The organism is Xenorhabdus yunnanensis (assembly GCF_028598805.1).
GTDB classification, from domain to species: domain Bacteria; phylum Pseudomonadota; class Gammaproteobacteria; order Enterobacterales; family Enterobacteriaceae; genus Xenorhabdus; species Xenorhabdus yunnanensis.
In genome coordinates, this window is record NZ_JAQRFI010000003.1 from 57,672 (window position 1) to 115,342 (window position 57,671).

Genomic DNA, 57,671 nt, shown 5'->3' on the forward strand with positions numbered 1-57,671 from the left:
CCCAGAAAAAGCTAACCCACGTCTGGCATAAGAGGTAAAGATTAATGTCTATCGAAATTAACGTACCTGATATTGGTGCAGATGAAGTTGAAGTTACCGAGATTCTGGTGAAAGTAGGTGACACAGTTGAAGTAGAACAGTCACTGATCACGGTTGAAGGTGACAAGGCTTCTATGGAAGTCCCATCGCCACAGGCGGGTGTAGTTAAAGAAATCAAAGTTGCGGCTGGCGATAAAGTTGAAACTGGTAAACTGATCATGATTTTTGAATCAGCAAACGGTGCAGCAGATGCTGCACCTGTACAGCAAGCAGCGTCAGCGGCACCACCAGCAGCAGCCGAAAGCAAAGAAGTGAACGTACCAGATATCGGTGACGATGAAGTTGAAGTTACCGAAATCATGGTAAAAGTGGGTGATACCATCACTGAAGAGCAGTCACTGATCACGGTTGAAGGTGACAAGGCTTCTATGGAAGTTCCTGCACCATTCGCGGGTACTGTGAAAGAGATCAAAATTGCCGCTGGCGACAAAGTCAAAACCGGCTCTTTGATCATGGTATTCGAAGTTGCGGGTACAGCACCTGCGGCAGCGCCGATATCGGCTCCAGCAGCACCTGCGGCAAAAGAAGTGAACGTACCGGATATCGGTGGTGACGAAGTTGAAGTTACCGAAATCATGGTAAAAGTGGGTGACACCATCGCTGAAGAGCAGTCACTGATCACGGTTGAAGGTGACAAGGCTTCTATGGAAGTTCCTGCACCATTCGCGGGTACTGTGAAAGAGATCAAAATTGCCGCTGGCGATAAAGTCAAAACCGGCTCTTTGATCATGGTATTCGAAGTTGCAGGTGCGGCAGCGCCAGCAGCTCCAGCTCCTGCGGCTGAACTTGCGAAAGCAGTATCGGCTCCAGCAGCAAGCAAGCCAGCAGAAGGCAAAAGCGAATTTGCAGAAAATGACGCTTATGTTCATGCAACTCCAGTGATCCGTCGTCTGGCGCGTGAATTTGGCGTAAATCTGGCTAAAGTTAAAGGTACTGGCCGTAAAGGTCGCATCCTGCGTGAAGACGTTCAGGCTTACGTGAAAGATGCTATCAAACGTGCAGAAGCAGCTCCTGCTGCTGCGGGCGGTGGTTTGCCCGGCATGTTGCCTTGGCCGAAAGTTGATTTCAGCAAGTTCGGTGAAATCGAAGAAGTTGAAATGAGCCGCATCCAGAAAATCTCCGGTGCTAACCTGAGCCGTAACTGGGTCATGATCCCTCACGTTAACCTGTTCGATGAAGCGGATATCACTGAAGTTGAAGAGTTCCGTAAACAACAGAACAAAGAAGCTGAGAAGAAACAGCTGGGTGTGAAGATCACTCCGCTGGTATTCGTGATGAAAGCAGCAGCGAAAGCACTGGAAGCAATGCCTCGCTTTAACAGCTCCATTTCTGAAGATGGCCAGAAGCTGATCCTGAAAAAGTATGTCAACATCGGTATCGCGGTTGATACACCTAATGGTCTGGTTGTTCCTGTATTCAAGGATGTCAACAAGAAAGGCATCATGGAACTGTCCAGAGAACTGGCTGAAGTTTCCAAGAAAGCTCGTGCTGGTAAATTGACTGCTTCCGACATGCAGGGTGGCTGCTTCACCATCTCCAGCCTAGGTGGTATTGGTACTACCGGTTTTGCACCAATTGTAAATGCGCCAGAAGTGGCAATCATGGGTCTGTCTCGTTCTTCCATGAAACCAGTCTGGAATGGCAAGGAATTCGTTCCTCGTCTGATTCTGCCTATGTCTCTGTCTTTCGATCACCGTGTGATCGATGGGGCAGATGGTGCGCGCTTCATCACTTATATTAATCAATTTATGAGTGATATCCGCCGTTTGGTGATGTAATTCAAAGGCCGGTATATTTACCGGCCTAATGATTACTACTGTGACAGATATTTTCTTCTTGTATCTGGCAGGTTGGGATTTCTGTCACGTTAACGCGCTTTTCAGGTTATTTACAATTCTGTAAACTGCTCGCGGTGTGTACGTCCCGGTGGAATATGGTTTTTTACCCAATGGATTTCGCGTTGCAGCTAGGCGGCAAGTGAACGAATCCCCAGGAGCATAGATAACTATGTGACCGGGGTGAGAGAGCGAAGCCAACAAAGCGGCAATGTGAAATACGAAGGGTATTTTCGTCTGACTCGCCGGACAAACAATTAAGAGGTCATGATGAGTACTGAAATTAAAGCCCAGGTAGTGGTGCTTGGAGCAGGCCCAGCAGGGTATTCTGCTGCTTTTCGTTGTGCAGACTTAGGTTTGGATACTGTTCTGGTTGAGCGTTACTCTACTTTGGGTGGTGTTTGTCTTAATGTTGGTTGTATTCCATCCAAGGCGCTGCTTCATGTTGCAAAAGTAATTGAAGAAGCAAAAGCACTGGCACAACACGGTATCGTGTTTGGTGAGCCACAAACTGATATTGATAAGATCCGCCTGTGGAAAGAAAAAGTTATTTCCCAGCTGACTGGTGGCCTGGGCGGCATGGCTAAAGGCCGTAAAGTTAACGTTGTTAACGGTGTTGGTAAATTTACAGGTGCTAACACTCTGGTAGTTGAAGGCGAAAACGGCGCAACAACGATTAATTTTGATAACGCCATTATCGCAGCGGGTTCACGCCCAATTCAGCTGCCATTCATTCCACATGATGATTCTCGCGTATGGGATTCTACCGATGCACTGGAACTGAAAACTGTTCCGGGACGCCTGTTGGTAATGGGCGGCGGCATTATCGGTCTGGAAATGGGTACTGTTTATCATGCTCTGGGTTCCCAGATTGACGTGGTAGAAATGTTCGATCAGGTTATTCCTGCTGCGGACAAAGACATTGTTAAAGTGTTCACTAAGCGCGTCAGCAAGAAATTCAACCTGATGCTGGAAACTAAAGTGACAGCGGTAGAAGCTAAAGAAGATGGCATCTACGTGACAATGGAAGGCAAGAAAGCCCCTGCTGAACCACAGCGCTATGACGCAGTTCTGGTTGCTATAGGTCGTGTACCAAACGGTAAACTGCTGGATGCAGGTAAAGCTGGTGTAGAAGTTGATGAGCGTGGCTTTATCCATGTGGATAAACAAATGCGTACTAACGTACCTCACATCTTTGCTATCGGTGATATCGTTGGTCAGCCAATGCTGGCGCACAAAGGTGTCCATGAAGGTCACGTTGCTGCTGAAGTTATTTCTGGCAAGAAACATTACTTCGATCCAAAAGTTATCCCATCCATTGCTTACACTGAACCAGAAGTGGCATGGGTTGGTCTGACTGAGAAAGAAGCGAAAGAAAAAGGCATCAGCTACGAAACTGCAACTTTCCCATGGGCAGCATCTGGTCGTGCAATTGCATCTGACTGTTCAGATGGTATGACGAAGCTGATTTTCGATAAAGAGTCTAACCGTATTATCGGTGGTGCTATTGTTGGTACTAACGGTGGTGAACTGCTGGGTGAAATCGGTCTGGCTATCGAAATGGGCTGTGACGCAGAAGATATCGCTCTGACTATCCATGCTCACCCAACTCTGTACGAATCAATCGGTATGGCTGCGGAAATTTACGAAGGCAGCATTACTGATTTGCCAAACCCTAAGGCAAAGAAAAAGAAATAATTCTTTAGTTCTTGTCGTAGGTTAAGCAAAATTTTAAACGGCTTCCAAATTGGAAAGCCGTTTTTATTTGATAACTGACTGCTATCGTGTTTTTCTATAAAAAACCCGATTGAATCTACAGTAAATGACATCGCCAACTTGAATTATGTGGGCGAGGGGTTCTTTTAAGTTGATATTCTCCATTGATTTGATGCCATTTATTGCTATCAGCTGGGGTTAATTTCATCCGTTTCAAATCAAAAAAATCATAATTAATAGCAACAAAGCCTAATTTTTGGTAAAAAAATTTCGGCATCACGTTCTGCCTTAACTTCTAATATGCCTTGATGGTCCTAGGGTGAGGGATATATTGATCACATGTCTTGATGAATGTGGCATGCCTATTGCTAAACATTGCTCCTATTATAGGTTCATAATACCAACTGAATTTATTTTGCTGGATTTCGTTAAGTGTAGATAGCATACCATGCTGACTCACTTCCTTAATTTTGGCTTGATATTCAGGGTAAAATTTTTCCTCCATAATAATGGTTGAATTATCACCTGTTTCTGCTAGTGCACTATGTTTTTCTCTATTGGGCATGATGATATCCTTTTAAATGATGTTAGCCTCAGCATTGAAATGTCCCCTGCTTTATTTAGATACAATATGAAGTGTTGCTGATTTGTTGATATTGAAAGATTTTTGAGCTGTATATCATGATCAGAAACGCTGTTAAGAAAAAACGCAGTATAGGCAGTATAGAAAATCCGCGCATTCCATAAAAATTCTGATAAAAATTAAGAAATTTTTAGGCTGAAATAGCAACAAACAGTATTTAAAACCTTAATACGCTCTTTATGCGCATTTATCTAGCATTTTATCATTGTTCAATGTTGATTTTATGTGAATGAATTAACATGCTATTCAAATTTTGGTATGCTAATCACTCGAAGCTGGGCATAATTCTAATGTTATGCGAGCAAAATCCTCTGACCTGGCACCCTTGATGATTGTTTTAGGTGATTGTTTTTGGATGATCGTTTTCGATGATCGTTACCGGGTGCAGACAGCCGGGTATATAAAATGACAATGAGAGCGAGGAGAAAGTCGTGCTAGAAGAATACCGCAAGCACGTAGCCGAGCGTGCAGCTCAAGGCATCGTCCCTAAACCGTTAGACGCAGCTCAAGTAGCAGCGCTGGTCGAATTACTGAAGAACCCACTTAAAGGTGAAGAAGATTTCCTGGTAGATCTACTGACCAATCGTGTTCCTCCTGGTGTAGATGAAGCCGCTTATGTTAAAGCAGGTTTCCTTACTGCCGTTGCTAAGGGGGAAACGGCTTCTCCTTTGGTTACACAGGAAAAAGCCATTGAATTATTGGGGACTATGCAGGGTGGATATAATATCCATGCTTTAATTGATGCCCTTGATGATGAAAAACTAGCTCCGATTGCGGCGAAAGCACTTTCTCATACTTTGCTGATGTTCGACAGTTTCTATGATGTGGAAGAAAAAGCAAAAGCGGGTAATGCCCATGCCAAACAGATCATTGAATCATGGGCTGATGCAGAATGGTTTCTTGAACGCCCTGAATTGGCAGAAAAAATTATAGTCACAGTCTTTAAGGTCACGGGTGAAACAAACACTGATGATCTTTCTCCTGCTCCTGATGCGTGGTCACGTCCTGATATTCCTCTACATGCTTTGGCAATGCTCAAGAATGCCCGTGAAGGTATTGAGCCTGATCAAGCCGGTGCTGTAGGGCCGATTCAACAAATCGAAGTATTGAACAAAAAAGGCTATCCATTAGCTTATGTTGGTGACGTTGTTGGTACGGGTTCCTCCCGTAAATCGGCAACTAATTCTGTCTTGTGGTTCATGGGAGAAGACATTCCGTTTGTACCCAATAAACGTGGGGCAGGCGTGGTACTGGGCGGAAAAATTGCACCAATTTTCTTCAACACTATGGAAGATGCAGGTGCGTTACCAATCGAGGTAGATGTTTCTAAACTTAATATGGGTGATGTGATTGATATCTACCCGCATAAAGGTGAAATCCGAGATCATGAAACAAATGAGTTGTTATCTACTTTTGAACTGAAAACCGAAGTCCTGATTGATGAAGTACGTGCCGGTGGTCGTATTCCATTGATTATCGGTCGCGGTTTGACTGGTAAAGCACGTGAATCACTGGATTTGCCACATAGTGATGTATTCCGTCAGGCAAAAGCCGTTGCGAAAAGCGATCGTGGCTTCTCATTGGCACAGAAAATGGTTGGCCGTGCTTGTGGTACAGTCGGTATCCGTCCGGGGGAATATTGTGAACCTAAGATGACCTCTGTTGGCTCTCAGGATACCACTGGGCCAATGACACGGGATGAATTGAAAGATTTGGCGTGTCTGGGTTTCTCTGCGGATCTGGTTATGCAGTCATTCTGTCATACAGCCGCTTATCCAAAACCTGTGGATGTGACTACACATCACACTCTGCCTGATTTCATTATGAACCGTGGTGGGGTATCTCTGCGTCCGGGAGATGGTATTATCCATTCATGGTTGAACCGCATGTTGCTGCCAGATACTGTGGGTACAGGCGGAGATTCTCATACTCGTTTCCCAATTGGTATTTCTTTCCCGGCTGGCTCAGGGTTGGTAGCATTTGCGGCCGCAACAGGCGTAATGCCATTGGATATGCCAGAATCTGTACTGGTTCGCTTTAAAGGAAAAATGCAGCCAGGAATCACCTTGCGTGATCTGGTTCATGCCATTCCTTACTATGCAATCCAACAAGGCTTGCTGACTGTTGAGAAGAAAGGCAAGAAAAACATTTTCTCTGGCCGTATTCTTGAGATTGAAGGTCTGCCAGAACTCAAAGTCGAGCAGGCATTTGAGTTAGCTGATGCATCGGCGGAACGCTCTGCGGCAGGATGTACCATTAAACTGGATAAAGAACCAATCATTGAATATCTGCAATCGAACATTGTATTGCTGAAATGGATGATTGCGGAAGGTTATGGCGATCGCCGGACATTGGAACGCCGTATTATAGGCATGGAAAACTGGCTGAAAGATCCTCAATTGTTGGAAGCGGATACAGATGCTGAATACGCTACTGTTATTGAAATTGATCTGGCGGACATTAAAGAACCCATTTTGTGCGCGCCTAACGATCCCGATGATGCGCGTTTGTTATCTGAAGTTGCTAACAGCAAAATTGATGAAGTTTTCATTGGTTCTTGCATGACTAATATTGGTCACTTCCGCGCAGCAGGTAAATTGCTGGATCAGCACAAAGGCCAGCTACCGACTCGTTTGTGGGTTGCTCCTCCGACTAAAATGGATGCAGCGCAATTAACGGAAGAAGGCTATTACAGCGTCTTTGGCAAGAGTGGGGCACGCATTGAGATCCCGGGTTGTTCATTGTGTATGGGAAATCAGGCGCGTGTGGCTGATGGTGTAACCGTAGTATCCACATCTACCCGTAACTTCCCTAATCGCCTTGGCACAGGTGCAAATGTTTACCTTGCGTCTGCGGAATTGGCTGCGGTGGCTTCTTTGTTGGGCCGCTTGCCAACGCCAGAAGAGTATTTGCAATTTATGGATAAGGTCGATGAAACCGCAGCAGATACTTATCGCTACCTCAATTTTGATCAATTGAGCCAATACACTGAAAAAGCGGATGATGTGATCTTCCAAACAGCAGTATAAAAAAGTATATTGCAATGAGTGGGGAGGCAAATGCCTCCCTTTTTTTGTATCTATCATTTTTTTGTATCAGTTTGTGGACTGCCTCAGAGGTGGAAGTAGCGAAACTGTTTAAAATCCAAATAGGTTATTTGAAGTCTGTAATAATGGGAGGTATGTGATGGAATATGAATTTATGCAGGACATTACCGGTCAGGTAACAACATCCTTTTCAATGGATCATGAAGCTATCGGTCATTGGTTGAATGAAGAAGTGAAAGATGATTTGAGTATATTGGATAAAATCACTGTAGCTTTGCAAGAGATTAAAGGCAGTGAACGTCAGTGGCAGTTGTCTGGTCATGAATATACGCTATTGATGAGCGAAGATGAGATCATGATTAGGGCTAATCAACTCCAATTTGATACAGAGGTTATAGAAGAAGGAATGAGTTACTACGATAACGAGAGTCTGGCTTTTTGTGGGACAGACGATTTTATCGATATGTTGGCTGATTACAGAGAATTTATTTTGCAAAAAAATAGAGCATAAGTATTAATGTTCAATCAATGAAGGCTCTCTGCCATAATCTATATTCCATCACATTTTTATGTTGTGACAGTGGCTTTCTATTTTTTGAACAGAAAATTTTTTTAAATAGAAACCTATTTTTGAACAGGAATCTATGTCTATTGCTGGTGTTGGTTGCGAATTACAGCATTGAATGGGAATAGGTTCCAACAATAACGGTGGGCTTTGTATGGAAGAGATCAATCTGTCAAATGAGATTGATAAAGCGGCAAGCTGGTTTGCCAGCAATCAGGATCTACTGATTCAGTATGCGGTAAACATTGTATCTGCCATTTTGATTCTTATCGTTGGCTTATTTGTAGCTAAATTGGTTAGTAAAGCAGTTAAGCGTGTTATGTCATTGCGTGGCATTGATACCACCATTTCTGATTTTCTATCCGCGATTATTCGTTATGCCATTATAGCGTTTACGATTATCGCTGTTCTTGGGAAATTGGGAATTCAAACTGCATCTGTGATTGCAGTAATCGGTGCCGCAGGTTTGGCGGTTGGTCTGGCATTACAAGGTTCACTGTCTAATTTTGCAGCTGGTGTTTTGTTGGTAATTTTTCGTCCACTTCGTACTGGTGAATATGTCATTATTGGAGCGGTGGAAGGAACTGTCGTGCAAGTACAGATTTTCTCGACAACATTGCGTACAGCAGATGACCGCATTGTCGTGATTCCCAACGGTAAGATTATTGCGGACAATATTATCAATACCAGCCGTGAACCTAACCGCCGTACCCAAATTATGGTAGGGGTTGCGTATAACGCGGATATTGATGAAGTGAAAAGAGTGTTGAGTGATGTGATTAAAGAAGATAAACGTATTCAACATGAAAAAGGTGTCACTATTCGCTTGCATGAAATGGCGCCTTCATCATTGAATTTTGTGGTTCGTGTGTGGACCATCAATGGTGATGCCTGGAATGTATATTGGGATTTGATGGAAAACTTTAAGCGTGCTTTAGATAAGCACAATATCAACATTCCATTCCCACAAATGGATGTTTATCTGCATCAGCAAAATATGGCCTTACAGAAGAAGGCAGACGAATAATTAAAATATCGCGGTGTGAGAATTTCTCTTTCTCACACCAAATTAGATTTCTCTCATTTTTTTGATTTTAAGTTTGCATAAAACCACCATTATTTTTCCTAATGATGTATTAGAATGATTCATTTCTCCTAATACTTAATCTTGCCTAATATGCATAGATAACGTAACTAATTGAATATTTATTAGGGATCTTTGCATGTTTTCGACATTTATCCAGGGCTTTTTTCTCAGTGCTGCGATGATTCTCCCGCTTGGACCACAAAATGTATTTGTAATGCAGCAAGGGAGCAGGAAGCAGTTCCATTTAATGAGTGCAGCGTTATGCTCTGCCAGTGATGCTCTCCTCATCGCTGCGGGGATATTTGGTGGAAGTGCTTTGCTGGGGCAATCGATACTTTTATTGCAGGCTGTGACATGGGGAGGTGTTGCATTTTTACTATGGTATGGATGGGGAGCTTTTCGAACAGCGCTATCAGCGGAAGCCGAACTTTCCCGTACTGAAAAAATTATCCAAAGCCGTTGGCGAGTCATAGTAACGTTAGTCGCAGTAACATGGCTGAATCCCCATGTTTATTTGGATACTTTTGTTGTATTGGGAAGCATAGGGGGACAATTATCAGCAGAGCTTAGACCGTGGTTTACTACCGGAGCGGTAATGGCATCGATCAGCTGGTTTTTTGCATTGTCATACTTGTCTGCGTGGTTTTCACCTGTGCTTAATCAGCCTCGGGCACAACGAATTATCAATATTTTTGTTGGCTGTGTGATGTGGTACATTGCTTGGGGATTAATTAAGCAAGGATATAGATTTTTTATTGATTACAATACTTCTCTATAGATAGTGTGCTAATGTTTTTGCAAGCACCTTACTAATGTAACTTTGTTGTATTTAAGGAGGTTTTGTGAAACGTAAATCACTGGTATTGGTCACGATAATGGCTCTGGGAAGCTTATCTTGCATGACTGCTTCCGCTGCTGATTCGCTCTCTGTTCCACATATTTCCATTTCTGGCAACGCGATAGTTAAAGCAGCACCAGATATGGCTACGTTGATAATCTATGTGAGTGAAACTCAAAAAAGTGCGGCAGATGCAAAGAAAAAAGTAGATGCACGCGTCGCGAAATATTTTGGTTTTCTAAAAAATAGTGGCATCGAAAAGAAAGATATTGATGCTGCCAATTTGCGCACTCAGCCAGAATATCGATATGAACAAAAGATGGGAAAATCAAGTATTACGGGTTATAAAGCGTCACGTTCAGTTGAAGTGAAGGTTCACAAACTGGATAAACTGAATGTTTTACTGGATGGAGCCTTGAAAGCAGGTTTGAATGAAATTAGCTCCGTTCAGTTTAGTGTAGATAATCCACAACGTTATCGTGATGAAGCCAGACAAAAAGCCATTCAGAATGCCATTCAACAGGCAACTGTATTGGCAAAAGGGTTCAGCGGTAAGTTGGGCCCTGTATATAGTATTAATTATCGTGCACCTGAAGCTGTGCCTGTACCAATGAGCCGTCTGAAATATCAGACAGCTCTGATGGCAGCATCAGCCTCTGATTCGGCCAGTGAAACTTACGAACCTCAGAGCATTGAGTTTTCTGATCACGTTGATGCGGTTTTTGAGTTACAGCGTTAATGAGCATCATCTTCCTGACGTAACATCTGGCGCCCTAGTTTCAGCAGGGCGTCAGTGACTTTTCTCATCGCTCCGCTTTCTGGGGCAAAACGATGCCAATAAAGCATGCGGCGTTGATACAAGCCTGGCGTTAGATCGACTAGTTCACCGGCTTTTAGCTCTTTGTCGATTTGCAGATGTGGGATCATACAACAAGTCGAACCTTGTTTTGCCAATTGAACGAATGCCTCGGAAGAATTCATGATATGGCAGGGCACACTTCCCGGTGATAAATCAAAATTCTGCTGTAAAAATGCTTGATGCATATCATCTAAATGGTCGAATGCAACAGCAGGTGCTTTCAGTAGTGCCAAACGCGTGACTCCATTCTGGAAAAAACGGTTTGCAAACTCTGGAGAGGCAACAAACAGGTAATCCAGAGCACCTAATTTATCAACCAAACAGCTTGGCAGAGGCTGAGGCTGAATACTAATCGCCCCGACGACTTCGCCACGCCGTAAACGCTCTTGAGTCCGGGTCTCATCTTCTACCTGAATATTTAGCCGAATGGGCAAATCAGACAAAACAGGGTGGAGAGCCGGTAAAAACCATGTTGCCAAGCTATCCGCATTAACAGCAAGAGAAAGTAATAATGGGATCTCATTACTATTTTCATCGCCGAGCCATTGCGCTTCCAGCAGTTCTACCTGATGTAATAGCGCAAGCAGCTTTTGCCCTTGTTCTGTGGGATGGGGGGGCACAGTGCGTACCAATAGCGGTTGACCAAACATATTTTCTAATTGTTTGATTCTCTGGGATACCGCTGATTGGGTAATACAAAGCTTTTGTGCTGCTCGCTCGAAACCACGTTCTCTAATCACTGCATCTAATGCTTGCAATGATCGATAATCAGGACGTTTCATTGAAAATAAGATTCTCCGTGTTTGTTCTTTTTGTGTGATATAGCCCAACATCTTGAAGCGTTAAAACCATTATGTGGCCTAAATAGCACTATGCCATAAATAGCACTATGCCATATTTTTTCATGAGATGAGCCAATATTGTTTATACTAGCCGTCAGATTTTTTCTTGTAACTGATTATAGGCTGTGATCGATATGACTCAGGATGAACTGAAAAAAGCAGTAGGTTGGGCGGCATTGGAATACGTTAAACCAGACACAATTGTTGGTGTTGGTACAGGCTCTACGGCTGCGCATTTTATTGATGCGTTAGGAACTATCAAAGATAAAATTAAAGGTGCGGTGTCTAGCTCAGAAGCATCGACAGAGAAATTAAAAAGTCTTGGCATCCCTGTGTTTGACTGCAATGAGGTTGACACTTTGGATATTTATGTTGATGGTGCTGATGAAATTAATGGTCAAATGCAGATGATCAAAGGCGGCGGTGCAGCATTAACCCGAGAAAAAATCATTGCGGCGGTTGCAAAGAAATTTATCTGCATTATTGATTCTTCTAAGCAAGTCGATGTGTTAGGTAAATTCCCTCTGCCAGTTGAAGTCATCCCAATGGCACGAGCTTATGTGGCCCGTGAGTTGGTGAAGCTGGGTGGAACACCGGTTTATCGTGAAAACGTAGTGACAGACAATGGCAATGATATTCTGGATGTTCACAACCTCTCTATTGTTGATCCTGTTGAGTTAGAAAATAAAATCAATAGAATCGTTGGCGTGGTAACGGTGGGTCTTTTTGCTAATCGAGGAGCTAACGTGGTACTGGTAGGTACTGCGGATGGCGTTAAAGCGCTCACTAAATAATCGTTTTTGAGGGTGGAATATCCTGCCCTCAAAATATTTTTGCATTTATTCAAAAAAAGAAATTTAGTGATATATATCACTCCGTTGTCTAAATAAAACTCGAAATCCTGTCTTTTTTCTGTAACGAATCATTTTACTTTGCATAACAACTTATTTACTGTTGCTTATTCTGTAATATAAGCAATCGATTGTATTGCCGTTGCTGTTTTTTTTGTTATTTTGGTGGAATCGATATGCATTATGGAAGTTAGTGCAATTTTAGTACAACTTTAGTACAACTAGGGCGGACAAATGGTTAAGGTATCTTTAGAAAAGGATAAAATTAAATTTCTGCTACTGGAAGGTGTTCATCAAAGCACAGTAGACAACTTAAAAGCAGCAGGATACAGCAATATTGAGTATCACAAAGGGGCGTTAGAGCCTGAAGCGTTGAAAGAAGCGATTCGTGATGCCCGATTTGTGGGGATTCGTTCCCGTACTCAGCTGACGGAAGAAATTTTTTCCGCAGCGGAAAAGCTGGTTGCAATCGGGTGTTTTTGTATTGGCACTAATCAAGTTGACCTGAAAGCTGCTACAAAACGTGGTATTCCTGTATTTAATGCACCTTTTTCCAATACTCGTTCAGTAGCTGAAATGGTATTGGGTGAGTTGCTGCTGCTATTGCGGCGTATTCCTGAGGCAAATGCAAAAGCGCACAATGGGGTATGGGATAAGCAGGCAAAAGGCTGCTACGAAGCGCGTGGGAAAAAATTAGGTATTATCGGTTACGGGCATATTGGCACACAGCTTGGCATTTTAGCTGAAAATATTGGTTTGAATGTCTATTTCTATGATATTGAAAATAAATTACCACTGGGTAATGCACAGCAAGTTCATCATTTATCTGAATTGTTGAATATGAGTGATGTTGTCAGCCTGCACGTCCCTGAAACAGTTTCAACTAAGAATATGATTGGTGTGGCAGAATTAGAATTAATGAAGCCAGGTTCAATTTTGATCAATGCATCACGTGGTACTGTAGTTGATATTCCGGCACTCAGCGAAGCGCTGGAAACAGGGCATCTCTCTGGTGCAGCTATTGATGTGTTTCCTCAGGAACCTACAACAAACAACGATCCTTTCATTTCACCATTAAGCAAGTTTGATAACGTACTGTTGACACCACATATTGGAGGATCAACACAAGAAGCCCAGCAAAATATTGGTTATGAAGTCTCAGGTAAGCTGGTCAAATACTCTGACAATGGTTCTACACTGTCGGCAGTTAACTTCCCTGAGGTATCGCTCCCTGTTCATGCCAAGGATAGTCACCGATTACTGCATATCCATGAAAACCGCCCTGGTATTTTAACCAGCATTAACCAAGTGTTCACTGAACAAGAAATCAATATTGATGCTCAATATTTACGGACTGACAGCGATATTGGTTATGTGGTGATTGATATCACGACGCAAAATTCAGCCCAAGCTGAATTGGTCCTGCAGAAATTGAAAGCCTTGCCGGGTACTATCCGTTCTCGTTTGCTTTACTGAAATATGATTGGCTGAGATATAATTGCCCGTTAACAAGAGCAATTATTGATTAAGACGAGATTCATTAGAAAAGGGGCTATTGAAAATACAATAGCCCCTGTTGATCATTTAGAGATTTATACCCATCGCCATACTTTTTCTGGTGTAATAATTTCTGGCAGAGGGATATCCCAACTCGCATTGGGTAATTTTTCAACTAACTGAAAATTGTGAGCTAATCCAATAGGATAAAAATTCTGTTGTTGCCATCTTGCGAGAGTCCTATCGTAGAAACCACCCCCCATGCCTAAACGTTGCCCTGTATAATCGAAAGCGACAAGTGGAATAAGCATGACATTCAGTTCAGAGATGGGTAAAACCTGTCGGACATCCAACTGAGGCTCTTCTATGTTAAAGCGGTTCCTAATAAGGGGGGTATCGGCGCAATAACGAAGAAACAGCAGGTGATTCCGGCTGAAGGGATGCAAGATTGGCAAATAGACCTGTTTATTTTGTTGCCAAAGTTGTTGAATCAGCGGTCGTGTATCTAATTCCCCATCAAAGGAGAGATAGAGGGCGATTTTATCTGCTTGCTGGATCTTAGGGTGAGCCATGACCTGTTTAACGGCTTGCTGTGCAAACTGTGATTGTTGTTCAGGAGATAGGCTTTGACGTAGTTGGCGAATTTTTTTTCTAATGGATTTTCGGAGAGAAAAGAAAGAATCTGATTGCATGATACCTGCCTATTAATTAATGCAGAAAAGGATACAAAACAGATAAAAATGTGGGGTTCTCCAAGATGCCGTTGCAGGTGGTAACCCTTGAACCCTTGGTTCAAGGTGAACGCAGAGTCGTTTCTATTAGGCTTCTTGGTCTAGGCCAAGCATGCTCACAAGAAACAGAGCACCACATTCTATGGATATGAAATATCGGCTCAGGGGACTTACCTGCTCACGAACACCTCAGAGAAATTTTTTGTTGCTTAACTACCTAAATAGACTCTAAGCAACGCTATGAAGCCTATTGTATGGAACTAAATGAAGAAAGCAACTGCTTATATTAATCTATAGTGACTACTGCCTGATTTATCAACAAAATTTAGCTGATAGGTCGGAGTATCAGCTAATTTTACCTTGTTCTAACAGTGCTTTTTCAATGGACTGCTGGAGCATTCTTATTTTTTGTTCCATATTGGAGGCATAATCATGGGTTTTCATCTTCTCCTGTGCCAACTCGTGACAGACATTCAGTGCCACAATAAAAACCAGTTGCTCAGTGTTAGTTACTCTGGTGCGTTCTTTGAGGTTATGCAAACGCTGATCAAGTTCCTCAGCAGCAGCTTGCAATGCTTCGATCTGCTCTGGTGGACAATTGACACGTAATGACCGCCCAAAAATCTGAATATCTACTGGCTGTGCAGACATGACACCTTCCTGATTTATTACTGTGCCGACACCTTGATTTTGACATATACCCCTTATCTTTCAAATTGCGGCTTTATTTGGCGGAGCTGCAATTTGAAATCTATTGGGCATAAATACATTTTGGTATAAAAACAAGGCCGACACCAATCATTACCGTACAATACCAAAAGCTTCCCTTTTTCTTCCCTTCATCTTTCAATCTGCTGCTTTTGGGCAATGTTCACTCATCCCAGCCAGTTAGCTATAGATACAAAATAATCTATATTTCTGGGGATGGATGTCCTTCCCTCACGCTGCAACTCGAAATCTATTGAGGATATATCGGTGTGTGCTGTCTGGTATAGCGACTCCCCTTGATGGTAGCATAGCATGAACTTATATCGCCAACGATGATCAATATACATGTCTATACAAAACTCATTACCTAATTATCAGTCATTTGATGAAATTTTGCATCAACAGTCCGTTGCGCTGACAGCAGCAGAAATGCATGGCTTAATCAGTGGATTACTATGTGGTGGAAATCATGATAGTAGTTGGCAGACATTGGTGCATGATCTCACGAATGATGGTTTGGCATTTTCTCAGGTTTTGGCTCAGCCACTCAGGGAATTGTATGAAACGACGTTTGAATCACTGGATAACAGTAATTTCTCGTTTCATCTGTTACTTCCTAGTGACGAGGCCGGGATTTTTGAATGTGCAGATGCGTTGGCGGGATGGGTGAATCACTTTCTGCTGGGGTTAGGAGTAGCGAATCCAAAATTGACAGAAAGGCCGGAAATTAAGGAAATTGTCACCGATTTACGTAATATCGGTATGTTGGGCTATGACGAAAGTGAAGATCAGGAAGAATTATCTCAAGCCCTTGAAGAAATACTGGAATATATTCGTGTTGCAGTTCAACTCTGCTATATCGCGTTAGTGACACCTAAAACAGCAGGCAATGTAAAAAACGAAAAGCCAACGTTGCACTGATTGGCGATATTTATCCAATAGATTTCAAATTGCAGTGTAATGGCTGAAAGGAATCCTCAGAGACGTAGCTGATTGTATGATCAGGGGAGTGAATACGACTAACCAAACAGCGATTTGAAAGATAAAAAGCATAATAATCAAATAATGGAATTGCAGGAGAGGGTATGACTAAGCAAGAGTATTTATCCCGTCGTCAGGCATTATTGTCAAAAATGGCGCCAGCCAGTGCTGCTATTATTTTTTCAGCCTCGCCTGCGACACGTAATTCAGATAGTGAATATCCCTACCGTCAGCACAGTGATTTTCTTTATCTGACAGGTTTCAATGAGCCGGAAGCAGTTCTGATACTGATCAAAAGCAATGAAACCCACAATCATAGTGTGTTGTTTAATCGAGTTCGTGATTTGACTGCGGAAATTTGGTTTGGTCGCCGTCTTGGTCAAGAAGCTGCACCGGAAAAATTGGGGGTGGATCGTGCTCTGCCATTTGATGATATCAATGAACAACTTTATTTGTTGCTGAATGGCTTGGAAGTGATTTATCACGCTCAAGGAGAATTTGAGTACGCTGATAAAATCGTATTTGATGCTTTGGATAAATTGCGCAAAAACGGCCGTCGTAATCTCAGTGCTCCAATGGTTATGGCAGATTGGCGTCCGTGGGTGCATGAAATGCGCCTGTTTAAATCAAAAACAGAATTGGAAATCATGCGTAAAGCTGGGGAAATCAGTGCCCAAGCACATACCAGAGCGATGCAGGTTTGCCGTCCTGACATGTTTGAATACCAGCTTGAAGCCGAAATTCACTATGAATTTACCCGTCAGGGTGCCCGCTACCCTGCTTATAACACCATCATTGGAGCGGGAGAAAACGCTTGTATCCTGCATTACACTGAAAATGAGCGTCGCATGAAAGACGGCGATTTAGTGTTGATCGATGCCGGTTGTGAATATGAAGGATATGCTGGTGATATTACGCGGACATTCCCGGTAAATGGTAAGTTTACGCGCCCTCAACGTGAAATCTATGACATTGTGCTGGAAGCCATCAACCTTTCCCTTGAACTGTACAGACCGGGTACCAGCATAAACAAGGTTACGGAGCAAGTTGTACGCGTCATGGTGGAGGGATTAGTTAAATTGGGAATTATGCATGGTGAAGTCGAACAATTGATCGAAACCAATGCTTATCGCCAATTTTTCATGCATGGTTTGAGTCACTGGCTGGGGTTGGATGTGCATGATGTAGGCGATTACGGTGTTGATCGTAATCGCATCCTGGAACCCGGTATGGTGCTGACTGTAGAGCCTGGGCTTTACATTGCACCAGATGCGGATGTCCCGCAGGAATACCGTGGTATCGGTATCCGTATTGAAGATGACATTGTGATCACGGAAACAGGAAATGAAAACCTGACCGAATTTGTCGTGAAAGATCCGGATGAGATAGAAGCTCTGATGGCACAGGCAAAGCACAATTAAGATAAAAGTAATCAAGAAAGGTTAGAGTAATCAGGAAGCTATAATGAACGTGATTATTGTGGGCGGAGGAATGACGGGAGCTACATTGGCTCTGGCTATTTCTTCGCTGAGTCGGGGGCAATTGCAAGTCTCCTTGATTGAAGCAGCAGAACCCACTCAGGAACATCCCGGTTTTGATGCAAGGGCTATTGCTTTGGCTTATGGGACATGTCAGCGCTTGAATCAGATTGGCATCTGGCCTGCGCTGCAACATTGTGTTACCCCAATAACTCACGTTCATGTCAGCGACCGTGGTAATAGCGGTTTCGTCAATATCAGCGCTGCTGATTATGATATACCGGCATTAGGCAATGTGGTTGAACTACATGATGCTGGAATCCATCTTTTTGATTTATTAAAACAGTCTCCAAATATTAAACTTCACTGTCCGGCCAGAGTGAGTTCCGTTGACCGTTTGGAAAGTTCTGTGGTGGTTACGCTGGATAATGGTGAAAAATTGACAGGAGAACTGTTGGTAGCTGCGGATGGTAGTCACTCTGCGATAGCTCAAGCGTGCAATATACCATTCCAGCGGCAATCTTATGAGCAGACAGCAATTATTGCCAATGTACTGACTTCTGAACATCCTCAGGGAAGGGCATTCGAGCGTTTTACCAAACATGGTCCATTGGCGCTGTTACCTATGTCCGAGGGGCGTAGTTCGCTGGTATGGTGTCACCCACTGGAAAAACAGTCAGAAATCAATAACTGGAACCAAAATGAATTCCTTCAACATCTGCAAAAAGCATTTGGCTGGCGTTTGGGGAAAATACTGGAAACCGGCCAACGACACAGTTATCCATTAGCTTTGTCGACAGCCAGTAGGCAGGTTAGCCACCGTCTGGCCTTGGTAGGCAATGCATCCCAAACCTTGCACCCGATCGCCGGTCAGGGTTTTAACCTAGGGATGCGTGATGTTATGGCTCTGGCACAAGTTATTTCAGCTGCTGCTGCTTCAGGGCAAGATATTGGTTCCTATAAGGTCTTGGCACAATATCAGCAACAGCGTCAAGCAGATCGTGAAACCACCATTGGAATCACAGATGGATTGGTCAGGGTATTCGCTAATGGCTATTTACCGTTAAAAATTGGGCGTAATTTGGGCTTGATGACGATGGAAATATTACCACCAATGCGGGATCTATTTGCCTGTCGGACATTGGGTTGGGTTGCACAGTCACCATTGGCAGATTAAGAGGAAAGAAAAAATGCAATCATTTGATGTGGTGATCGCAGGGGGCGGAATGGTTGGCCTTGCGCTGGCCTGTGGTTTGCAAGGTAGCGGTTTGCGCATCGCGATTGTAGAAGAATATCCACCGACAAAGCCATTTGATGCCAATGGTGAATATGCGTTGCGGGTTTCAGCCATCAATGCAGCCAGCGAACGATTACTAACCCACTTGGGTGTCTGGCAGGATATCCTTGCGATGCGAGCCAGACCTTATCAGGGCATGGAAGTTTGGGATCAGGATAGTTTCGGGCGTATTCAGTTCAATGTGGCGGAAAATGGCCTGACGCACTTGGGCCATATCATAGAAAACCATGTAATCCGACAAGCGCTCTGGCAACGTGCGGAAAGTCTGCCAGACGTGATGATTTTTACTCCATCCTCTCTTAAGAATGTTGCTTGGGGCGAAAACGAAGCCTTCATCACTTTATCTGATGAAAGAATGCTGACTTCACGTTTAATCGTTGGTGCAGACGGAGCTCATTCTTGGTTGCGCCAACATGCAGATATCCCGCTGACTTTCTGGGATTATGAACACCATGCACTGGTGGCGACAATTCGTACTGAGGAACCTCATAACAATGTTGCACGTCAGGTTTTCCATGGTGATGGAATACTGGCTTTCCTGCCACTGTCAGATCCTCACCTATGTTCGATTGTTTGGTCATTACCGGCTGGATTTGCGCAACAGCGTAAATCTATGGAGCCGGAACTGTTTAATCGGCAACTGAGCGTGGCATTTGATATGCGTCTTGGTCAATGTGAACTGATCAGTGATCGACAAACCATTCCATTGATGGGACGTTATGCCCGCAATTTTGCTGCTCATCGATTGGCACTATTGGGTGATGCGGCACACACTATCCACCCATTGGCTGGTCAGGGCGTCAATCTAGGATTTATGGATGTAGCAGAACTGATCGGTGAATTGAGTCGCTTGAACCAGCAAGGAAAAGACATCGGTCAGTATCTCTATCTGGGGCGCTATGAACGTCGCCGTAAACACAGTGCTGCGATTATGCTCGCGGGTATGCAGAGTTTCCGTCAGCTATTTGATGGTAATAATCCGGCTAAAAAATTATTGCGTGGAATTGGATTAACACTGGTTGATCACTTACCAGGAATGAAACCGCAATTGCTTCGCCATGCAATGGGACTCAATGATCTCCCTGATTGGTTGATTTCTCAAACCTCTTCAGTTGAAAAAATCTAATTCAGCTCATTATTTATAATTAGTTTTTCTAATGTTGAACTAAAGTGTGTTAAGTGGATTTGCTTCACACTTTAGTCTTTTTCTAATCTAAAAATATTGTTTCTTGCTGTTTATTAAAAATTTTGAGTGTTATGACACAATAAATTAGATAAAAATTCCGCATGATAGTGAGTGGTTTTCAGGGTTGTCACTACAGCTTAGCTAATTTATTTTATGGTTCATTTCCTGTTTCAGTGATAACTTCTGATCCCAAGGTATCGTTTGCGTTATTAACCGCTTTTTTGCTTCATGATCCAACACCTGTCGGTTAATACGCCGTATGTTTTTTCAGGTCACGAATGTTTTCATGTCAAGAATGGAAAGAGGGAAATAATGTCAAAACACACTCCACTATATGATCAACATCTGGCATGCGGAGCACGCATGGTAGATTTTCATGGCTGGATGATGCCTCTGCACTATGGCTCACAAATCGACGAGCATCATACAGTGCGTACTGATGCCGGTATGTTCGACGTTTCCCACATGACAATTGTGGATCTACACGGTACTGGTTGCCGTGATTTTCTCCGTTACCTTCTGGCCAATGACATTGCCAGGCTGACCGAGCAGGGCAAGGCACTTTATACCGGAATGTTAAATGCTTCTGGCGGTGTCATTGATGATCTGATTGTCTACTTCTTCACTAATAACTTTTATCGCATGGTTGTTAACTCGGCGACCCGTGAGAAAGATTTAGCATGGATTAACCAACATGTTGAGAAATATGACGTTGAGATTACCGTGCGTGATGATTTGGCTCTGATTGCTGTTCAGGGGCCAAACGCGCAAGCCAAAGTTCAATCGTTGCTAAGTGATGAACAGAAGCAAGCAGTAATAGAGATGAAACCTTTCTTTGGCGTTCAGTCGGGAAATCTATTTATTGCAACGACGGGTTATACCGGTGAAGCAGGTTATGAAATTGCATTGCCTAAAGAACAAGCGGCAGATTTCTGGCAACAGTTGTTGGCAGTAGGTGTGAAACCCGCTGGGTTGGGGGCACGTGACACATTGCGCCTCGAAGCAGGTATGAATCTTTATGGTCAGGAAATGGATGAAACCATTTCACCACTGGCAGCCAACATGGGATGGACAATAGCGTGGAAACCGGAAGATCGTCAGTTCATTGGTCGTGAAGCATTGGAGAAGCAACGTGAAACAGGCACTGAACAATTGGTTGGGTTGGTCATGCGTGAAAAAGGAGTATTGCGTGGTGGTTTAACTGTCAGCTTCACTAATGATTCAGGCGAGATGCGTTCCGGGGTTATTAGCAGTGGAACATTCTCCCCGACCTTAGGATTTAGCATCGCTCTTGCACGTGTACCGCAAGGTATTGGTGAACAGGCAGTTGTCCAGATCCGTAATCGTGAAATTCCCGTTCAGGTTGTTAAACCGGGCTTTGTACGGATGGGTAAATCGCTAGTAGAGTAATTTTTAGTTGTAATGTTTTGATTATTTTAACGTTTTAATTGTTGTAACGTTTTGCTCAATGAACGAAAAATAAGGAGATGGCAACTATGAGTCATGTACCAGCAGAATTAAAATATACAGAATCACATGAATGGGTTCGTTCGGAAGGTGATGGTGAATACACCATAGGTATTACCGAACATGCCCAACAATTATTGGGAGATATGGTATTTGTTGATTTGCCTGAAATAGGCATAGAGGTAAATAGTGGTGATGATTGTGCCGTTGTTGAATCAGTCAAAGCGGCATCTGATATTTACGTGCCACTGAGCGGTAAGATTATCGCTGTTAACCCCGGGCTGGAAGGTTCTCCCGAATTAGTGAACAGTGAACCCTATAACGAAGGTTGGCTGTTCCGCATCAAAATAACTGATGAAAGTGAACTCGCTAATTTGCTTGATGCTGAAGGTTATCAGTCACTCTTGGAAGAAAGCGAGTAACTGTATTTGAGCGCCCCATTCACAATGTGATATGGGGCGTTTTTTTTATGTGCCGTTTTTTATAGCCAACAGATTTCAAGTAACAGAACATAACGCTGTAACTTGCAAGTTAAAGGCATAGTTAGTTTCAGGAAATTATCATCAATGACTCAGACATTAATCCAACTTGAAAATCAAGGTGAATTCATTCGTCGCCACATTGGTTCTTCTGCTGAACAACAAACAGAAATGCTGGTGATAGTAGGTGCAAATTCTCTTGATGATCTGACCAACAAAATCGTTCCCCGTGATATCGCATTATCAGAGCCTCCTGCGGTTGGTGAAGGCGCGACTGAACAGCAGGCATTGGCTGAATTGAAAGTGATGGCGAGCCAGAACCAACGCTATCAATCGTATATCGGTATGGGATACACACCCTCAATACTTCCCCCTGTCATTTTGCGTAATTTGTTGGAAAACCCTGGCTGGTATACTGCATATACCCCCTACCAACCAGAAGTTTCTCAAGGTCGATTAGAAGCTTTACTGAATTTCCAGCAAGTTACCATTGACCTGACGGGATTGGATCTTGCCTCAGCTTCATTATTGGATGAAGCAACGGCGGCCGCAGAAGCCATGGCAATGGCAAAACGGATCAGCAAGCTGAAAGGCGCTGAGCGTTTCTTTGTGGCAGATGACATTCATCCACAGACGTTGGATGTTGTGCGGACCCGTGCTGAAACATTTGGATTTGAAGTCATTGTTGATAAAGCAGAAAAAGTACTGGAACTGGAAGGGATCTTTGGTGTCCTGCTGCAACAAGTCGGAACGACGGGCGAAGTTCACGATTACAGTGACCTTATTGCAAAACTGAAAGAACGTAAAATCATCGTCAGTGTTGCCACAGACTTTATGGCACTGGTCATACTGACAGCGCCGGGTAAACAAGGTGCTGACATTGTATTTGGTTCTGCCCAGCGTTTTGGTGTGCCGATGGGATACGGTGGCCCTCATGCAGCTTTCTTTGCCTGCCGTGATGAATTCAAACGTTCCATGCCAGGTCGTATTATCGGTGTTTCCCGTGATGCAGCAGGCAATAAGGCGCTGCGCATGGCGATGCAAACACGTGAGCAGCATATTCGCCGTGAAAAAGCGAACTCCAATATTTGTACTTCTCAAGTTTTGCTGGCGAACATTGCGGGAATGTATGCCGTTTACCACGGTTCAGAAGGTCTGAAGCGCATTGCTGACCGTATCCATCGATTGACAGACATCCTGGCTGCTGGCTTGCAAAAAGCGGGCGTCACACTGCGTTATAAGACATGGTTTGATACGTTGACCATTGAAGTATCAGATAAGGCTCAGGTACTGGCAAGAGCGGAAAAAGCGCACATTAACCTGCGTACCGATATTCTTGGTGCTGTTGGGGTATCATTGAGTGAAAAAACCAGCCGTGATGATTTGATAACCCTGTTTCAAGTGATAACGGGTTCTGACTCAGAACTGGATATCAAGGCTCTTGATCTTGAAATAGCGGCAGCCAGCCAATCTATTCCTGCCTCCATGCTGCGTAATGACGAAATTTTGACACATGACAACTTCCGTCGTTACCATAGTGAAACCGACATGATGCGATATATGCACAGTCTGGAGCGTAAAGATCTGGCGCTGAATCAAGCTATGATTCCACTGGGTTCATGTACCATGAAACTGAATGCAGCAGCGGAAATCACACCGATTACATGGCCTGAATTTACCGATATGCACCCTTTCTGCCCAGCAGAGCAAGCGGAGGGTTATCATCAGCTGATCAGCCAGCTTTCCCATTGGTTAGTACTGCTGACCGGATATGATGCATTTTGCATGCAGCCCAACTCCGGTGCACAAGGGGAATATGCTGGTCTGCTGGCAATTCGTCGCTATTACACTAGCCGTGGTGAGCAACATCGCCATGTTTGCCTGATCCCAAGCTCGGCTCACGGTACAAATCCTGCTTCTGCACATATGGCGGGCATGGTCGTTGTTATTGTGAACTGTGATAAAGAGGGCAACATCGATCTGGTTGATTTGCGCGAAAAAGCGGAAAAACACAGTAACGATCTTGCTTGTATCATGGTGACTTACCCCTCAACTCACGGTGTATATGAAGAAACCATCCGTGAAATCTGCGATGTCATTCATCAAAATGGTGGTCAGGTTTACCTTGATGGCGCGAATATGAACGCTCAAGTGGGGATTACCACACCGGGCTTTATTGGCGCAGATGTTTCACATTTGAACCTGCATAAAACCTTCTGTATCCCACACGGCGGCGGCGGTCCGGGCATGGGGCCGATTGGCGTGAAAAAACACCTTGCCCCATTTGTGCCTGGTCATTCAGTGGTAGAAATGGACGGAGTCACTACATTAGGTGCAGTATCCGCAGCGCCATTTGGCAGTGCATCGATTCTGCCAATTAGCTGGATGTATATTCGCATGATGGGAGCAAAAGGGTTGAAACAAGCCAGCCAAGTTGCGATCTTGAATGCAAATTACATCGCATCCCGCCTGAAAGGAGCCTATGAAATCCTCTATACCGGACGTGATGGATATGTTGCCCACGAATGTATTCTGGACATTCGCCCATTGAAAGAAGAGTTCGGTATCAGTGAGATGGATATTGCCAAACGTTTGATTGACTATGGTTTTCATGCTCCAACCATGTCATTCCCGGTTGCGGGAACCTTGATGGTTGAGCCAACAGAATCAGAAAGCAAAGTTGAAATTGATCGTTTCATTGACGCAATGCTGGCAATTCGGGAAGAAATCAACAAAGTAGCAAGAGGAGAATGGCCTTTGGAAGACAACCCATTGGTCAACGCACCACACATCCAGACTGAACTGATTTCTGATTGGAATCACGCATACAGCCGTGAAATTGCCGTTTTCCCAACAGTGGAAACCAAAGCCAATAAATACTGGTCGACAGTTAAACGTCTCGATGATGTCTACGGGGATCGCAATTTACATTGCTCTTGTGCGCCGATTGACGATTATCGTTAATGGCGATTTATGAATATGCGATTAAACCCTCGTCCAGCAGGACGGGGGTTTATAATTAGTGAAGATATCAAAAGTGTTTTCACAGCACGCCAGCGACTTTTTCTTAAAAGTATTTTTTTCTTTAGTGTATGAGAAAAGCGTAACATAGCGGCTTCGATTTTATAGGCAACCAAGGAAGAATAACCTAATATCCAACCTTGTTTTTTGTTACCTTCACTCTGGTCGTTAGATACAATATCGGACATTCTTACTATGATGATACTTCAAGTTTCACATACATTTCTTTCTCAAACAACCTCCACCAGCGTGCCGGTCTGGATGGAATTTTATTACTTCTATAGTTAGCTAAAGTTAACCTTCCCTTTAATCGTAAACATAATTGCCTGTGTTTTTATTAATAACACACAATTATTGTTTAGTGATTTCATGATTTACATTATTTCTTAAATAATCTCATAACAATTTTAAAGATATGGTAAAGGCGATATTGGCTGTAGCTAATTTGTGGCGTGCCTTTTCCATACTTAAATTATGACCGTAGGAGTTATAGGTAATGTCATTTTATAAGAATATCAATTCAAATAAACAAGCTGGGGTGCGTAATTGGTTTGGATTGTTGGTGTTAATGCTGCCTGTTTTATTAGTTACTGTGGACAATACTATTTTGGGATTCACCGTTGTTTCAGTTTTAACCGCATTATCTGCATCGCCAGAACAATTAATTATTGGTCGCGCAGCTCTTGGTTTTTTTGGAGCTATGCTGATGCCATCAACGCTGGCTTTGATTAGCTGTCTTTTTTAAGATCGTGAACAGCGTTGTATTGCTGTTGCTATTTGGGCAACAACTCTAACCGTTGGCTCGGCTCTAGAGCCTGTTATTGGCGGTATTTTATTACAATATTTTGACTGGAATTCCATTTTCTTACTGGCTGTGCCTGTATTGGTGCCTTTATTGATTTTTGGCTCCATTTTATTGCCTGCATCTGAGCAAAAACAGACCAAGTTTATTGACGGTTATAGTGTCTTATTATCAATTCAGGCCAGATTAGCGCTGGAAACACTGGCTGGCGCTTATGCAGTAGCTGATTCATTGTTGGGTATAGAAAGGCAACTACTGGTGGATGCAGCGAAGTACTCTTTTACCAATGCCATTTATATGACAAGTTGGTTGACTGCAATATTGACCGGAATTGTAGCTTTGGTTGCTTGGCATTTAATTAGAAAATCTGAAAAAACAAATATAGTTTAACCTTAACGATCTGATAGGGATATTTGGTGAAATATAGGCACGTTTTTAGGTGCCTATTCTATCCTGTTTTTCATTGACAGTCAGTTGGTGCGAAAATAATAGAAAGAGACGTTTATGATAGCATTACGACATCAAGGCCCTCGCTTGATAGCAGCGGTTATTAACTGAATATGTTTAATTACTTGAGTACGTTTAAAAATTTAAATTGAAGCTGTCAGAGTCCATACAGACTTTGACAGCTTAATTTAAAAGATCAAGACGGGAGTTATTTCAGCCAACCTTTTTCTTTTGCTGCTTCCAATTGTGGCAGCAGATATTCCCATAGCTCAGGGTAACTTTCGGAAACAAAATGAAGCAGGTTGTAAACTTGCTCAAAGCGAATATTGTTCTCAACCCAGCTCTGCCCTTGGTTATGCAGGTTCATAAATACCGGCATAATTCTATCGAGTGTTTTGGCAAATAGCGCTTCAGGAGTGATGGAATCTTCGTATTCGTACCAAAGTTCCAGAAAATAATCGCGCTGAGTTTCCGGCAATAACCCAAAAATACGGTTGGCCGCTTTAACTTCCTGTTCGTGAATAGCTTCACGGGCAGCCAGATCGAACGCGATAACATCACCTGCATCGATCTCAACAATGTCATGAATCAAAGCCATTTGCACGACGCGACCAATATTGACCTCCCCGGCATAAGGAGCAAAGCCAAGCACAGCAAGAGCAAAATGCCAGCTATGTTCAGCAGAGTTTTCATGGCGCATGTTGTTCAATAATTTCGTTTTGCGATGGACATATTTTAACTTATCCAGCTCCATGATAAACGCAATGACATCGGTGAAAGGGCCGAAACTAACAGGAGGTACAGCTAATGACATACAAAAACCTCAATAATTATTTTTCTTCGTCTAATGAATAGGGCAATACTTGAATGGTAATCGTACCGCCTTCATCTTCACGGATACGAAATACGCTTTCTATTTCCATATCATTATTCATGACCACTTGTACCCAGATTGAATCATCAACTAGTTTGACCGCCGCTAGCACCGAGCCTGTCCGACGCCATTTATCACCTAATTGCCATTCCAAATCGTCACTAGCAACAGGCAGAGACGAGGCATTACCTGCCAGCCAATACATAGCACGTTTGTTTGCCCCACGATACTTGGCCCGGGCCACCATTTCCTGACCGGTATAACAGCCTTTCTTAAAGCTGATACTGTTTTCGATTGCCTGAAGGTTTGTCGCTTGTGGAATAAATTGTGCGCTGCTGGCGGCATCAATCACCGGGAATCCTGCTTCAATCTCCAGTGCCAGCCATTGCTGACTATCATTTAACTGCGACTGGAACTCTTCGACTAATGTTTCCGTTAATTTAACGGCAGTTGTTCTGTCTGTAACTAAAAGGAAACGTTCAGCGGGAAGCGTGAAGTGGAGAAGCGTTGTAGTTTCGTACTGAATAACGGGGGATTTGGTATCGGGCAGGGTTGGGAAGAGTGTTGCCAGCGCTTCCCGGCTTCCTGTTCCGGCTACACCAAGCAAGATACTTTCTTCATCTTTGGCAAACGTCACTTTGGAAAACACGGCGTATTTTTTTAATTCAGTTAATTGCGCTTCCAATAATGAGCGACGGGCAATATAGGCAAAACCTTCACCGCGCTGAAACAGCCGTAAGTTACTCCACATCTTGCCTTTGGCATCACAATGTGCGGTTAACACATGCTGGTTATCATTCAGAGAGGTAAGATCTGCTGTAATTTGTCCTTGCAGATACTTTTCCGCATCAGCTCCAGTAGTTGCCACTATTCCCCAGTCATCAAGGGAAATTAACGTCAGTGGGAGTGTTGCAGAAGGGGATGGATATTGTTCAGAAAACGGAATTTGGTAAGCCATAGCAGCTCCTGCCAGTAAACTATCTGAGAAATAACACTAATGGTAAAAGAGAAGTAGCTTAATGCAAAGGGGTTATTCTTGTTATTTATGGATGATGAATTTATTACCAATCTGTTGCGATATACTTCGCAACTTGTCGATATATCTAGTGATTCCACCCCGGTTAGTGATGAAAAATAGGTCAGAATCGTTGATAATCTTGCCCGACTATGAAATTTTGCAACCGTGATCATATTTAAAACACCGGGTAACTTGTTAATCTTTCGTGCTCTAATTGTCACGATCTTATTCTTCCCTGATCTTAATATTGCTGTCTCAATGGCACGAATGAAAATGAAAAAGAGGCTTTTTAAACATGGATATTGATAATAAAGCACGTATTCACTGGGCATGTCGTCGTGGAATGCGTGAACTGGATATTTCTATCATGCCATTTTTTGAGTATGAATATGATTCATTGAATGATGATGACAAACGGATTTTTGTTCGTTTGCTGGAATGTCCAGACCCTGATCTTTTCAATTGGCTCATGAATCATGGACGGCCTGAAGATGACAAGCTTTACCATATGGTGAAATTAATCCAAAGCAGAAACCAAGCCCGTGGTCCTGTGGAACAATAAACTAAGGGAATCTCGCCATACTCGCCTGTTTTCCACGGGCGTACATGGCGCAGTTGCAATTGCGGCTTTATTGGCTCCCTGGTCAATTAACGGTGTTTACTTCTGGCTTCCATTGTTTGCCATCATCATTAGCAGTTGGATGTGGAGTCAGAAAAATATTCGGCAATGTCAGGGCAGGCTGATACTGTTCAAAGGCAAAAAAGTGCATTGGCAAAAAGCCGCTTGGAGCATTACTCAGCCACCGTGGTTCCATCGTTATGGAATGGTCGTTATGCTCCATGCCTTTAATCAAACAGAAAACATGCGCTATCAACCGCCAATCCGATTATGGGTGGCATCAGATAGTATGTCACCTGAGGCGTGGCGTCATTTGAATCAACTAATGCGCCAATACTCTGATAGCTAAAATGGACAACTAAAACAGCGCTTCCATTTCAGCCAATATTTGCATGCACCATTCGCTTATACGTTCATCTGTTTGTTCGAATTGGTTTACATCATCCAGAGCTAGCCCGACAAATTGTTTGCCATCTTCGGACAACGGTTTCGGGCTGGTAAATTCATAACCTTCTGTCGGCCAGAACCCAATAAACTGTACACCTGTCGGTAGCAAGTGGTGATACAGCATTCCCAATGCATCCAGAAACCACTCACTATAATCGATTTGATCTCCCATTCCATACATAGCAACGATTTTCCCTGCCAGATCCAACGAGGGAAGTTGATCCCATATAGCCTGCCAATCTTCCTGTAGCTCCCCGAAATCCCAAGTTGGGATACCGAGGATCAGGACAGAATATTCTTCCATCAATTGGGGATCACAATCCTTGACATTATGTATGTCGATCAGATCTTCACCGAGTATATCGCGTATTTTTTCTGCTACCATTTCTGTATAGCATGTACTGGAACCGTAAAAGAGACCAATTTTCATCATTATTTATCAGGGAGTTTCGAATATCAGGGGCGGTATTGTAACAGAATAATTGCTTTTTCAGGCATAATAGCCGACAGGAAGGCACAGATAGGCAGACAGAAAGGAGGGCTTGTGCCAAAAGAACACAACCTGTCAGACAAGCATTCATCGGAAAATAATTCACTTAAACAGAATTCAACGGAGCCATACCCATCGGACAATCCTCTGGTAGAGCAATTTCTCGATACTATATGGCTGGAAAAAGCGCTGGCCGAAAATACGTTGGCTTCTTATCGGCTTGATTTACAAGCCTTAAACAATTGGTTAGTGCATTATGGTCATGATTTACTTTCAGTACAGTCGATAGAACTACAATCATTTTTGGCTGAACGAGTGGATGGTGGTTATAAAGCGAGTAGTTCAGCCAGATTACTGAGTGCAATGAGAAGGTTGTTTCAATATCTTTATCGTGAAAGAATGCGGGAAGATGATCCAACAGCGTTACTATCTGCGCCTAAATTACCTAAGCGTTTGCCCAAGGATTTAAGCGAAAAACAAGTTGAAGATTTGCTTGGTGCTCCTTTAACTGACCAACCAATTGAACTGCGGGATAAAGCTATGTTAGAAGTGCTTTATGCTTGTGGGTTACGAGTTTCAGAATTGGTTGGCCTGACCCTGTCTGATGTGAGCTTACGTCAGGGAGTGGTCAGAATTGTGGGTAAGGGAAATAAAGAAAGATTGGTTCCTCTGGGAGAAGAGGCTGTTTATTGGCTGGAAAAATATCTGGAATATGGGCGTCCGTGGCTATTGAATGGCTCTGTTTCTGATGTATTTTTTCCCAGTAAGCGGGGGACGCAGATGACACGCCAGACATTCTGGCATCGGATCAAACACTATGCCGTATTGGCAGGGATTGACGCTAAACGCTTGTCACCCCATGTGTTACGGCATGCTTTTGCAACACATCTACTCAATCATGGCGCTGACTTACGTGTTGTGCAAATGTTATTAGGTCATAGTGACCTCTCGACAACTCAAATATACACTCATGTAGCAACCGAACGTCTCAAAGCTCTTCATCAACAACATCATCCCCGTGGATAGCTTTAAAGTTAGATGAACATAAAGGAACAAATTATGAAGAAGATTACATTTTGCCTTTTATTACTGTTAACTGCTGTTGCCAGCAATGCCTTTGCTGGCGAGAGTGCTATCAATAAGTCATTGTCCAAATTGAAAATAACTGCAGAAAGCATTACTCCATCACAATTTCCAGGTGTTAGTGCAATTTTAACCGATCATGGTGTTGTTTACATGTCTAATGATGGTAAGTACATGTTAACGGGGCACCTTTATGATGTGAGTGGCAAAGCACCGAAAGATATTGGCAATCCGATTTTGGTTAAAAAATTGGAATCTTTTAAAAATCAAATGATTATTTACAAGGCGCCAAAAGAAAAATATGTTGTCACTGTTTTTACTGATATCACTTGTGGTTATTGCCAGAAATTGCATGGGGGCATGCAAAAATATAATGATCTGGGGATTACTGTCCGTTACTTGGCGTTCCCTCGTCATGGGCAGCACCATCAATCGGTTAAAGATATGCAGTCCATTTGGTGCAGTGCGACACCGAAAAAATCCTTGGATGCTGTTTTTAAAGGTGAAAAAATCTCTCCAGTTAAAGAATGCAAAATTGATATCATGAAACAATATCAGCTGGGCCGCCAATTTGGCGTTCAGGGTACGCCAGCCATTATCCTGAAAGATGGCTATGTGCAGCCTGGTTACTCGGAACCGAAAGATTTGCTGGATACATTGAAGAAACATAGCAATTAATTGAAATAGATAATGCATCCCATTCAGTGAATACTAGCTAGTGAATAGAAACCTGTGAATAGAGAAACACAACTCCGCCGCCGACCAGCGGCGGATTCCAGCCATCTTCCTAACAATATCCATCCGTTATTGCGCCGTTTATACGCTATGCGTGGCATACGCCAAGCTGATGAGCTGGAACGTGGCGCAAGTGGTCTCCTCAATTACCAATCCCTTAATGGCATTGAGCAGGCCGTTTCCTTGCTGGTTACAGCATTACATGAACATTGGCGCATCATGATTGTTGGGGATTTCGATGCAGATGGAGCAACCAGCACCGCATTGGGTATTCGCGCTTTGCGTGCAATGGGATATCGTCACCTTGATTATCTTGTTCCAAACCGTTTTGAAGATGGTTATGGGTTAAGCGTTCAGGTGGTTGATGAAGTTGTCAAAAAAAGCGCGGATTTGATTATCACCGTGGATAATGGGATCTCATCCCATGATGGTGTCGCAGCGGCACATCAACACGGCATCAAGGTGATTATTACTGATCACCATTTACCGGGTGAAACATTGCCAGCTGCAGATGCCATTATCAATCCCAATTTAATAGACTGTGCCTTTCCTTCGAAAGCCTTGGCAGGCGTTGGCGTCACATTTTATCTGATGTCGGCACTCAGGGCAGAATTGCGTAAATTGGCATGGTTTGAGCAACAAGGCATTCCACTGCCCAATTTGGCTGAGTTGTTGGATTTAGTGGCATTGGGTACAGTGGCCGATGTGGTTCCCCTCGATACCAATAACCGAATTCTGGTATATCAAGGATTAAACCGCATTCGGGCAGGACGTTGCTGTGCGGGGATAAGGGCATTGCTCGAAGTTTCCAAACGGGAATCAACAAAATTAGCAGCCAGTGATTTGGGCTTTTCATTGGGTCCAAGATTAAATGCCGCCGGACGTCTGGATGATATGTCTGTTGGAGTGGCGTTATTGTTGACCGATGACATGGCCCAGGCCCGACAGATTGCTTGTGAATTGGATGGCCTGAACCAAACTCGTCGGGAAATCGAGCAGGGCATGCAGCAAGAAGCCTTGCAGATTTGCGATAAAATCGAGCGGACCCATACTCAATTACCTTACGGGTTAGCAATTTACCATCCTGAATGGCATCAGGGCGTAGTGGGCATTTTGGCATCACGAATTAAAGAGCGTTTTCACCGTCCGGTTATTGCTTTTGCTCCGGCAGGTGATGGCACTTTGAAAGGTTCGGGACGTTCCGTAAATGGTTTGCATATGCGTGATGCACTTGAACGCCTTGATACCCTGTATCCGGGGTTGATGTTGAAGTTTGGTGGCCATGCGATGGCAGCAGGTTTGTCAATCGAACAAGACAAATTCGACCTGTTTCAGCGTCATTTTTCCGGGCTGGTGGCAGACTGGCTGGATATTACACAGTTGGAAGGTGTGATCTGGAGCGATGGTGAATTGGTGTTAGGAGAACTATCACTGGAAGTTGCTGAAATCCTGCGTGACGGAGGTCCGTGGGGGCAGGCATTTGCAGAACCGGTTTTTGACGGCAAATTCAAACTACTGCAACAGCGCATCGTTGGTGAAAATCACCTGAAAGTCATGCTTGAGCCATTAAATGGCGGGCCTATGTTAGATGGCATTGCATTTAACATTGATGTCAGCCGTTGGCCGGATAATAGTGTCAAAACGGTAGAATTAGCCTATAAACTGGATATTAACGAATTTCGTGGTAATCGTGATGTTCAGCTTTTGATCCAGCATATTTGGCCCTACTGAATTATCAAATCTCCGGCAATGTTATCCAATTAGCGTTTACCCTTCATCTTTTAAATAGCAGCCAACAAAGCTGCTATTTAAAAGATGAAGGGTATAAACCCTTTGATAGATCCGTTACAATACGCGGTTCGAAAATATCCATGCGACCATCATTTATTCATAATACACAACGTATAAGACACAAAATATGTTTGAAATTAATCCGGTAAAAAATCACATTCAGGACCTGTCTGAGCGGACAGCAGTTCTGAGGGGGTATCTTTGACTATGATGCCAAGAAAGAGCGCTTAGAAGAAGTCAATGCTGAACTCGAACAGCCTGATGTCTGGAATGAACCGGAGCGGGCACAGGCGTTGGGTAAAGAGCGTTCGTCACTTGAAATCATTGTGGAAACAATTGATCAGCTCGTTCAGGGTTTAGAAGATGTGAACGGCCTGCTGGAATTGGCAGTTGAAGCAGATGATGAAGAAACCTTCAATGAAGCAGTTGCTGAATTGGAACAGTTAGAAGAGAAACTGGGTCAACTTGAATTCCGTCGCATGTTTTCTGGCGAATATGACAGCGCAAACTGCTATTTGGATCTTCAGGCGGGATCAGGTGGAACAGAAGCTCAGGATTGGGCCAGCATGTTGATGCGCATGTACCTGCGTTGGGCTGAATCCAAGGGCTTCAAGACTGAAATTATTGAAGAGTCTGATGGTGATGTTGCTGGTTTGAAATCTGCAACCATCAAGATCATTGGTGAATATGCTTACGGTTGGCTGCGCACAGAAACGGGCGTTCATCGCTTGGTACGTAAAAGCCCCTTTGATTCAGGTGGTCGTCGCCATACATCATTCAGCTCTGCTTTTATCTACCCAGAAGTGGATGATGATATTGATATCGAAATCAATCCGGCTGATTTACGCATTGATGTATACCGAGCTTCTGGTGCTGGTGGTCAGCACGTTAACAAAACTGAATCTGCTGTACGTATCACCCACGTACCGACTGGTGTTGTAACTCAATGCCAGACAGACCGTTCTCAGCATAAAAACAAAGACCAGGCGATGAAACAGTTGAAAGCGAAACTGTACGAACTGGAAATGCAGAAGAAGAATGCAGATAAACAAGCAATGGAAGAGAACAAATCGGATATCGGTTGGGGCAGTCAGATCCGCTCTTACGTTTTGGATGATTCCCGTATTAAAGATTTGCGTACCGGTGTAGAGACCCGTAATACACAATCTGTGCTGGATGGGGATTTGGACAAATTCATTGAAGCAAGCTTAAAAGCTGGCTTATGAGGAACTAAAATGTCACAACAACAGCAGGGAGCTGAACAGGCTCCTGATTTAAATAATGAACTGAAAATCCGCCGTGAAAAATTGGCTGCTCTGCGCAGCAACGGCATTACTTTCCCGAGTGATTTTCGTCGCGAAAACATTTCCGAAGATCTGCATGCAAAATACGATGACAAGACTAAGGAAGAATTGGAAGAGCTGGACATCGAAGTGACCATTGCTGGTCGCATGATGACACGTCGCATCATGGGCAAGGCATCTTTTGCAACTCTGCAAGATATGGGTGGTCGCATTCAGATCTACGTTTCCCGTGATGATCTGCCGGAAGGCATTTACAATACTCAGTTCAAAAAATGGGATTTGGGTGACATTTTAGGCGCACGCGGTAAGCTGTTCAAAACTCAAACGGGTGAGCTTTCCATTCACTGTACTGAGCTGCGTCTGTTGACTAAAGCACTGCGTCCACTGCCGGATAAATTCCACGGTTTGGCAGATCAGGAAACCCGTTACCGTCAGCGTTATTTGGATCTGATTGCGAACGATGAATCACGCAAGACATTCCAGATCCGCTCCCGCGTGATGTCTGCATTGCGTAGTTTCATGACCAAAAAAGACTTCATGGAAGTTGAAACACCAATGATGCAGGCGATCCCTGGTGGTGCAAGTGCGCGTCCATTCATTACGCACCATAACGCGCTGGATATCGACATGTACCTGCGCATTGCCCCGGAATTGTACCTGAAACGTTTAGTGGTAGGTGGTTTTGAGCGCGTTTTCGAAATCAACCGCAATTTCCGTAACGAAGGTGTTTCTCCGCGCCATAACCCAGAGTTCACCATGATGGAACTCTACATGGCTTATGCGGATTACCAAGATCTGATCGTACTGACCGAAGATCTGTTCCGTACTTTGACTCAAGACGTACTGGGTACAACATTGGTGCAATACGGCGAACAAGAATTCGATTTCGGTAAGCCTTTTGTCAAGATGACCATGAAAGAAGCCATTTGCAAATATCGTCCAGAAACCAACATGGCAGATCTGGATGATATGGATAAAGCGGTTGCTATCGCGAAATCTTTGGGTATCGACATTGAAAAGGGCTGGGGCTTGGGTCGCGTTCAGTGTGAAATTTTTGAAGAAACCGCTGAAAGCCATCTGATTCAGCCGACATTCATTACGGAATATCCGGCAGAAGTTTCTCCGCTGGCACGCCGCAACGATGACAATCCATTCATTACTGATCGTTTTGAATTCTTCATTGGTGGCCGTGAAATTGGTAATGGCTTCTCGGAGCTGAACGACGCGGAAGATCAGGCAGAACGTTTCGCAGAGCAAGTTCGTCAGAAAGATGAAGGCGATGACGAAGCGATGTTCTACGATGAAGATTACGTGACTGCGCTGGAGCACGGCCTGCCACCAACAGCAGGTTTGGGAATTGGTATCGACCGTATGGTGATGTTGTTCACTAACAGCCACACCATCCGTGACGTTATCCTGTTCCCGGCAATGCGTCCGAATAAATAATCATTTTTGATTAAAACCAGTTAACGCCCAGTTCGGTTAATCAAACTGGGCGTTTTTTACATCCATTAAAAAACCTTAAATAATTGGTTGAAATATAGACATTAATTAACGATATACTACTTACTACTTACTACTTGCTGAGACTCAGTTAAGAAGTATATATTTGGCGGCATAACTTCGTTGATGCGAGTGTAGTTCAATGGCAGAACGAGAGCCTCCCAATCTTTATACTAGAGTTCGATTCCCTTCACTCGATTTTTAGGGAATATCTCAATATTTTCTGACGATAGCGTCAGTGCTGAACATTGCTGTGCAAAGCGAATGCTTTCTTTTAGATTCATGCCTTCTAACCAGCAGTGTACAAGGCCCGCCATCATGGCATCACCTGCTCCATTGGCATTAATAATATTAGTGTTGATTGCATCTGAACGTCCTGATGTATTATCCCTTTCACTGTAATAAACACCTTCTGCATCCATACTTAAAATTAAACGCTGGATGCCATGTTGATGAAACCAATTAGCCGCATCAGCGGCATCTTTTTGAGTTTCGATTTTTATTCCACTGAGGATTTCTGCTTCAGTACGATTGGGTTTTAAAGTATGGATATGCGATAGTAAATGGCGGATTTTGGATGCCTTAGATCTTGAAACAGTATCAACAAAAATTGGAACATTACTGGCATTATTAAATAACCATTTCAGAGCTTCTTCAGTTAAGTTACAGTCAACAATGAGTACGCTGGCATGCTGGATTAAAGATTTAGATTGAGATAATAACGTAGGAGTCAATTTTTCCAGAATACTCATGTCATTAACTGAAACTACACATTTTCCATTTTCGTCTATAAGTGAATTGCAGATCGAAGTTTTTTCATCATCTAATTTGTATAAATGATTCACATTAACACCTGTTGATTTTGTATAATCAAATAATGTCTTGCCATTTGAATCGTTACCAACAACAGAAATTAAATAACTTTCATTTTTTAATAAGGCAATATTTTGAGCAATGTTTCTTCCGACACCACTTGGTGTTGAAATAATTTTCCCTGGGTTGGAATCTTCATAAATTAATTTGGCTGAGGTATAACTTGTCAAATCTATATTGGCTGCGCCAATTGTTACAGCATAAATATCGTTAGATAAAATATACCCTTTGCCTTTGATATAACCTTTTTTACTTAGGTTCATAATATGTCCTGCAACACATGAGCGACTGATCCCAAGAATATCAGCAATTTCTTGTTGCTGAATAAAAGGATCACGCTTCAGAAGTTGCAATATCTGATTTTCCCTTTTTGACATATCATCCCCTTAGCTGTTTTTTACACTAATGTTTTATTTCATGTCAGGCAAACAGTAAAGGCCATTTTTATACTTCTTTCTCATTATGAGAATACGATCGTAAGTTTGATAAAGTCATCAAATTGCAAAAAAATGTGATTTATATCTCGAATATTATGCTGAAAAATTAATAAAAATCAGATGACTAAATACATCAAGTAAGCAAACTATATTTACTATTGTAATAATCTCTTTTAAAACAGTATATTGGGTTGCTTTATGGAAATTACAAACATATGTTTGGTTTTTATGATTTATTGATTTTCATAGTGAGGTGGAACTGGAGTATATGATGGGAAAAAATTACCCCTGGTTACATAGTTAGCTATGTAACCAGGGGAGCTATTAATCAGGTATTATTTTTTATCATCCAACATATGATATGAAACGGCAATACCTGCAGCTTGACCAGCAAGTGAAGGTTCATCGCTGGCTAAATACAGCCCTGCAATATAGTGTCCATCAACAGCATATTTTCTATATTTTTTGGCATAGCGCTCACCGATCCTGAGTTGACGCTTATCACTTAACGTAAATAATGCTTCATCAACAGCACCATTACCCCATACTTCCAACATTTCGATAACACTATCATTTAGCTCAATTGAATTCGTTTCTGATGTTACTGTGCCAAGTGTGTAGGATGAATCGTTGGCAAATGTGATTTTAATACCACCAACTCTAGGTGCATTCCCAATTCTTTGTACATATCCAACCAATGATTTTATTTTATTGTATTTTCCGTCGATTAAAGATGGCTTGAAAGGTTCCTGCATTTGATCGTCTTCTGTAAGCGCTTGAATTCTCGTTTTGTTAGTAGGACGATCAAACACAGTTGAATAACTGATAGTTTTAGGATAGAAACCACTTTCGAGGCTATTATTTTGTAGATGTTCAATTGATTCAATACACTCTAAACCGTGTAATAAACAATATCCTCTAACAGATAATAAATTATTAGTGACACTCTCTGCTGTTGATGTATTTATGGCATTATTATATTCATTAGTATACATCGTATGAATGTAGTCTTTTGCCTTGCCAACCAATTTGTCGATAAGTTGTTTTAACTCATTGACTTCAATATCTGTCAGCCCAATATCATTTTTCTTCTCTACCCCCATTTTCCAATAAGGGATCTGTAACATAATGGTGTTAGTGTACATCGGCAGGATCTGGTAGTTTGTTTTATTATCAAAAGACTTAAATTTTTCATCTATACTAACCAGATATCTAGCCAGGAACATATATGCGTCATGACTTTCTTGACTGCCAGGCGAGGTTTCCAGCATGTATTGTACATGTTCCATTTTTCCTTTGATTTCTTGTATATCTCCATTAAGTATTCCTTTAATAGTTTGTAGAGCGGCATTCTCTATCATCTGCTCTACTTTTTGGAGAATTTGCTCCCAAGTATTATCTTTCTGTTGAGGCCAAAATAGTCCTAACAGGAAGGACATTGCCGGACCTGCTCCTGGAATAAACCCTATGCCACCAATAATCGCATCCTTTACGATTGATGACATATCCCATTCATAATCAGGGGTAGACGTTGTATAAGGCACTATAAGCATGACGTCAGTGAGTACAGGTAATGTTTCATTTTCAGATACATTAATCGGTGTAGTATTCATAATTTTACTTTAATTCCTTAGTTAAATAGTGCTTTAATTAGATAGTTATTAAATTAAAATCTGTTAGTTATAGATGGTTTTTCATTTTGTTACTTATTATATCCAGTAACAAAGGCTCGTTTATCTGTATCATTATAAATGACGACCTTGCTGTAATACACTGAGTTGCTCGGTGATTGTAATATTCCGTCTTCCCCTGCTTTCACTGTGATAGAGGAATGTTCAAACCATTGTGATGTGAAAGAATGAGACCAATAAAAAACAGCCTTAACTGATGATGCGGGGCCGGAATTGGCTACGTAGTAATTGGGGCGTGTTTCGGGAATAATCGGCGTGTCAGTTCTTATTGCCTCAATAGAAGAGTGTGGCTCTATTGTCATATCCTTATAAGGACTGACTGTAAGAGGTTCTGATGCTGGTGTGTTTGTATTATAAGTTAAGGGTTCTGGATTGGAATCGTTATTACTTATGACTGTAATGTTACTATCACTTATATTTATATTGATTGTACTCATAAGATGTTATCCTATTTTAAAAATTGATTAAAATATAATTTTGTGTTGTTTTTAATGTTTTGGATATTTATTTTGTAGCGCTTTTACTATGGTTATATACCCAATGGATTTCAAGATGCATCGCGGCGGTCAGGGAGCAAATCCCCGGGAGCATAGATAACTATGTGACCGGGGTGAGTGAGCGCAGCCAACAAAGAGGCAACTTGAAAGACGAAGGGTATAGTATGTGATTATTTATAATTATAGTAGATTTCTCCTTACAATTGAGATTTGTTTTATTATTGAGAATGAATTTATATATTATGACCACGGCTATTCTAAACATATTGGTATGGCAGGATAAAATATAAAAAATGTAAGTTTGGTTTAAAAATTATACTGCTTATTAAAATGATATTATTAGTATATAGATATGGTTAACATTTATTAATAGGCATGGATAAGTAATGGTATATCTATTTTAAATAAGGTTGATAACTTTATTAGTGTAAGATGTAAATAGTGCTCTCATTAATATCTTAGAGTCTAATTCCCCACCGCTTGCGGCGAGGTTATTCATTAATATACATTTACTTCTATAAATAAGCATTAATGTAATTAAATATAGCCCAATATAATTGGGCTAATAGTAATATTTATAAGGATTCTCTAAGCAACTGCATTCTGATATAAATCCCAGCGGTTACCATAAATATCTTCAAAAACCACAACCATGCCATATTCTTCCTGACGGGGTTCTTCACAGAAATGGACGCTATTTTCTTTCATTTTGTGATAATCGCGCCAAAAGTCGTCAGTTTGCAGGAACAAGAATACACGCCCACCACATTGATTACCGATAAATGCTTCTTGCCTTTCGTTAGATGCTTTTGCCAGCAGTAAATTACAGTCACTTTCAGGGTTCGGGGTGACAACAACCCATCTTTTTCCCGGCTGTGGTGTATCTTCTACCAGCGTAAATCCCAGTTTATTGGTGTAATAATCGATAGCTCTATCATAATCATCCACAACGATAGCAACGTAACCCATACACCTTTTTTGTGTTCTCATGGTATTCCTACTATTTTCTGATTTAAAAATTACAGCATTCGGGTGCCTAAGTTCACACCTCTTTCTGGCTGGATCAGGACTGTTCCTTGATCGTCACAGACGGCAGCCAAAACTAAAACTTCGGATTTAAATCCCGCCACGCGTCTTGGGGGAAAGTTCACTAATGTCGAGTGGCATAAAGGCATCAATTGTAGCGGGTGTAGGTGTGGTATTTTCCATAGAATTTAATTCGTTGTTCAAATTATATTATTTAGCATAAGAAAAATGTGAAGATATGGAGAGGATAACGTAATTTTTGCTTGTTATCTTTCGGATTAGCTATGTAATGAGAGATAGATTCACTTCTCAATTTTATTTCAGCGATTTCAGCGATTTCAGCGAACACCACCCGTAATCAGTTTGACCTGATGGATTTTCGGATAATGCTCAGAAATCTTCTTTTGGAGCAGCTGCCAGTACAGGTAATTTACGTCATGGTGGTGTGAATTGAATAACAGGCCAACAACACTGCCACTATGGGCAACGTTCAGGCCATAAATGTCTGTCTGCTCAACCAAATCCCTCAGTTGATCAAAACAGGGTTTTGGTAATATCGATTGGTTGGCGATGGCGCTTAATGTACAGGCTTCTCCAAGACGGTAATTATCATACCGCTGATTTGCTGTATTAAATTGCAACCAGGCTTGTTGTAATAAAGAAGCGTTATCTTGCAATTGTGATTGGCGATCCTGCTGATGATATTCTTCCGTCAAAATGGTTTGTGGGCTTTCCAGTAGCAAAATATCGATATCCGGTTGCCAATCGAAAGGAATTTGGGTTTGGGCGGTGAGATGATCAAACAAGGTTAATGATTCGAATACTGTGCTGTCAGTGGGTTCCAGTTTGACACAAAGTCGTGCCAGCTCTGCGCTGCTCAATGATTTCCCTAATAATCTGGCGGTGGCTTGCGCGGTAGCAGCAATATCCGCTGTACTGCTGGCCATGCCTTTGGCGAGGGGAATTGTAGATTGATACTCAATGCGCAAGCCAGAAGTCGATTCGGGAGGTTCTTGCCAGTAACCCAGCAGTAAATTTACCATCTGGCGCATACGTGGGCGTTCATGTGGTATGGGAACGCCTTCACTGACAGAAACACAACTGAACCAATTAATTGGGCAGGAGATTAATTTTTCTCCACCAAACAGCCATCCTTGCAAAAGTTCTCCGCAAGAAGCGGGGCAAGAGGCTTCAGCCATAGGCAATAACCTGCTGCATGGCTGCGATCAGGCACTGATTTTCCCATTCACTGCGTACGGCTACGCGATAGTAACGTTCGCCCAATCCTGCATAGTTCTTACAATGGCGAATTAACAACTGATGTTTAAGCAGGGAATGCCATAAATCAACATCGGGTTTATGGCAGCGGAAGAACAGAAAATTAGCCGATGGCGGCCAGACAGTCAGTTCAGGGAAAGCTGAAAGCTGAGTCCATAGGTAATGCTGCTGTGATTTCAGCCATTGATGTGTAGCAGCAATATAATCATGCTCATCAAATAAAATCTCACCAACCTGAGCAGCAAAGGCGTTGATTGACCACGGTTCACGCCGATTTTTCATCTCGGCAACCCCCGCTGTATTTCCGCTGACTAAATAGCCCAAACGTAATCCCGGGATGGCGAAAAATTTTGTCATTGAACGCAGTATATAAAGATGGTTAGTGATAGCAACTTGGGGAATCAACCCTTGGTTATCAGGTAGAAAATCAATAAAAGATTCATCGACAATCAGCCAGATCCCTTGTTTCTCACAATATTCCACCAGTGATTGCATAAATTGGCTGTCTGGCATTAATCCGGTGGGATTATTGGGAGTGGCTATAAAAACGCAATCGGGTTGGATTGTAGATAGCGCATCTAACAAGCGTAAATCCGGCTGAAATCCGGTTTCTTCTGTTAATGGATAATCGATGATTTCAGTGCCAACTTGCTGCAAGGCTCGCCGATATTCGGCAAAACCTGGGGTAAACAGTAAGGCTCGTTTGGGATGGAGATAACGAGTGACGGCATAGATCAGTTCTGTTGCGCCGTTGCCCGCCATCACTGCCGCATAATCGCATTGATGAGCTTTTGCGATCGCCTGATGTAAATGACGATATTCCACATCTGGATACTTTTCGATATCGGCAAGACTATTTTTGATCAACGCCTTAACCCGTTCTGGTGCGCCCAGCGGATTGATATTGGCGCTGAAATCAATAAGCGTATTAGCGGGAAGACCATATTGCTCAGCAACGCCAAGGATATTGCCACCATGCTCACTCATTAAATTGCTCCATCAGTGGAAAGAAAGGAGAGGGTTGTTCCCAGATTAACCACCTCACCAATCACAATCAACGCTGGTGCATGCAGATTCTGTTCTTCCGCTTTTGCAGCCAGAGTTTCCAGTGTGCCTATGACGCTCTTTTGTTTGGGCTGACTGGCGTACATGATCACCGCCGCAGATGTTGCGGGGGATTTGCCATATAGCATCAGTTGTTGGCAGATCTCCATCAGGCGGGTCATTCCCATCAGAATAATCAATGTTCCTTCCAACTGGGCGAGTATTTCCCAGTTCTGTTGCTCATTGCCCTGAGACGTATGCCCTGTTACAACATGGAAACTTGATGCGTAACTGCGGTGAGTGACAGGAATGCCGGCATAGGCCAAGCCACCAATTGAGGAACTGATCCCCGGAACGACTTCAAATTTGATGCTATGTTCTGCTAGTACTTCCGCTTCCTCTCCTCCGCGACCAAAGACATAGGGATCACCGCCTTTCAGGCGAACAACCTGTTTTCCCGCCAGTGCATGTTTTACCAGAATCTGATTAATCTCTTCTTGTGGGATGGGATGATAATCATGTTCTTTCCCAACATTAATGATTTCACAATGATCAGGTACTTGAGCAATGAGTTCAGGGTTGACGAGACGGTCATGAACAATAACATCTGCAAATTGAATACAATGCAGTCCTTTGACCGTGATTAAACCAGCATCACCGGGGCCGGCTCCCACTAACCACACATTGCCTTTATTCATTGGATTACCTCTATGGGTTTAAAATATAAATAATTAAAGAAATGGAAAAACATTTTCATCCTGATAACTAAGACGGGATTTTATTTATTATAAAGGCTTGCCTATTCTGTCTTATGTTTTAGTTAATTGTTTTTTTTGATGTTCTTTTTCTTGCATTTATGAGCGATGTAATTTCAAGCTGAAGTTTTAGATAATTATTACTTCAATATGGTGTTGGATAATTTGATTTATATCAATGTTCGTATTTTTAAATTTTAATTATTTTAACAATGGATTTTATTTTCTATTGAAAATATTCACTAACAGGAATATTTTTTCATTTTATTAATGGAAGACTCTTTATTTTGTTGTTTTTATTTAAATTCAACAAGTTAAATTAGCATGGTTAATTGATCAATTTGTGGTTGTGTGTTAATTTTTATTTTCTTTATTATAAAAATATGTTTTATAACTTAAGAATCATGAACAAGATCACAAAAGTAATCATGGATGTTTTTATAAACATGAAAAATGTGTATTTTTAAATAAATCCATTTTCTATTTTTTAAATGTAATTAATTTCGTGATAATGATTTTTTATCATAAGGTTTAATTTATTGAAAAATAAAGAAACCATTGATATCTATATTGTTCGTGAAATATTAATTGATTTATCAAAAAAGAATTAAAAGCCTTTTGTTTGATAAATATCAATGAATGAGAACATTAGTTTTAGTTTTTAATATCAATACTGGTTTAACGCTAATGTCAATTGAACACCAATGCAGGGTTTAAATATTTTGAGGCAAGCACATGCAACAGAAATATGCTTTTGTCATTGCAGGTACAGGCAGCGGATGTGGGAAGACAACAGTTGCGTTGGGTATCATGCGAGCCTTGATGAACCGTTCACTGCGGGTACAGCCGTTTAAAATCGGGCCTGATTATCTGGATGGCGGCTGGCATCGTGCTGTGACGGGTGTTGCTTCACATAATCTTGATGCTTTTATGCTCCCCGAATCCATTCTGAATGGTTTGTTTAACCAAGCCATGACCAATCAAGATATTGCGGTTATTGAAGGCGTTATGGGGTTATATGATGGCTATGGTACGAACCCCAACTATTGCAGTAGCGCGGCGATGGCAAAGCAGCTTGGTTGTCCGGTGGTTTTATTGGTAGATGGTAAGGCGGTTTCTACCTCGATTGCAGCTACGGTGATGGGGTTTCAGCAATTTGATCCGGCGGTCAATATTGTGGGAGTACTGATAAATCGTGTCAATCGGGATAGTCATTTTCAGTTATTGAAACAGGCGATTGAACATTATTGCGGTATTCCTGTTTTGGGGCGAATCCCTGTAATGCCTGATATTGCGCTTCCTTCCCGCCATCTTGGGCTGATCCCGGCGCAAGAACAAAGCCGTCAGCATGATAAAGGCAGCCAACACAATGAAAATGCTCGCCACGATGAATGCTGGTCTTATCTTGCTCAGCAGATTGAAGCCTCGGTGGATTTGGATAAATTGCTGGCATTGACTCAGCTATCTTCTTTGCCAAAAGGAAATATCGATTCCCTTGTCGATCCCGCGCTGGGGCAAGGTTTGACGTTGGCTTTGGCAGAAGATGAAGCATTCCATTTCTATTATCCCGATAACTTGCTGTTATTGGAAAAAGCAGGTGTGACGATCAAGCGTTTCAGTCCCCTGCATGATCACCAGTTACCCGCATGCCAGATGATCTATCTGGGTGGAGGATATCCTGAAATCTATGCTCAGACTTTATCTTCCAATTACGCCATGCATGAAGCATTACGTCGGGCACATCAAAAAGGCATTCCCATTTATGCGGAATGCGGTGGTCTGATGTACCTAGGCGATGCCCTGACTGATGCAGATGGCGTGCGGCATAACATGGTGGGATTGATTGCCGGTGAAAGTCAGATGGGGGATCACTTGCAACGCTTTGGTTACTGCGAAGCCACGGCAATGTGCGATACCTCTTTAGTGGCGAAAGGGGAAACGCTGCGTGGGCATGAATTTCACTACTCGGATTTTATTACGACTCAGCCGCCCGTTTTTCAATGTGTCAAATGGTGTGATGTCCTAACACCAAAAGGAACACGAAAAAAAGCGCAGAAAAACTGGCTGGGCGGCTACCAGAATGGCAATACGCTGGCGGGCTATCTACATATTCATCTTGCCCAACGCCCCGGTTTGCTTCATCGCTGGCTGATGATGGCACGGAGGCTGTTATGACAGTCTTACTGTGGTTTGCGGCTTTTATTCTGGATATGAAATTGGGTGATCCTCCTCACTGGCCGCACCCCGTGCGCTGGATGGGACGGCTTATCAATCAAACTGAACAGTTTATCCGTCGGATTTGCCAAACCGAAACCGACTTGAAATGGGGCGGTGTACTGTTATGGCTGGTAGTAGTGGGAAGCGTCTGGCTGGCGAGCTATTGGGTTTTGCAATTGGCCTATAGTCTGGCGTTCTGGTCAGGATGTTTGGTTGAGATTTGGCTGATTTATACCGTACTGGCAGGACGTAGTTTGAGTGAGGCGGCAAATGCGGTTTATCAAGCCTTGCGGCAGGGGGATTTGTTAGCCAGTCGTGAACAACTTTCCAAAATTGTCGGGCGGGAAACCTCTCAATTGCAAGTACCACAGATCAGCCGAGCCACTATTGAAACCGTGGCAGAAAACAGTGTGGATGGTGTGATTGCACCGTTGTTCTTCTTAATGCTTGGTGGTGCTCCACTTGCTATGGCCTATAAAGCAGTCAATACCCTCGATTCAATGGTTGGCTATAAAACCCCCCGTTATCGGGCGCTGGGGATGTTTTCGGCACGTATGGATGATATGGCGAATTGGCTGCCTGCACGTTTGGGCTGGCTTCTGCTGGCAATGGCTGCGAAATGGCAGGGGTTGGATTTTCGACAGGCGCTACGTATTGGCTGGCGTGATCGTTATCAACACAGTAGTCCCAACAGCGGCTGGTCGGAAGCTACTATAGCGGGGGCATTGGGCATTCGTCTTGGCGGGCCGAATGTTTATTTTAACCAGCGCGTTGAAAAGCCGTGGATTGGTGATGCGAGACGCGAGGTCACACCTGACGATATTCCACAATCTACTCAAATGATGATGGTGGCATCAGTGATGGCGCTGCTGCTGTTTGCGCTGCTGCACAGCTTGAGCGTGATAGATAGCTTGGTCAGTTTGATGAATAGCCTGGTCAGTGTGACGGTATAAGGAGAAAATAGCATGAGCAATTACATCCAACAGCCCCAACAGATTGAAAGAAATAGTTTCGACATCATCAGCCGACTTATTTTCGAATCGCGTCCTGATTATCGTTTTGTAGATGCGGATCAAGAAGCGGTGATCAAACGGGTGATCCATACCACTGCCGATTTTGATTGGTTGGATATTCTCTATTTTTCCCCTGATGTTTTTCGCCTCATTCGTGACGGTATTTTGCGTGGCTGCACGTTATATACCGATACGACAATGGCGTTGTCTGGTATCAATAAAACCCGCCTGGCTCAGTACGGCAGCGAATGTCGTTGTTATATCAGCGATCCACGCACCATTCAAATGGCAAAAACACAGCAAATCACGCGTTCAATGGCAGCCGTTGATCTGGCCCTGCAAGAATCAGGGGAGAAGATCTTTGTCTTTGGCAATGCCCCGACCGCGCTGTTTCGCTTGATGGAACATCAATCTGCATCGATTGCCGTAGTCGGTGTCCCCGTCGGTTTTGTTGGCGCGGAGGAATCAAAGCATGCCCTTATCAATAGCGGATTAAGTTGCATTGCAGCAAAGGGACGCAAGGGCGGCAGCAATATTGCAGCCGCCATTATCAACGCCATTCTTTACCGGATGCCATCGGATGCCGGAGGTGAAGCGTGAGTGAAATCCGTGATCAGCAAGTTATTGATGATAAACAAGTCATCAATAAACAAGTCAGCGATAAACAAGCCGATGGCCTCGGAACGGTTTGGCACAGGGGTAAGCAATATCGCAAGGGTTATACAACCGGATCTTGTGCTACCGCTGCCGCTCGGGTCGCTGCGTTGATGATCTTGCGCCAGCAGATTATTCATCAGGTTTCGATTGTCACACCCTCTGGTGTCACATTGGCCTTGAATGTCGAGCAACCCTTGATTGAAGGACAGCAGGCGGTTGCGGCTATCCGTAAAGATGGTGGCGATGATGTGGATGCAACCCATGGAATGCTGATTTTTTCCCGTGTTTCCCTCAATGACAGCGGGGTGATCACACTGGATGGCGGCGAAGGTATTGGCAGGGTAACGCGAGTGGGGGTCGGTTTGTCTATTGGTTGGGCTGCTATCAATAAAACCCCACGGCATACCATTGAGGAAACGGTGCGGGAGGTGATTGGCCCGCATCGTGGGGCTGATATTGTCATTTTTGCACCAGAAGGCGAGGAACGAGCGAAGAAAACCTATAACGACAGATTGGGGATTAAAGGCGGGATTTCGATTATCGGCACGACAGGCATTGTAACGCCAATGTCGGAAGAGAGCTGGAAACGTTCTCTGGCGCTTGAATTAGAGGCCAAACGTGCCAGCGGGTTGGATCGCGTTATTTTTGTGCCGGGCAATCATGGTGAACGTTTTGTCAGTCAACAGTTGGGCATTGATGCGAACTGTGTTGTCACGATGAGCAATTTCGTCGGTTATATGTTGCAAGAAGCGGTGCGTTTGGAATTCCGTCATGTAGTGCTGGTAGGGCATGTCGGCAAGTTGGTGAAAATCGCCGCCGGTATTTTTCATACCCACAGTCATATTGCCGATGGTCGCATGGAAACGTTGATCGCCAATCTGGCCTTGATGGGAGCACCTTTTGAACTGATTCAGGCGGTGGATCAATGTGATACCACCGAAGCCGCCATTGAATTGATAGCTGAACAGGGTTGGCAGGGGGTATACCAACAAATTGCCCAGAAAATCTGTTGGCGTATCGACCAGATGTTGCGCTTTGCCAGTGGTAAACCACAATGTGACGCCATTCTGTTCTCCTTTGATAACCAAGTATTGGGCTGCAATCGGCCTGTGGACGAGATTGTGAAGGATTTTGGGGAGGATTGCCGATGATCACCGTTGTTGGTATTGGCCCCGGAGCCGCTGCAAACCAAACGTTGGCTGCGCTGGATGCTATCAGACAGGCAGAAATGTTAGTGGGTGGAAAACGTCATCTTGCCGGGTTTCCCCATTTCAGTGGTGAAACCCGCTGTTTGAATGCGGATATGGATGGATTGATGCAGTGGCTCGAACAGAATCAGCATCGGCAGATTGTTGTGCTGGCTTCGGGTGATCCTCTCTTTTATGGCATTGGCAAGCGAATTACCGAGCACTTCTCTGGGCAGAGTGCTGGCAGACAAAACTCCTACAGACAAAACATTCGCATTATCTCTGGCATCAGTTCGATCCAATATCTGTGTGCCCGTATTTTGCTGGATATGAACGACATTTACCTCACCAGCAGCCACGGGCGCAAACCGGATTTTGACTGGCTGTTGCAACACGAAAAAATCGCCATGGTAACGGATGACGTCATTGGCCCTTACCAGATTGCGCAAGAAATTCTGGCGCGAGGGCAGCAGCGCCGCATGGTGATTGGTGAAAATTTATCTCAGGAACATGAGCAAATTATTTGTCTGAATGCAGAACAGGTCATTCAACGCGGTGACATTGATTATGGCCTGAATGTAGTCGTTATCTTGAATGCTTGAACGGTGGTAATCGAATGAAAGATGAACTGTTTTTGCGTGGTCATCGCATCCCAATGACCAAAGAAGTGGTTAGAGTGCTGGCATTGGAACGGTTGGAGCTGGAAAAAGCCAGCCGCTTTATTGATGTTGGGGCGGGTACTGGCAGCGTCAGTATTGAAGCGGCATTACGCTATCCCACATTGGATATCCTCGCCATTGAACGCAAAGAGGAAGCGTTGCTACTGCTTACGGAGAATGTTCGGCATTTTGGCTGCTATAGCATTCGCATCCAGTCTGGAGTTGCTCCCGTGCTATTGGACAACACCGCAGATGCCATTTTCATTGGCGGAACTGGTGGGAATCTGACGGAAATTATTGATTGGGCGCTGGTACACCTGAATTCAGGCGGGCGTTTGGTGATGACTTTTATCTTGCTGGAAAACTTCACACAAGCATTGTCGCATCTGAAATCCTGTCAGGTAGCTGCGCTGGATGGGCAGGAAATTCAGGTGGGAAAACTGACGGCATTAGGCCAAGGGCATTATTTCAAACCCAACAATCCCACTTATTTGCTGTCCTGCCAGAAAGATTCTGAACAAGAAGAACTTTGGCAAGAGAGGCATTGGCAAGAGGAGCAGGATAATGTCTGAACACGTTAATTCTAAACAGATTGATTTTGAACAGGTTGATTCTGAACAAATTGATAAAGCCAGTTTTGATACTGCAAAAGTCTGGTTTGTTGGTGCAGGTCCGGGGGATAAGAGCCTGATTACCTTGAAAGGTTATCAATTGTTGCAGCAGGCTCAAGTGGTGATTTATGCCGGTTCGCTGATTAATCGGGAGTTGCTGACGTATTGCCGCGCAGATACCGAATGCCATGACAGTGCAAGGCTGACGTTATCGGAAATCACGGCATTGATGGTGAATGGTGTAAAAGCGGGCAAGTTGGTGGTTCGCCTGCAAACGGGGGATTTATCGCTGTTTGGCTCCATTCGTGAACAGGCTGAAGAGCTGGCAAATCATGACATTGGTTTTGTCTCTGTGCCGGGAGTGAGTTCGTTTCTTGGCGCTGCTGCGCAGTTGGGGGTGGAGTACACCGTGCCCGAAGTTGCACAAAGTTTGATTATCACCCGCATGGAAGGCCGGACGCCAATGCCGCCACGGGAAACGTTGGAAGCCTTTGCCGCCCACCAGACTTCAATGGCGATTTTCCTTTCGGTACAGAACATTTCGCAGGTTGTTGCGCGGTTGATTCAGGGAGGATATGAGCCGCAAACACCTGTTGCCGTGGTTTACAAGGCAACATGGCCGGATTGCCAGATTGTGCGGGGGACATTGGAGACGATTGCTGAACAGGTACGCAGTGCTGGAATTCGTAAAACTGCCTTGATTCTGGTGGGGGCGTTTCTTGGGGAAGAGTATCACTACTCGAAATTGTACGATGCGAGGTTCAGCCATGAATACCGTAGCGCCTAGCACATTTACTTTTGCCAGAACTGCTGTTGGCAGAACTAGAACTACAGCTAAAAAAGCCATTTTAAATAAATCGGCCTTGAATAAATCAGCTCTGAATATACCGGCCCTGAATATACCAATAGTGAATAAAGAATATGCTTTATTTTGTCTGACAGAAGGAGGCATAGCGCTGGCTCGTCGCTTGCAATCCCACTTGGCGATGGATTGCTTCACTTCTCCTGAATTGCTGGAGAGTGAATTTTTGGATGCGGACAGCGGATTCATGGCTTTTGAAGATGGCTTTGCCAGTACGGTACGCAAGGCATTCATTCAATACGGCGCGTTGATCATGATTGGTGCGACGGGGATTGCCATTCGGGTTATTGCTCCTCTGCTCAAGGACAAAATGACCGATCCGGCGGTTGTGGTGCTGGATGAAAAAGGACAGTTTGCCATCAGCCTACTGTCAGGGCATATGGGAGGCGCGAATAAGCTGGCACAACAGATCGCCGATATTCTTGATGGTCAGGCGGTGATCACTACTGCGACAGATGTTAACCAAGTTGCAGCACTGGATCTGTTATCACAACAAATTGACGGAGAAATGGAGAATTTCCGTGCCAGTGTCAAAACCGTCAATCAAATGCTGGTCAATGGTAAGCGAGTGGGAATTTGGTGGCATCCCTCCTTGCGTTGCGAAAAAGATCGCTACGACACGCGCGGGTTCATTCCCGTTGATGCTCTGGATGATCGGCCTGAGCTGGATGCTCTGGTATACGTCAGTTATGAACGGATCAATCTGGCATTGGCAATTCCCACTTTTAAATTAATTCCTCGCCGTATTGTTGCAGGAATTGGTTGCCGGCGCGGAGTGGAAGCCGAGCGGCTCGCTGAATTATTGGATCGCCATCTGATGGAATACGGTCTTGAGCCTTTGGCGCTAAAAGCCGTTGGCAGTATCGAATTGAAAAAAGCCGAACCAGCGTTAATCCAATTGGCAGAAAAACGCCGAATTCCATTTCAAATCTTCTCTGTTAATCAGCTTGCCCAGTGTGAACAAGCATTTCCGGCCTCTGAATTTGTCCGAAAAACAGTGGGCATAGGCTGTGTCTCCCAACCTGTGGCTTGGCTGATGAGTCAAGGGCACTTGGTTGGACATACCCTGCGTGAGCAGGGCATCACCATCACATTAGGAGTATTGCATCCATGTTAACTGTCATTGGAATTGGCCCCGGCAGCGAAGCCATGATGACGCAGGAAGCGATTGCAGCATTGAAAGCGGCTGACATCGTAGTGGGTTACAAAACTTATACCCATTTGGTGAAACCGCTGGTAGGCGATAAAGAAATTATCAAAACCGGCATGTGCAAAGAAATTGAACGCTGTCAGATAGCCATCGAGCTGGCAGAGCAGGGCAAAAATGTGGCGGTGGTTTGTAGCGGCGATGCGGGCATTTATGGCATGGCTGGCTTGATTTTGGAATTGGTCAGCCAGCAAAAGCGCAATGTGGAAGTTCGGCTGGTGGCAGGTGTCACGGCAAGTACGGCTTGCGCTACCTTGCTTGGTGCGCCTTTGATGCATGATTTTTGTCATATCAGCCTGAGTGATTTACTCACCCCGTGGGAGGTGATTGAAAAACGGGTACAGGCTGCGGCGGAAGCTGATTTTGTGGTCTGTTTCTACAATCCTCGTAGCCGTGGGCGGGAAGAACATTTGGCACGGGCATTTTCTCTGATGGCTCCGTGGAAATCGGCGGAAACCCCCGTGGGGGTGGTGAAAGCGGCGGGGCGCAAACATGAGGATAAATGGCTGACGACTTTTGCGGCAATGGATTTTTCCCGTGTTGATATGCGCAGTCTGGTGATTGTGGGCAATCAGTCAACCTACATACGTGATGGGCTGATGATCACGCCGAGAGGGTACAAGCTATGAAACGGCCACTGATCCAAATTTTTGGTGGCACAAGCGATGCCCGCCAAATTTGCGTAATGATGGATATTGCCGGCATAGATTATTGCTTGTCAGTGGCTACCCCAACGGGAGCACAGCAGGCAATGGGTATTCGCGGTGAAATTGTCATTGGCAGGATGGAGGCCGAAGGCATGATCGAATACCTGCAAAATCAGGGGGTGAGAATGGTAATTGATGCGTCTCATCCTTATGCCGAACGCTTGAGTCAAAACATTGTCAGCGCTTGCCAAACATTGGGAGTGCCTCTCATTCGTTATCTCCGTCCCAGTGATATTGATGCCGTTGAACATCCCCTCATCCATAAAGTAGCAACCATTGAACAGGCGTGTGAAGTAGCAGCCAATTTGGGGACACGCATTTTGCTGACGACTGGCAGTAAGCAATTGGCTGATTATGTCACCTACCTGAAAGGAAAAACCGTGCTGGCTCGTGTATTGCCGACAACGGAAGTGTTGGCGATGTGTGAATCCTGTGGTTTGTCAGTCGATCAGATTTTTGCCCTGAAAGGCCCATTCAGTGCCGATTTCAATCGGGCATTTTACCAATTTTGTCAGGCGGAGGTCGTGATTACCAAAGAATCAGGTGAACAGGGCGGTTTCAAGGAAAAAATCGAGCCATGCCTTTCTCTCAGTTTGCCCTGCATCGTACTTTGTCGTCCAAGGGAGCAATTTGAAGGTGAGGGGATCACGCAAGTCGATGGGTTGGAAGCAGTGGCACAGTTATTGGCGAATGTTTGAAGGCCAGCAGGCCAATAAATAGACCAATAAGGAAGAGCGAAATGAAAAAAGCATTATTGGTGATAAGTTTCGGCACCAGCTATCCCGAAACACGCAAGAACAATATTGAAGCTTGTGAGCAGCAATTGGCATCAGTTTTTCCGGACAGGGAACTATTTCGGGCATTTACCTCTGGCATGATCATTCGAAAATTGCGTCAGCGTGATGATATTCACATTGATACTCCCCATGATGCGCTGACCAGATTGCAGCACGCGGGTTATAACGATGTCGCTGTTCAATGCCTGCATATCATTAATGGCGATGAGTATGAAAAGGTGCTGCGTGAAGTTGAGAAATTCCGCCCCCGCTTTAAACGATTGGTGTTGGGCGCCCCGTTACTCAGCGACTTTAATGACTACCTGCAATTGATGCGGGCGCTGCGCCACCAGCTTCCCCGGCTGGCGGAGAGTGAATGTGTCGTCTTTATGGGACACGGTACAACACACCCTGCTTTTTCTGCCTATGCCTGTCTGGATCACCTGATGAGTCACTACCATTTTCCGGCGCGGGTAGGAGCGGTTGAAAGCTATCCTGAACTTCCCCTGATCATCAAGGGATTAAAAGAGCAGAAGATCCGCAAAGTTTATCTGATGCCATTGATGTTAGTAGCTGGCGATCATGCCACCAATGATATGGCCTCAAATGAAGAAGATTCTTGGAAATCACAGTTGGAGAAGGCGGGAATTGTCGCAATCCCCTGGTTACAGGGATTGGGGGAAAACCCGATGATTCGGCAGATGTTTGTCGACCACCTTGCTTACGCGCTGAATGATGAGGAGAAAGCCGAATGAACGGAAAAGCAAAAACAGGAAAACTGTATGTCATGGGTGTTGGCCCCGGAGCCAGTGACCTGATTACTGTACGGGCTGCGCGTATTCTTTCTGGGCTTGATGTGGTCTATACCCCAACGGGGAAAAAAGGTGCCCAAAGCCTCGCCCACTCCATTATTGAAGAATATCTTTCACCGAAAACCGAAGTCTGTACTTACCATTTTTTAATGAAAGCCGGTATGGCAGCAAAAAAAGCGGTATGGGATGAAGTGGCACAAACCCTGAAAGAGGACGTTATCAGCGGCAGAAAAGTTGGTTTTATCACGTTGGGCGATCCCATGCTGTTCAGCACGTGGGTATTTCTTTTGGAACGGATGGTATCGAAACAAATGAACCCTCCTTCATGGTTGGAAATTGTGCCGGGAATCACCTCATTTTCTGCTATTTCCGCCGTCAGCATGATGCCACTGGCAATGGAAAACCAAACCTTGGCGGTTATTTCCTGTACCGCTTCTGAAGCCGTCTTAGAGCAAGCATTGCTCAATCACGACTGTATTGTCCTGATGAAAGTTTATTCGCGTTTTCCCCTGATACGTGACCTGTTGCATCGACACAATCTATTGGAACATGCACTAATGATGGCAGATGCCACTTTACCGACAGAGCAATGTTGGCGCGATCTTACTATTCCATTGCTTAAAAAAGATATTCCATTGCTTAAAAAAGATATTCCACTGCTTAAAAAAGAGATGCCACTCCTTGGAGAAGATATGCAATCCCTCAACGAAAAAGGCCGGGAGCAGGAATTATCGTATTTTTCCACGATTTTGATTAATAAAAACTGGCAATTATTGAGGTGAGTTATGCAGCAGAAACTGACGAAATAAAAAGGATCATTATTTCCAGTCACGACATAAATTTGATCTATCAAAAACAAGCAACCACGAAATAAGGGAGAATACACAATGACATTATCGCTGATGGTTCAGGGGACGGCGTCTGATGTAGGCAAAAGTGTGCTGGTAGCGGGGTTTTGTCGAATATTTTCGCAGGACGGTTATCGTTGTACTCCCTTTAAATCCCAGAATATGGCGCTTAATTCAGGGATTACCGCAGATGGTAAAGAGATGGGGCGAGCACAGATATTTCAGGCGGAAGCGGCGGGAATTGCGCCGGATGTGCGCATGAATCCTGTATTGTTGAAACCCACCAGCGATCGCAAGGCACAAGTGATTTTTATGGGGAAAGTGATGTGCAGCATGAATGCGGTGGAATATCACGAATATAAGCCCCAATTGCTGCAACAGATTTTGATGGCATATAACGGGTTGGCAGCAGAAACGGATATCATGGTATTAGAAGGAGCGGGCAGTCCGGCTGAGATCAATCTGCGTGATCGCGATATCGTCAATATGGGTATGGCCGAATTGGTGGATACGCCCGTAATTCTGGTGGCAGATATTGATCGTGGTGGTGTGTTCGCAGCCATCTACGGTACATTGGCTTTGCTTAAACCTGAGGAAAAAGCCCGGATCAAGGGCGTTATCATCAATAAATTTCGCGGTGATATATCTTTATTGCAATCCGGTATCGATCAGATCGAAGCTCTGACACAAGTACCGATATTGGGAGTTTTGCCGTGGCTGGATCTTGATCTGGAAGATGAAGATAGCGTCGCCTTGCAGGTGGGCAAATATGATCGGCGGAAACAAAAAACAGAAGATTGCCTGAATATTGCTGTCATCCAATACCCTCATATCGCCAATTTCACCGACTTCAATGTACTGGCGGCTCAACCGGATGTGCATCTGCGTTATGTCTCTGAACCTTCTGAACTTCAAGGCGTTGATCTGATTATTCTTCCCGGCAGCAAGAATACTTTGGGAGATTTGGCATGGTTGAAAGCTCAAGGTATTGATCAGGCCATTATCAAAGCCTGTCAGGAAAGCGTACCGATTATCGGGATCTGTGGTGGCTATCAAATGTTGGGCAAGCAGATTGTGGATGAAGTGGAATCCGGCTTAACTCAAATGACAGGCTTGGGGTTATTGGATACTGAAACAGAATTTGCCAGTGAAAAGCAGACTGCACAAGTTAGAGGTATCGTGATGCCTGCGTTATCAGGCATGTTGAAATTATGCAGTGAACAACCGATCGCAGGTTATGAGATTCACATGGGAACCACGCAGCTTGGTAAGCAAGCAGCGCCTTTTGCCAAAATGCATTTGCATAATGGCGAGGAAAAAATCTGGTTTGATGGTGCTGTTGCGCAGGATGGCTTGGTGATGGGAAGCTACTTGCATGGTTTGTTTGATCAAAACGCGTTCACTCGCCCACTATTAAATCAATTGCATATAAGAAAAGGCTGCGTTCCACTGGAAAATGTTGCCTTTAATTACGTCCAGCACAAAGAAAAACAGTTCAATATATTGGCTGCTAGTATGCGCGAGCATCTGGATATCCCACGGATTTATCAATTAATGAATGAACATAAATAATGATTTATCGCAAATTTACAAGAGGAAATTCAGATAAAATAGGGCATTATGTAGAGTCATTCTATGAAATGAAATTTTGCATGATGGAGTCATGCCATGATTTTAGTGACAGGCGGTGCCCGCAGTGGCAAGAGCAGCTACGCTGAACGCCTGCTTGCTGAACAGTGCGAGCAGGTATTGTATATCGCTACAGCGCAGGTCACGGATGAAGAAATGGCGGCTCGTATTGAGCAGCATAAACAGGCGCGTCCGGCACATTGGCGAACTTGGGAAGGCCATCAAGATTTAGGCTTGGTTATCCGCCAGCATCGCCAACCTCAAGAGGGCGTTATACTAGAATGTGTTACCACATTGATTGCCAATTTACTGTTTGACTTATCGGGTGGTATACCACCTGAGGAACTTGATTTTGCATTATTGGAAGTGCTTATCCATCATCAGCTTGATGATTTTATTGATGCCAGCTTGATGTGCCCGATGCCCGTGTATTTGGTGACTAATGAGTTGGGAATGGGCATCACACCTGAAAATCGTCTGGCACGCCATTTTGTTGATATTGCCGGGCGCGCGAATCAAAAATTGGCACGGGCTGCTAAGGAAGT

At 43.8% G+C, this 57,671-nt stretch carries 53 protein-coding genes, 1 other RNA gene and 1 pseudogene (2 of these 55 cut by a window edge); 40 read left to right on the plus strand and 15 right to left on the minus strand.

All coding sequences use genetic code 11. The features are described from left to right. The 3 genes from aceE to lpdA form a co-directional block, all read left to right on the plus strand. On the plus strand, positions 1-31 hold the 3' portion of the coding sequence (aceE, locus tag PSI23_RS02000) for a pyruvate dehydrogenase (acetyl-transferring), homodimeric type (protein WP_273553493.1). 2,633 nt of this gene lie to the left of the window's left edge; the window shows 31 of its 2,664 coding nt (coding positions 2,634-2,664); the start codon falls outside the window, past its left edge; the stop codon is at positions 29-31. A 13-nt stretch (positions 32-44) separates the two neighbouring features. After that, on the plus strand, positions 45-1,877 hold the full coding sequence (gene aceF / locus PSI23_RS02005) for a pyruvate dehydrogenase complex dihydrolipoyllysine-residue acetyltransferase (protein ID WP_273553494.1): 1,833 nt from the start codon (positions 45-47) through the stop codon (positions 1,875-1,877). A 327-nt stretch (positions 1,878-2,204) separates the two neighbouring features. Continuing rightward, the gene (gene lpdA, locus PSI23_RS02010; protein WP_273553495.1) at positions 2,205-3,632 is read left to right on the plus strand and encodes a dihydrolipoyl dehydrogenase; all 1,428 of its coding nucleotides are present in this window, start codon (positions 2,205-2,207) and stop codon (positions 3,630-3,632) included. Positions 3,633-3,945: 313 nt separating this feature from the next. Here lpdA and PSI23_RS02015 read toward each other — a convergent pair whose 3' ends face one another. Beyond that, positions 3,946-4,215: a hypothetical protein gene (locus tag PSI23_RS02015; RefSeq protein WP_273553496.1), complete on the minus strand. Its 270-nt coding sequence runs from the start codon at positions 4,213-4,215 to the stop codon at positions 3,946-3,948. A gap of 509 nt (positions 4,216-4,724) precedes the next feature. Between PSI23_RS02015 and acnB the strand changes: the two genes are divergently transcribed. The 5 genes from acnB to PSI23_RS02040 all read left to right on the plus strand — a co-directional run bounded on the left by acnB (position 4,725) and on the right by PSI23_RS02040 (position 10,569). Then, positions 4,725-7,322 (plus strand): bifunctional aconitate hydratase 2/2-methylisocitrate dehydratase, encoded by a 2,598-nt coding sequence (gene acnB, locus PSI23_RS02020; RefSeq protein ID WP_273553497.1) that lies wholly within the window; start codon positions 4,725-4,727, stop codon positions 7,320-7,322. A gap of 157 nt (positions 7,323-7,479) precedes the next feature. Further along, positions 7,480-7,851, plus strand: a complete 372-nt coding sequence (locus PSI23_RS02025; protein WP_273553601.1) for a YacL family protein — start codon at positions 7,480-7,482, stop codon at positions 7,849-7,851. Positions 7,852-8,059: 208 nt separating this feature from the next. Next, positions 8,060-8,932: a small-conductance mechanosensitive channel MscS gene (gene mscS / locus PSI23_RS02030; protein ID WP_273553498.1), complete on the plus strand. Its 873-nt coding sequence runs from the start codon at positions 8,060-8,062 to the stop codon at positions 8,930-8,932. Between the two features lie 196 nt (positions 8,933-9,128). Then, positions 9,129-9,770 carry an arginine exporter ArgO gene (gene argO, locus PSI23_RS02035; RefSeq protein WP_273553499.1) on the plus strand — a complete coding sequence of 214 codons (642 nt, stop codon included), beginning with the start codon at positions 9,129-9,131 and terminating at the stop codon, positions 9,768-9,770. Between the two features lie 64 nt (positions 9,771-9,834). Then, on the plus strand, positions 9,835-10,569 hold the full coding sequence (locus PSI23_RS02040) for an oxidative stress defense protein (protein ID WP_273553500.1): 735 nt from the start codon (positions 9,835-9,837) through the stop codon (positions 10,567-10,569). Here PSI23_RS02040 and PSI23_RS02045 read toward each other — a convergent pair. Beyond that, positions 10,566-11,471, minus strand: a complete 906-nt coding sequence (locus tag PSI23_RS02045; RefSeq protein WP_273553501.1) for a LysR family transcriptional regulator ArgP — start codon at positions 11,469-11,471, stop codon at positions 10,566-10,568. The two genes, PSI23_RS02040 and PSI23_RS02045, sit on opposite strands and share 4 nt — an antisense overlap. A 194-nt stretch (positions 11,472-11,665) precedes the next feature. Between PSI23_RS02045 and rpiA the strand changes: the two genes are divergently transcribed. Both rpiA and serA read left to right on the plus strand, forming a co-directional pair. Next, positions 11,666-12,325, plus strand: a complete 660-nt coding sequence (rpiA, locus tag PSI23_RS02050; RefSeq protein ID WP_273553502.1) for a ribose-5-phosphate isomerase RpiA — start codon at positions 11,666-11,668, stop codon at positions 12,323-12,325. Positions 12,326-12,616: 291 nt separating this feature from the next. Next, on the plus strand, positions 12,617-13,858 hold the full coding sequence (serA, locus tag PSI23_RS02055; protein WP_273553503.1) for a phosphoglycerate dehydrogenase: 1,242 nt from the start codon (positions 12,617-12,619) through the stop codon (positions 13,856-13,858). Between the two features lie 116 nt (positions 13,859-13,974). On the opposite strand, the gene PSI23_RS02060 is transcribed toward serA, so the two are convergent. From PSI23_RS02060 to zapA, 3 genes are all read right to left on the minus strand, one after another. Next, complete coding sequence (locus PSI23_RS02060; protein ID WP_273553504.1) at positions 13,975-14,571, minus strand: 5-formyltetrahydrofolate cyclo-ligase; 597 nt, start codon at positions 14,569-14,571, stop codon at positions 13,975-13,977. Between the two features lie 53 nt (positions 14,572-14,624). Next, positions 14,625-14,809, minus strand: a non-coding RNA gene (gene ssrS, locus PSI23_RS02065) — 6S RNA. Between the two features lie 146 nt (positions 14,810-14,955). Further along, positions 14,956-15,261, minus strand: a complete 306-nt coding sequence (zapA, locus tag PSI23_RS02070; protein ID WP_273553505.1) for a cell division protein ZapA — start codon at positions 15,259-15,261, stop codon at positions 14,956-14,958. A gap of 402 nt (positions 15,262-15,663) precedes the next feature. On the opposite strand from zapA, the gene PSI23_RS02075 reads away from it, so the two are divergent. The 9 genes and pseudogenes from PSI23_RS02075 to PSI23_RS02115 form a co-directional block, all read left to right on the plus strand. After that, on the plus strand, positions 15,664-16,239 hold the full coding sequence (locus PSI23_RS02075; RefSeq protein WP_273553506.1) for a YecA/YgfB family protein: 576 nt from the start codon (positions 15,664-15,666) through the stop codon (positions 16,237-16,239). Positions 16,240-16,403: 164 nt separating this feature from the next. Then, entirely contained in the window at positions 16,404-17,720 is a 1,317-nt protein-coding gene (pepP, locus tag PSI23_RS02080; protein WP_273553507.1) for a Xaa-Pro aminopeptidase, read from the plus strand. 43 nt (positions 17,721-17,763) lie between these two features. After that, positions 17,764-18,954 carry a 2-octaprenyl-6-methoxyphenyl hydroxylase gene (gene ubiH / locus PSI23_RS02085; RefSeq protein WP_273553508.1) on the plus strand — a complete coding sequence of 397 codons (1,191 nt, stop codon included), beginning with the start codon at positions 17,764-17,766 and terminating at the stop codon, positions 18,952-18,954. Between the two features lie 13 nt (positions 18,955-18,967). Then, positions 18,968-20,200, plus strand: coding sequence for an FAD-dependent 2-octaprenylphenol hydroxylase (gene ubiI / locus PSI23_RS02090; protein ID WP_273553509.1), 1,233 nt, complete (start codon positions 18,968-18,970; stop codon positions 20,198-20,200). A 372-nt stretch (positions 20,201-20,572) separates the two neighbouring features. Next, on the plus strand, positions 20,573-21,670 hold the full coding sequence (gcvT, locus tag PSI23_RS02095; protein ID WP_273553510.1) for a glycine cleavage system aminomethyltransferase GcvT: 1,098 nt from the start codon (positions 20,573-20,575) through the stop codon (positions 21,668-21,670). Between the two features lie 86 nt (positions 21,671-21,756). Further along, entirely contained in the window at positions 21,757-22,149 is a 393-nt protein-coding gene (gene gcvH / locus PSI23_RS02100) for a glycine cleavage system protein GcvH (protein WP_273553511.1), read from the plus strand. Between the two features lie 144 nt (positions 22,150-22,293). Beyond that, complete coding sequence (gene gcvP, locus PSI23_RS02105; protein ID WP_273553512.1) at positions 22,294-25,170, plus strand: aminomethyl-transferring glycine dehydrogenase; 2,877 nt, start codon at positions 22,294-22,296, stop codon at positions 25,168-25,170. 553 nt (positions 25,171-25,723) lie between these two features. Continuing rightward, positions 25,724-25,972, plus strand: a complete 249-nt coding sequence (locus PSI23_RS02110; RefSeq protein ID WP_273553513.1) for a hypothetical protein — start codon at positions 25,724-25,726, stop codon at positions 25,970-25,972. 15 nt (positions 25,973-25,987) lie between these two features. Then, positions 25,988-26,419, plus strand: a pseudogene (locus tag PSI23_RS02115) (hypothetical protein); the annotation flags it as partial. 265 nt (positions 26,420-26,684) lie between these two features. On the opposite strand, the gene PSI23_RS02120 reads toward PSI23_RS02115, so the two are convergent. Together PSI23_RS02120 and ygfZ are read right to left on the minus strand one after the other, a co-directional pair. Next, a complete protein-coding gene (locus PSI23_RS02120) occupies positions 26,685-27,290 on the minus strand; it encodes an HD domain-containing protein (protein WP_273553515.1) in 606 nt (201 codons plus the stop codon). Positions 27,291-27,306: 16 nt separating this feature from the next. Next, a complete protein-coding gene (ygfZ, locus tag PSI23_RS02125; protein ID WP_273553516.1) occupies positions 27,307-28,308 on the minus strand; it encodes a tRNA-modifying protein YgfZ in 1,002 nt (333 codons plus the stop codon). Between the two features lie 355 nt (positions 28,309-28,663). Here ygfZ and sdhE point away from each other — a divergent pair, with 355 nt between their 5' ends. Beyond that, positions 28,664-28,930: an FAD assembly factor SdhE gene (sdhE, locus tag PSI23_RS02130; RefSeq protein WP_273553517.1), complete on the plus strand. Its 267-nt coding sequence runs from the start codon at positions 28,664-28,666 to the stop codon at positions 28,928-28,930. Beyond that, entirely contained in the window at positions 28,911-29,336 is a 426-nt protein-coding gene (locus tag PSI23_RS02135) for a protein YgfX (RefSeq protein ID WP_273553518.1), read from the plus strand. Before sdhE ends, PSI23_RS02135 begins: the two co-directional genes overlap by 20 nt. 9 nt (positions 29,337-29,345) lie before the next feature. Here the strand turns inward: PSI23_RS02135 and fldB are convergent, their stop codons facing one another. Continuing rightward, positions 29,346-29,864 carry a flavodoxin FldB gene (fldB, locus tag PSI23_RS02140; protein ID WP_273553602.1) on the minus strand — a complete coding sequence of 173 codons (519 nt, stop codon included), beginning with the start codon at positions 29,862-29,864 and terminating at the stop codon, positions 29,346-29,348. Between the two features lie 207 nt (positions 29,865-30,071). Here fldB and xerD point away from each other — a divergent pair, with 207 nt between their 5' ends. From xerD to lysS, 5 genes are all read left to right on the plus strand, one after another. Beyond that, complete coding sequence (gene xerD, locus PSI23_RS02145; RefSeq protein WP_273553603.1) at positions 30,072-30,950, plus strand: site-specific tyrosine recombinase XerD; 879 nt, start codon at positions 30,072-30,074, stop codon at positions 30,948-30,950. Positions 30,951-30,983: 33 nt separating this feature from the next. Then, entirely contained in the window at positions 30,984-31,685 is a 702-nt protein-coding gene (gene dsbC / locus PSI23_RS02150) for a bifunctional protein-disulfide isomerase/oxidoreductase DsbC (protein ID WP_273553519.1), read from the plus strand. A 54-nt stretch (positions 31,686-31,739) separates the two neighbouring features. After that, positions 31,740-33,473, plus strand: coding sequence for a single-stranded-DNA-specific exonuclease RecJ (gene recJ, locus PSI23_RS02155; RefSeq protein ID WP_273553520.1), 1,734 nt, complete (start codon positions 31,740-31,742; stop codon positions 33,471-33,473). A 187-nt stretch (positions 33,474-33,660) separates the two neighbouring features. Next, positions 33,661-34,759 (plus strand): peptide chain release factor 2 gene (gene prfB, locus PSI23_RS02160; RefSeq protein ID WP_273553521.1). Its coding sequence is split into 2 segments (ribosomal slippage): positions 33,661-33,735 and positions 33,737-34,759, totalling 1,098 coding nucleotides; the frame shifts between segments, so codons are not numbered across the junction. A gap of 9 nt (positions 34,760-34,768) precedes the next feature. Continuing rightward, positions 34,769-36,283: a lysine--tRNA ligase gene (gene lysS / locus PSI23_RS02165; RefSeq protein ID WP_273553522.1), complete on the plus strand. Its 1,515-nt coding sequence runs from the start codon at positions 34,769-34,771 to the stop codon at positions 36,281-36,283. Positions 36,284-36,513: 230 nt separating this feature from the next. Here the strand turns inward: lysS and PSI23_RS02170 are convergent, their stop codons facing one another. The 7 genes from PSI23_RS02170 to cobA form a co-directional block, all read right to left on the minus strand. Continuing rightward, positions 36,514-37,590 (minus strand): PfkB family carbohydrate kinase, encoded by a 1,077-nt coding sequence (locus PSI23_RS02170; RefSeq protein WP_273553523.1) that lies wholly within the window; start codon positions 37,588-37,590, stop codon positions 36,514-36,516. Positions 37,591-37,985: 395 nt separating this feature from the next. Beyond that, positions 37,986-39,263 (minus strand): insecticidal delta-endotoxin domain-containing protein, encoded by a 1,278-nt coding sequence (locus PSI23_RS02175; RefSeq protein ID WP_273553524.1) that lies wholly within the window; start codon positions 39,261-39,263, stop codon positions 37,986-37,988. 89 nt (positions 39,264-39,352) lie between these two features. Beyond that, on the minus strand, positions 39,353-39,778 hold the full coding sequence (locus PSI23_RS02180; RefSeq protein ID WP_273553525.1) for a JHE-like toxin PirA: 426 nt from the start codon (positions 39,776-39,778) through the stop codon (positions 39,353-39,355). 648 nt (positions 39,779-40,426) lie between these two features. Then, positions 40,427-40,828 (minus strand): VOC family protein, encoded by a 402-nt coding sequence (locus PSI23_RS02185; protein WP_273553526.1) that lies wholly within the window; start codon positions 40,826-40,828, stop codon positions 40,427-40,429. 374 nt (positions 40,829-41,202) lie between these two features. Continuing rightward, positions 41,203-42,063, minus strand: coding sequence for a GHMP family kinase ATP-binding protein (locus tag PSI23_RS02195; RefSeq protein ID WP_273553528.1), 861 nt, complete (start codon positions 42,061-42,063; stop codon positions 41,203-41,205). After that, complete coding sequence (cobD, locus tag PSI23_RS02200; RefSeq protein WP_273553529.1) at positions 42,056-43,129, minus strand: threonine-phosphate decarboxylase CobD; 1,074 nt, start codon at positions 43,127-43,129, stop codon at positions 42,056-42,058. Before cobD ends, PSI23_RS02195 begins: the two co-directional genes overlap by 8 nt. Next, a complete protein-coding gene (cobA, locus tag PSI23_RS02205) occupies positions 43,129-43,884 on the minus strand; it encodes a uroporphyrinogen-III C-methyltransferase (RefSeq protein ID WP_273553530.1) in 756 nt (251 codons plus the stop codon). Before cobA ends, cobD begins: the two co-directional genes overlap by 1 nt. A gap of 792 nt (positions 43,885-44,676) precedes the next feature. Here cobA and PSI23_RS02210 point away from each other — a divergent pair. The 14 genes from PSI23_RS02210 to cobU form a co-directional block, all read left to right on the plus strand. Then, positions 44,677-46,116, plus strand: a complete 1,440-nt coding sequence (locus PSI23_RS02210) for a cobyrinic acid a,c-diamide synthase CobB (protein ID WP_273553531.1) — start codon at positions 44,677-44,679, stop codon at positions 46,114-46,116. After that, positions 46,113-47,111, plus strand: a complete 999-nt coding sequence (gene cbiB / locus PSI23_RS02215; protein WP_273553532.1) for an adenosylcobinamide-phosphate synthase CbiB — start codon at positions 46,113-46,115, stop codon at positions 47,109-47,111. The genes PSI23_RS02210 and cbiB overlap by 4 nt, the downstream gene beginning before the upstream one ends. 12 nt (positions 47,112-47,123) lie before the next feature. Further along, the gene (locus PSI23_RS02220; protein WP_273553533.1) at positions 47,124-47,771 is read left to right on the plus strand and encodes a cobalt-precorrin-8 methylmutase; all 648 of its coding nucleotides are present in this window, start codon (positions 47,124-47,126) and stop codon (positions 47,769-47,771) included. Positions 47,772-47,812: 41 nt separating this feature from the next. Next, complete coding sequence (gene cbiD, locus PSI23_RS02225; RefSeq protein ID WP_273553604.1) at positions 47,813-48,979, plus strand: cobalt-precorrin-5B (C(1))-methyltransferase CbiD; 1,167 nt, start codon at positions 47,813-47,815, stop codon at positions 48,977-48,979. Then, entirely contained in the window at positions 48,976-49,617 is a 642-nt protein-coding gene (locus PSI23_RS02230; protein ID WP_273553534.1) for a cobalt-precorrin-7 (C(5))-methyltransferase, read from the plus strand. The genes cbiD and PSI23_RS02230 overlap by 4 nt, the downstream gene beginning before the upstream one ends. A gap of 14 nt (positions 49,618-49,631) precedes the next feature. Then, complete coding sequence (locus PSI23_RS02235) at positions 49,632-50,246, plus strand: decarboxylating cobalt-precorrin-6B (C(15))-methyltransferase (RefSeq protein WP_273553535.1); 615 nt, start codon at positions 49,632-49,634, stop codon at positions 50,244-50,246. Next, positions 50,239-51,072: a cobalt-precorrin-4 methyltransferase gene (locus PSI23_RS02240; protein WP_273553536.1), complete on the plus strand. Its 834-nt coding sequence runs from the start codon at positions 50,239-50,241 to the stop codon at positions 51,070-51,072. The genes PSI23_RS02235 and PSI23_RS02240 overlap by 8 nt, the downstream gene beginning before the upstream one ends. Positions 51,073-51,178: 106 nt before the next feature. Continuing rightward, positions 51,179-52,264: a cobalt-precorrin 5A hydrolase gene (gene cbiG, locus PSI23_RS02245; RefSeq protein WP_273553605.1), complete on the plus strand. Its 1,086-nt coding sequence runs from the start codon at positions 51,179-51,181 to the stop codon at positions 52,262-52,264. Continuing rightward, positions 52,258-52,983 (plus strand): precorrin-3B C(17)-methyltransferase, encoded by a 726-nt coding sequence (locus tag PSI23_RS02250; protein WP_273553537.1) that lies wholly within the window; start codon positions 52,258-52,260, stop codon positions 52,981-52,983. Before cbiG ends, PSI23_RS02250 begins: the two co-directional genes overlap by 7 nt. Further along, positions 52,980-53,759: a cobalt-precorrin-6A reductase gene (locus tag PSI23_RS02255; RefSeq protein WP_273553538.1), complete on the plus strand. Its 780-nt coding sequence runs from the start codon at positions 52,980-52,982 to the stop codon at positions 53,757-53,759. The genes PSI23_RS02250 and PSI23_RS02255 overlap by 4 nt, the downstream gene beginning before the upstream one ends. Positions 53,760-53,800: 41 nt before the next feature. Continuing rightward, a complete protein-coding gene (gene cbiK / locus PSI23_RS02260) occupies positions 53,801-54,592 on the plus strand; it encodes a sirohydrochlorin cobaltochelatase (protein WP_273553539.1) in 792 nt (263 codons plus the stop codon). Continuing rightward, the gene (locus PSI23_RS02265; protein WP_273553540.1) at positions 54,589-55,431 is read left to right on the plus strand and encodes a cobalt-factor II C(20)-methyltransferase; all 843 of its coding nucleotides are present in this window, start codon (positions 54,589-54,591) and stop codon (positions 55,429-55,431) included. The genes cbiK and PSI23_RS02265 overlap by 4 nt, the downstream gene beginning before the upstream one ends. Positions 55,432-55,536: 105 nt before the next feature. Beyond that, positions 55,537-57,069, plus strand: a complete 1,533-nt coding sequence (locus PSI23_RS02270; RefSeq protein ID WP_273553541.1) for a cobyric acid synthase — start codon at positions 55,537-55,539, stop codon at positions 57,067-57,069. Between the two features lie 96 nt (positions 57,070-57,165). Then, positions 57,166-57,671 carry the 5' portion of a bifunctional adenosylcobinamide kinase/adenosylcobinamide-phosphate guanylyltransferase gene (gene cobU, locus PSI23_RS02275; RefSeq protein ID WP_273553542.1) on the plus strand. 40 nt of this gene lie beyond the right edge of the window, so only the first 506 of its 546 coding nucleotides appear in the window; it begins with the start codon at positions 57,166-57,168; its stop codon lies beyond the right edge, outside the window.

Bases quoted from the DNA above. Each gene is read 5' to 3' on its own strand.
- aceF (WP_273553494.1), top strand. From the start codon at position 45: ATGTCTATCGAAATTAACGTACCTGATATTGGTGCAGATGAAGTTGAA.
- lpdA (WP_273553495.1), top strand. From the start codon at position 2,205: ATGAGTACTGAAATTAAAGCCCAGGTAGTGGTGCTTGGAGCAGGCCCA.
- PSI23_RS02015 (WP_273553496.1), bottom strand. From the start codon at position 4,215: ATGCCCAATAGAGAAAAACATAGTGCACTAGCAGAAACAGGTGATAAT.
- PSI23_RS02025 (WP_273553601.1), top strand. From the start codon at position 7,480: ATGGAATATGAATTTATGCAGGACATTACCGGTCAGGTAACAACATCC.
- mscS (WP_273553498.1), top strand. From the start codon at position 8,060: ATGGAAGAGATCAATCTGTCAAATGAGATTGATAAAGCGGCAAGCTGG.
- argO (WP_273553499.1), top strand. From the start codon at position 9,129: ATGTTTTCGACATTTATCCAGGGCTTTTTTCTCAGTGCTGCGATGATT.
- PSI23_RS02045 (WP_273553501.1), bottom strand. From the start codon at position 11,471: ATGAAACGTCCTGATTATCGATCATTGCAAGCATTAGATGCAGTGATT.
- rpiA (WP_273553502.1), top strand. From the start codon at position 11,666: ATGACTCAGGATGAACTGAAAAAAGCAGTAGGTTGGGCGGCATTGGAA.
- serA (WP_273553503.1), top strand. From the start codon at position 12,617: ATGGTTAAGGTATCTTTAGAAAAGGATAAAATTAAATTTCTGCTACTG.
- PSI23_RS02060 (WP_273553504.1), bottom strand. From the start codon at position 14,571: ATGCAATCAGATTCTTTCTTTTCTCTCCGAAAATCCATTAGAAAAAAA.
- zapA (WP_273553505.1), bottom strand. From the start codon at position 15,261: ATGTCTGCACAGCCAGTAGATATTCAGATTTTTGGGCGGTCATTACGT.
- PSI23_RS02075 (WP_273553506.1), top strand. From the start codon at position 15,664: ATGTCTATACAAAACTCATTACCTAATTATCAGTCATTTGATGAAATT.
- pepP (WP_273553507.1), top strand. From the start codon at position 16,404: ATGACTAAGCAAGAGTATTTATCCCGTCGTCAGGCATTATTGTCAAAA.
- ubiH (WP_273553508.1), top strand. From the start codon at position 17,764: ATGAACGTGATTATTGTGGGCGGAGGAATGACGGGAGCTACATTGGCT.
- ubiI (WP_273553509.1), top strand. From the start codon at position 18,968: ATGCAATCATTTGATGTGGTGATCGCAGGGGGCGGAATGGTTGGCCTT.
- gcvT (WP_273553510.1), top strand. From the start codon at position 20,573: ATGTCAAAACACACTCCACTATATGATCAACATCTGGCATGCGGAGCA.
- gcvH (WP_273553511.1), top strand. From the start codon at position 21,757: ATGAGTCATGTACCAGCAGAATTAAAATATACAGAATCACATGAATGG.
- gcvP (WP_273553512.1), top strand. From the start codon at position 22,294: ATGACTCAGACATTAATCCAACTTGAAAATCAAGGTGAATTCATTCGT.
- PSI23_RS02110 (WP_273553513.1), top strand. From the start codon at position 25,724: ATGTCATTTTATAAGAATATCAATTCAAATAAACAAGCTGGGGTGCGT.
- PSI23_RS02120 (WP_273553515.1), bottom strand. From the start codon at position 27,290: ATGTCATTAGCTGTACCTCCTGTTAGTTTCGGCCCTTTCACCGATGTC.
- ygfZ (WP_273553516.1), bottom strand. From the start codon at position 28,308: ATGGCTTACCAAATTCCGTTTTCTGAACAATATCCATCCCCTTCTGCA.
- sdhE (WP_273553517.1), top strand. From the start codon at position 28,664: ATGGATATTGATAATAAAGCACGTATTCACTGGGCATGTCGTCGTGGA.
- fldB (WP_273553602.1), bottom strand. From the start codon at position 29,864: ATGAAAATTGGTCTCTTTTACGGTTCCAGTACATGCTATACAGAAATG.
- dsbC (WP_273553519.1), top strand. From the start codon at position 30,984: ATGAAGAAGATTACATTTTGCCTTTTATTACTGTTAACTGCTGTTGCC.
- lysS (WP_273553522.1), top strand. From the start codon at position 34,769: ATGTCACAACAACAGCAGGGAGCTGAACAGGCTCCTGATTTAAATAAT.
- PSI23_RS02170 (WP_273553523.1), bottom strand. From the start codon at position 37,590: ATGTCAAAAAGGGAAAATCAGATATTGCAACTTCTGAAGCGTGATCCT.
- PSI23_RS02175 (WP_273553524.1), bottom strand. From the start codon at position 39,263: ATGAATACTACACCGATTAATGTATCTGAAAATGAAACATTACCTGTA.
- PSI23_RS02180 (WP_273553525.1), bottom strand. From the start codon at position 39,778: ATGAGTACAATCAATATAAATATAAGTGATAGTAACATTACAGTCATA.
- PSI23_RS02185 (WP_273553526.1), bottom strand. From the start codon at position 40,828: ATGAGAACACAAAAAAGGTGTATGGGTTACGTTGCTATCGTTGTGGAT.
- PSI23_RS02195 (WP_273553528.1), bottom strand. From the start codon at position 42,063: ATGGCTGAAGCCTCTTGCCCCGCTTCTTGCGGAGAACTTTTGCAAGGA.
- cobD (WP_273553529.1), bottom strand. From the start codon at position 43,129: ATGAGTGAGCATGGTGGCAATATCCTTGGCGTTGCTGAGCAATATGGT.
- cobA (WP_273553530.1), bottom strand. From the start codon at position 43,884: ATGAATAAAGGCAATGTGTGGTTAGTGGGAGCCGGCCCCGGTGATGCT.
- PSI23_RS02210 (WP_273553531.1), top strand. From the start codon at position 44,677: ATGCAACAGAAATATGCTTTTGTCATTGCAGGTACAGGCAGCGGATGT.
- cbiB (WP_273553532.1), top strand. From the start codon at position 46,113: ATGACAGTCTTACTGTGGTTTGCGGCTTTTATTCTGGATATGAAATTG.
- PSI23_RS02220 (WP_273553533.1), top strand. From the start codon at position 47,124: ATGAGCAATTACATCCAACAGCCCCAACAGATTGAAAGAAATAGTTTC.
- PSI23_RS02230 (WP_273553534.1), top strand. From the start codon at position 48,976: ATGATCACCGTTGTTGGTATTGGCCCCGGAGCCGCTGCAAACCAAACG.
- PSI23_RS02235 (WP_273553535.1), top strand. From the start codon at position 49,632: ATGAAAGATGAACTGTTTTTGCGTGGTCATCGCATCCCAATGACCAAA.
- PSI23_RS02240 (WP_273553536.1), top strand. From the start codon at position 50,239: ATGTCTGAACACGTTAATTCTAAACAGATTGATTTTGAACAGGTTGAT.
- PSI23_RS02250 (WP_273553537.1), top strand. From the start codon at position 52,258: ATGTTAACTGTCATTGGAATTGGCCCCGGCAGCGAAGCCATGATGACG.
- PSI23_RS02255 (WP_273553538.1), top strand. From the start codon at position 52,980: ATGAAACGGCCACTGATCCAAATTTTTGGTGGCACAAGCGATGCCCGC.
- cbiK (WP_273553539.1), top strand. From the start codon at position 53,801: ATGAAAAAAGCATTATTGGTGATAAGTTTCGGCACCAGCTATCCCGAA.
- PSI23_RS02265 (WP_273553540.1), top strand. From the start codon at position 54,589: ATGAACGGAAAAGCAAAAACAGGAAAACTGTATGTCATGGGTGTTGGC.
- PSI23_RS02270 (WP_273553541.1), top strand. From the start codon at position 55,537: ATGACATTATCGCTGATGGTTCAGGGGACGGCGTCTGATGTAGGCAAA.